General features: G+C 65.4%; 52 protein-coding genes and 2 pseudogenes (1 of these 54 only partly in view). 22 read left to right on the top strand and 32 right to left on the bottom strand.

Features of this window, described 5'->3' with window-relative positions; all coding sequences use genetic code 11:
• Window positions 1-72 precede the first annotated feature (72 nt).
• On the bottom strand, window positions 73-969 hold the full coding sequence (locus tag AB4118_RS19360; RefSeq protein WP_441491277.1) for a LysR family transcriptional regulator: 897 nt from the start codon (window positions 967-969) through the stop codon (window positions 73-75).
• Between the two features lie 121 nt (window positions 970-1,090).
• On the opposite strand from AB4118_RS19360, the gene AB4118_RS19365 reads away from it, so the two are divergent.
• From AB4118_RS19365 to AB4118_RS19375, 3 genes are all read left to right on the top strand, one after another.
• The gene (locus tag AB4118_RS19365) at window positions 1,091-1,819 is read left to right on the top strand and encodes an SDR family oxidoreductase (RefSeq protein ID WP_441491278.1); all 729 of its coding nucleotides are present in this window, start codon (window positions 1,091-1,093) and stop codon (window positions 1,817-1,819) included.
• Complete coding sequence (locus AB4118_RS19370) at window positions 1,819-2,166, top strand: Atu4866 domain-containing protein (protein WP_441491279.1); 348 nt, start codon at window positions 1,819-1,821, stop codon at window positions 2,164-2,166. Before AB4118_RS19365 ends, AB4118_RS19370 begins: the two co-directional genes overlap by 1 nt.
• Before the next feature lie 81 nt (window positions 2,167-2,247).
• Window positions 2,248-2,769, top strand: a complete 522-nt coding sequence (locus AB4118_RS19375) for a nuclear transport factor 2 family protein (protein ID WP_441491280.1) — start codon at window positions 2,248-2,250, stop codon at window positions 2,767-2,769.
• A 55-nt stretch (window positions 2,770-2,824) separates the two neighbouring features.
• Here AB4118_RS19375 and AB4118_RS19380 read toward each other — a convergent pair whose 3' ends face one another.
• From AB4118_RS19380 to AB4118_RS19415, 8 genes and pseudogenes are all read right to left on the bottom strand, one after another.
• Window positions 2,825-3,739, bottom strand: coding sequence for a LysR family transcriptional regulator (locus AB4118_RS19380; protein WP_441491281.1), 915 nt, complete (start codon window positions 3,737-3,739; stop codon window positions 2,825-2,827).
• A gap of 9 nt (window positions 3,740-3,748) precedes the next feature.
• A pseudogene (locus AB4118_RS19385) lies at window positions 3,749-3,949 on the bottom strand (YeiH family putative sulfate export transporter); the annotation flags it as partial.
• A gap of 536 nt (window positions 3,950-4,485) precedes the next feature.
• On the bottom strand, window positions 4,486-5,193 hold the full coding sequence (locus tag AB4118_RS19390) for a L,D-transpeptidase family protein (protein ID WP_441491282.1): 708 nt from the start codon (window positions 5,191-5,193) through the stop codon (window positions 4,486-4,488).
• 373 nt (window positions 5,194-5,566) lie between these two features.
• Window positions 5,567-6,580: a proline racemase family protein gene (locus AB4118_RS19395; protein WP_441491283.1), complete on the bottom strand. Its 1,014-nt coding sequence runs from the start codon at window positions 6,578-6,580 to the stop codon at window positions 5,567-5,569.
• Between the two features lie 36 nt (window positions 6,581-6,616).
• Window positions 6,617-7,402: an ABC transporter permease gene (locus AB4118_RS19400; RefSeq protein WP_441491284.1), complete on the bottom strand. Its 786-nt coding sequence runs from the start codon at window positions 7,400-7,402 to the stop codon at window positions 6,617-6,619.
• A 1-nt stretch (window position 7,403) separates the two neighbouring features.
• Window positions 7,404-8,237, bottom strand: a complete 834-nt coding sequence (locus AB4118_RS19405) for an ABC transporter permease (protein WP_441491285.1) — start codon at window positions 8,235-8,237, stop codon at window positions 7,404-7,406.
• Entirely contained in the window at window positions 8,237-9,295 is a 1,059-nt protein-coding gene (locus AB4118_RS19410) for an ABC transporter ATP-binding protein (protein WP_441491286.1), read from the bottom strand. Before AB4118_RS19410 ends, AB4118_RS19405 begins: the two co-directional genes overlap by 1 nt.
• A 46-nt stretch (window positions 9,296-9,341) precedes the next feature.
• Window positions 9,342-10,385 (bottom strand): ABC transporter substrate-binding protein, encoded by a 1,044-nt coding sequence (locus tag AB4118_RS19415; RefSeq protein WP_441491287.1) that lies wholly within the window; start codon window positions 10,383-10,385, stop codon window positions 9,342-9,344.
• Window positions 10,386-10,490: 105 nt separating this feature from the next.
• Between AB4118_RS19415 and AB4118_RS19420 the strand changes: the two genes are divergently transcribed.
• From AB4118_RS19420 to AB4118_RS19430, 3 genes are all read left to right on the top strand, one after another.
• The gene (locus tag AB4118_RS19420; RefSeq protein WP_441491288.1) at window positions 10,491-11,510 is read left to right on the top strand and encodes a GlxA family transcriptional regulator; all 1,020 of its coding nucleotides are present in this window, start codon (window positions 10,491-10,493) and stop codon (window positions 11,508-11,510) included.
• A 115-nt stretch (window positions 11,511-11,625) separates the two neighbouring features.
• A complete protein-coding gene (locus AB4118_RS19425) occupies window positions 11,626-12,036 on the top strand; it encodes an MbcA/ParS/Xre antitoxin family protein (RefSeq protein WP_441491289.1) in 411 nt (136 codons plus the stop codon).
• A complete protein-coding gene (locus AB4118_RS19430) occupies window positions 12,030-12,725 on the top strand; it encodes an RES family NAD+ phosphorylase (RefSeq protein WP_441491290.1) in 696 nt (231 codons plus the stop codon). Before AB4118_RS19425 ends, AB4118_RS19430 begins: the two co-directional genes overlap by 7 nt.
• 441 nt (window positions 12,726-13,166) lie before the next feature.
• Here the strand turns inward: AB4118_RS19430 and ltaE are convergent, their stop codons facing one another.
• The 7 genes from ltaE to AB4118_RS19465 all read right to left on the bottom strand — a co-directional run bounded on the left by ltaE (window position 13,167) and on the right by AB4118_RS19465 (window position 20,112).
• Window positions 13,167-14,213: a low-specificity L-threonine aldolase gene (gene ltaE, locus AB4118_RS19435; protein ID WP_441491291.1), complete on the bottom strand. Its 1,047-nt coding sequence runs from the start codon at window positions 14,211-14,213 to the stop codon at window positions 13,167-13,169.
• Between the two features lie 160 nt (window positions 14,214-14,373).
• Window positions 14,374-14,526 carry a hypothetical protein gene (locus tag AB4118_RS19440; RefSeq protein ID WP_441491292.1) on the bottom strand — a complete coding sequence of 51 codons (153 nt, stop codon included), beginning with the start codon at window positions 14,524-14,526 and terminating at the stop codon, window positions 14,374-14,376.
• Between the two features lie 178 nt (window positions 14,527-14,704).
• Window positions 14,705-16,405 carry an arylsulfatase gene (locus AB4118_RS19445; protein ID WP_441491293.1) on the bottom strand — a complete coding sequence of 567 codons (1,701 nt, stop codon included), beginning with the start codon at window positions 16,403-16,405 and terminating at the stop codon, window positions 14,705-14,707.
• Window positions 16,406-16,873: 468 nt separating this feature from the next.
• On the bottom strand, window positions 16,874-18,106 hold the full coding sequence (locus AB4118_RS19450; protein WP_441491294.1) for an HlyD family secretion protein: 1,233 nt from the start codon (window positions 18,104-18,106) through the stop codon (window positions 16,874-16,876).
• 185 nt (window positions 18,107-18,291) lie between these two features.
• A complete protein-coding gene (locus AB4118_RS19455) occupies window positions 18,292-18,501 on the bottom strand; it encodes a hypothetical protein (RefSeq protein WP_441491295.1) in 210 nt (69 codons plus the stop codon).
• 86 nt (window positions 18,502-18,587) lie between these two features.
• Window positions 18,588-19,106 (bottom strand): alpha/beta hydrolase, encoded by a 519-nt coding sequence (locus AB4118_RS19460; protein ID WP_441491296.1) that lies wholly within the window; start codon window positions 19,104-19,106, stop codon window positions 18,588-18,590.
• A gap of 241 nt (window positions 19,107-19,347) precedes the next feature.
• Entirely contained in the window at window positions 19,348-20,112 is a 765-nt protein-coding gene (locus AB4118_RS19465) for an NAD(P)H-binding protein (protein WP_441491297.1), read from the bottom strand.
• Window positions 20,113-20,449: 337 nt separating this feature from the next.
• Here AB4118_RS19465 and AB4118_RS19470 point away from each other — a divergent pair, with 337 nt between their 5' ends.
• Entirely contained in the window at window positions 20,450-20,998 is a 549-nt protein-coding gene (locus AB4118_RS19470) for a GNAT family N-acetyltransferase (RefSeq protein ID WP_441491298.1), read from the top strand.
• A 624-nt stretch (window positions 20,999-21,622) separates the two neighbouring features.
• Here the strand turns inward: AB4118_RS19470 and AB4118_RS19475 are convergent.
• The 8 genes from AB4118_RS19475 to AB4118_RS19510 form a co-directional block, all read right to left on the bottom strand.
• The gene (locus AB4118_RS19475; protein WP_441491299.1) at window positions 21,623-22,429 is read right to left on the bottom strand and encodes a substrate-binding domain-containing protein; all 807 of its coding nucleotides are present in this window, start codon (window positions 22,427-22,429) and stop codon (window positions 21,623-21,625) included.
• Window positions 22,419-23,285 carry an ABC transporter ATP-binding protein gene (locus AB4118_RS19480; protein ID WP_441491300.1) on the bottom strand — a complete coding sequence of 289 codons (867 nt, stop codon included), beginning with the start codon at window positions 23,283-23,285 and terminating at the stop codon, window positions 22,419-22,421. The genes AB4118_RS19475 and AB4118_RS19480 overlap by 11 nt, the downstream gene beginning before the upstream one ends.
• Entirely contained in the window at window positions 23,278-24,297 is a 1,020-nt protein-coding gene (locus tag AB4118_RS19485; protein WP_441491301.1) for a FecCD family ABC transporter permease, read from the bottom strand. The genes AB4118_RS19480 and AB4118_RS19485 overlap by 8 nt, the downstream gene beginning before the upstream one ends.
• Before the next feature lie 20 nt (window positions 24,298-24,317).
• Window positions 24,318-25,370, bottom strand: a complete 1,053-nt coding sequence (locus AB4118_RS19490; RefSeq protein WP_441491302.1) for an ABC transporter substrate-binding protein — start codon at window positions 25,368-25,370, stop codon at window positions 24,318-24,320.
• A 259-nt stretch (window positions 25,371-25,629) separates the two neighbouring features.
• On the bottom strand, window positions 25,630-26,754 hold the full coding sequence (locus AB4118_RS19495) for an ABC transporter ATP-binding protein (RefSeq protein WP_441491303.1): 1,125 nt from the start codon (window positions 26,752-26,754) through the stop codon (window positions 25,630-25,632).
• Window positions 26,751-27,539, bottom strand: a complete 789-nt coding sequence (locus AB4118_RS19500; protein WP_441491304.1) for an ABC transporter permease — start codon at window positions 27,537-27,539, stop codon at window positions 26,751-26,753. The genes AB4118_RS19495 and AB4118_RS19500 overlap by 4 nt, the downstream gene beginning before the upstream one ends.
• Entirely contained in the window at window positions 27,536-28,378 is an 843-nt protein-coding gene (locus tag AB4118_RS19505; RefSeq protein ID WP_441491305.1) for an ABC transporter permease, read from the bottom strand. Before AB4118_RS19505 ends, AB4118_RS19500 begins: the two co-directional genes overlap by 4 nt.
• A gap of 112 nt (window positions 28,379-28,490) precedes the next feature.
• Window positions 28,491-29,528 carry an extracellular solute-binding protein gene (locus AB4118_RS19510; protein WP_441491306.1) on the bottom strand — a complete coding sequence of 346 codons (1,038 nt, stop codon included), beginning with the start codon at window positions 29,526-29,528 and terminating at the stop codon, window positions 28,491-28,493.
• A 393-nt stretch (window positions 29,529-29,921) separates the two neighbouring features.
• On the opposite strand from AB4118_RS19510, the gene AB4118_RS19515 reads away from it, so the two are divergent.
• Entirely contained in the window at window positions 29,922-30,623 is a 702-nt protein-coding gene (locus tag AB4118_RS19515) for a helix-turn-helix domain-containing protein (RefSeq protein WP_441491307.1), read from the top strand.
• 212 nt (window positions 30,624-30,835) lie between these two features.
• On the opposite strand, the pseudogene AB4118_RS19520 reads toward AB4118_RS19515, so the two are convergent.
• Window positions 30,836-31,045 (bottom strand): annotated as a pseudogene (locus AB4118_RS19520) (tautomerase family protein); the annotation flags it as partial.
• A gap of 153 nt (window positions 31,046-31,198) precedes the next feature.
• Between AB4118_RS19520 and AB4118_RS19525 the strand changes: the two are divergent.
• Window positions 31,199-32,053 carry an MBL fold metallo-hydrolase gene (locus AB4118_RS19525; protein WP_441491309.1) on the top strand — a complete coding sequence of 285 codons (855 nt, stop codon included), beginning with the start codon at window positions 31,199-31,201 and terminating at the stop codon, window positions 32,051-32,053.
• Between the two features lie 365 nt (window positions 32,054-32,418).
• Entirely contained in the window at window positions 32,419-33,120 is a 702-nt protein-coding gene (locus tag AB4118_RS19530) for a L,D-transpeptidase (RefSeq protein ID WP_441491310.1), read from the top strand.
• A gap of 72 nt (window positions 33,121-33,192) precedes the next feature.
• On the opposite strand, the gene AB4118_RS19535 is transcribed toward AB4118_RS19530, so the two are convergent.
• The gene (locus AB4118_RS19535; RefSeq protein ID WP_441491311.1) at window positions 33,193-33,609 is read right to left on the bottom strand and encodes a nuclear transport factor 2 family protein; all 417 of its coding nucleotides are present in this window, start codon (window positions 33,607-33,609) and stop codon (window positions 33,193-33,195) included.
• A 24-nt stretch (window positions 33,610-33,633) separates the two neighbouring features.
• Window positions 33,634-34,347 (bottom strand): GntR family transcriptional regulator, encoded by a 714-nt coding sequence (locus tag AB4118_RS19540; RefSeq protein WP_441491312.1) that lies wholly within the window; start codon window positions 34,345-34,347, stop codon window positions 33,634-33,636.
• A 209-nt stretch (window positions 34,348-34,556) separates the two neighbouring features.
• On the opposite strand from AB4118_RS19540, the gene AB4118_RS19545 reads away from it, so the two are divergent.
• From AB4118_RS19545 to AB4118_RS19570, 6 genes are read left to right on the top strand one after another with little or no spacing between them, the layout of a single operon-like run.
• A complete protein-coding gene (locus AB4118_RS19545; protein WP_441491313.1) occupies window positions 34,557-36,389 on the top strand; it encodes a gamma-glutamyltransferase family protein in 1,833 nt (610 codons plus the stop codon).
• A gap of 57 nt (window positions 36,390-36,446) precedes the next feature.
• Entirely contained in the window at window positions 36,447-37,967 is a 1,521-nt protein-coding gene (locus AB4118_RS19550) for an ABC transporter substrate-binding protein (RefSeq protein ID WP_441491314.1), read from the top strand.
• A 44-nt stretch (window positions 37,968-38,011) separates the two neighbouring features.
• The gene (locus AB4118_RS19555) at window positions 38,012-39,028 is read left to right on the top strand and encodes an ABC transporter ATP-binding protein (protein WP_441491315.1); all 1,017 of its coding nucleotides are present in this window, start codon (window positions 38,012-38,014) and stop codon (window positions 39,026-39,028) included.
• Window positions 39,025-40,146 carry an ABC transporter ATP-binding protein gene (locus tag AB4118_RS19560; protein WP_441491316.1) on the top strand — a complete coding sequence of 374 codons (1,122 nt, stop codon included), beginning with the start codon at window positions 39,025-39,027 and terminating at the stop codon, window positions 40,144-40,146. The genes AB4118_RS19555 and AB4118_RS19560 overlap by 4 nt, the downstream gene beginning before the upstream one ends.
• Window positions 40,147-40,149: 3 nt before the next feature.
• Window positions 40,150-41,091, top strand: coding sequence for an ABC transporter permease (locus AB4118_RS19565; protein WP_441479972.1), 942 nt, complete (start codon window positions 40,150-40,152; stop codon window positions 41,089-41,091).
• Between the two features lie 3 nt (window positions 41,092-41,094).
• The gene (locus tag AB4118_RS19570) at window positions 41,095-41,976 is read left to right on the top strand and encodes an ABC transporter permease (RefSeq protein ID WP_441491317.1); all 882 of its coding nucleotides are present in this window, start codon (window positions 41,095-41,097) and stop codon (window positions 41,974-41,976) included.
• A 110-nt stretch (window positions 41,977-42,086) separates the two neighbouring features.
• Here AB4118_RS19570 and AB4118_RS19575 read toward each other — a convergent pair whose 3' ends face one another.
• Window positions 42,087-42,473, bottom strand: a complete 387-nt coding sequence (locus tag AB4118_RS19575) for a GNAT family N-acetyltransferase (RefSeq protein WP_441491318.1) — start codon at window positions 42,471-42,473, stop codon at window positions 42,087-42,089.
• A 63-nt stretch (window positions 42,474-42,536) separates the two neighbouring features.
• On the opposite strand from AB4118_RS19575, the gene AB4118_RS19580 reads away from it, so the two are divergent.
• The 5 genes from AB4118_RS19580 (at window position 42,537) to AB4118_RS19600 (ending at window position 48,090) form a co-directional block, all read left to right on the top strand.
• A complete protein-coding gene (locus AB4118_RS19580) occupies window positions 42,537-44,060 on the top strand; it encodes an ABC transporter substrate-binding protein (protein ID WP_441491319.1) in 1,524 nt (507 codons plus the stop codon).
• Window positions 44,061-44,123: 63 nt separating this feature from the next.
• The gene (locus tag AB4118_RS19585; RefSeq protein WP_441491320.1) at window positions 44,124-45,065 is read left to right on the top strand and encodes an ABC transporter permease; all 942 of its coding nucleotides are present in this window, start codon (window positions 44,124-44,126) and stop codon (window positions 45,063-45,065) included.
• Window positions 45,065-45,937, top strand: coding sequence for an ABC transporter permease (locus AB4118_RS19590; RefSeq protein ID WP_441491321.1), 873 nt, complete (start codon window positions 45,065-45,067; stop codon window positions 45,935-45,937). Before AB4118_RS19585 ends, AB4118_RS19590 begins: the two co-directional genes overlap by 1 nt.
• Window position 45,938: 1 nt before the next feature.
• On the top strand, window positions 45,939-47,144 hold the full coding sequence (locus tag AB4118_RS19595; RefSeq protein ID WP_441491322.1) for an amidohydrolase/deacetylase family metallohydrolase: 1,206 nt from the start codon (window positions 45,939-45,941) through the stop codon (window positions 47,142-47,144).
• A gap of 103 nt (window positions 47,145-47,247) precedes the next feature.
• Window positions 47,248-48,090: an IclR family transcriptional regulator gene (locus AB4118_RS19600; protein WP_441491323.1), complete on the top strand. Its 843-nt coding sequence runs from the start codon at window positions 47,248-47,250 to the stop codon at window positions 48,088-48,090.
• A 57-nt stretch (window positions 48,091-48,147) separates the two neighbouring features.
• Here AB4118_RS19600 and AB4118_RS19605 read toward each other — a convergent pair whose 3' ends face one another.
• The 4 genes from AB4118_RS19605 to AB4118_RS19620 form a co-directional block, all read right to left on the bottom strand.
• Window positions 48,148-49,005, bottom strand: coding sequence for a hypothetical protein (locus AB4118_RS19605; RefSeq protein ID WP_441491324.1), 858 nt, complete (start codon window positions 49,003-49,005; stop codon window positions 48,148-48,150).
• Window positions 49,006-49,288: 283 nt separating this feature from the next.
• The gene (locus AB4118_RS19610) at window positions 49,289-50,065 is read right to left on the bottom strand and encodes a 4'-phosphopantetheinyl transferase family protein (protein WP_441491325.1); all 777 of its coding nucleotides are present in this window, start codon (window positions 50,063-50,065) and stop codon (window positions 49,289-49,291) included.
• The gene (locus AB4118_RS19615) at window positions 50,050-53,223 is read right to left on the bottom strand and encodes an amino acid adenylation domain-containing protein (RefSeq protein WP_441491326.1); all 3,174 of its coding nucleotides are present in this window, start codon (window positions 53,221-53,223) and stop codon (window positions 50,050-50,052) included. The genes AB4118_RS19610 and AB4118_RS19615 overlap by 16 nt, the downstream gene beginning before the upstream one ends.
• Window positions 53,224-53,234: 11 nt before the next feature.
• A complete protein-coding gene (locus tag AB4118_RS19620) occupies window positions 53,235-54,485 on the bottom strand; it encodes an MFS transporter (protein ID WP_441491327.1) in 1,251 nt (416 codons plus the stop codon).
• Between the two features lie 449 nt (window positions 54,486-54,934).
• On the opposite strand from AB4118_RS19620, the gene AB4118_RS19625 reads away from it, so the two are divergent.
• On the top strand, window positions 54,935-55,890 hold the 5' portion of the coding sequence (locus AB4118_RS19625; RefSeq protein WP_441491328.1) for an ABC transporter substrate-binding protein. It continues 613 nt past the right edge of the window; the window shows 956 of its 1,569 coding nt (coding positions 1-956); the start codon lies at window positions 54,935-54,937; its stop codon lies off the right edge, out of view.

The raw sequence follows: 55,890 nt of genomic DNA on the forward strand, positions 1-55,890 counted from the left end.
GATGGGCGATCCAGCTCTTTGTTCAAGCATCGGATTTTCCGAAAACCGGATTCCACTTTTCGGTCCGATGCTTTAGCGCCTTCGGTTCCTGCGGATGTGATCGACGAAGGCGCGCAGCTTCGGCGCCATGTTCTGGCGGCTGGGATAATACAGGAAGAACCCAGGGAAGAACGGGCAAAACTCTTCGAGCACGGGAACGAGCTCCCCTCGCTGGATGGAGGGGCGAAACGTTTCCTCCAGCCCGATGGTGATGCCGCCGCCCGCGACCGCCATGCGGATCATCAGCGCCATATCGTTGGTGGTGGCCTCCGGCTTCACGTCAACCGCGAAATCCTGGCCGGCTTCCGTGAACTCCCACCGGTAGGGAGCCGCTCGTGGCGCCGGGCGCCAGCCGATGCAGCGATGCGCCGCGAGCTCGCGCGGATGGATCGGCGTTCCCCGGCGCGCCAGGTAGCCGGGAGCGCCGACGGCGAGTTGCCGCTGCGGGTCGGAGACGGGAACGGCGATCATATCCTGCTCGATGACCTCGCCGAGCCGCACGCCCGCGTCGTAGCCGTAGGCGACGATGTCGATCTCGTCATCCGTCACCAGGACGTCCAGCTGCACGTCCGGGCATTCCATCCCGAAACTGGTGAGAAGCGGGCCTGACAGGAAACTCTCCGCGATCGAGGAGACCGCCCGCCGCAACTGGCCGCGCGGTCCGGAGCCGAGTTGATGAGTAGCCTCGGTCGCCGCGCGGATATCGGCCAGCGACGGGGCGATGTCGGCATGGAGACGCTCGCCGGCTTCGGTGAGGCCGACGCTGCGGGTGGTGCGGTGGACGAGGGCGATGCCCATTGCGTCCTCGAGCCGCCTGATCGTCTGGCTGACGGCCGAGCGCGTCACGCCCAGCCGGTCCGCGGCTGCCCGGAAGCTTCGTTCCTCGGCGACCAGGACGAAGGTCGCGAGCGCGTTGAGATCGGTCGCCATTGGTTAGAAACACTAACCATGGCGTCGCCTCCTGGCTAGATACCGGCGACAGCGCCGGGCGTCTATCTCCTCGATCACGGGTTCCGCATCACGCAGCGGACCAAGCGAGAGGAGTTGGACCATGGCTATGGACAAGACCGTTCTGGTGACCGGGGCATCAAGTGGCATCGGCGTCGGCATCGCCCGCGAGCTCGCCGCCGCCGGAGCCCGTCTCATGCTGGGCGCACGCAGGGTCGAGCGACTCGATGCCCTCGCCGAAGAGCTTCGGCAGGGCGGCGCGAAGGTCGACTATCGCCGCCTGGATGTGACGCGGCAGGACGACGTCCTGCGCTTCGCCGACGCAGCCCGTCAGCAGTTCGGGCGGATCGACGTCATCGTCAACAATGCAGGCGTGATGCCGCTCTCGCCGATGGCCTCCCTGAAGGTCGACGAGTGGGACCGCATGGTCGACGTCAACATCAAGGGCGTCCTCTACGGAATCGCCGCGGTCCTGCCGGAGATGACGTCCCGGGGCTCCGGCCACATCGTCAACATCGCCTCGATCGGTGCGCTCAGCGTCTCGCCGACGGCGGCCGTCTACTGCGCCACGAAATATGCCGTCCGGGCGATCTCGGACGGTCTGCGCCAGGAGCGCAGCGACATCAGGGTCACCTGCATCCATCCCGGCGTCGTCGAGAGCGAGCTTGCCGGCACGATCACCGATCGCGCGGCGGCCGAAGCCATGAAGACCTACCGGAGCATTGCGCTCCAGCCTGACGCCATCGGTCGGGCCGTCCGCTACACGCTGGAGCAGCCCGAGGACGTCGACGTCAACGAGATCGTCGTCCGCTCGACCAGGGCGCCGCACTGATGCGGGCCGGGATCATCACCGTCGCGACGGGTGTCGTGGCGGCACTCGCAACGGCTGCCTTCGCGGAGAAAGCCATGACGCATGCCACCCATCCCTTTGTCGGCATGTGGGTCACCGACGACAACCGGATCCGCCACGAACTCCTGCCGGACGGCTGCTATGTCGAGGCGCGCGGCAACCGCGAGGGCGCCTATCGCGGGCGATACGAGGTGACGGGTACCCACATCGAATACTGGGACGACACCGGCTTTACCGCCGACGGCGATTTCGTCGACAACGACACCCTCCACCATGCCGGCATGGTTCTTCGCCGGCGTGTCCGGCCGTCCTCCGCGACGGCCCCGTAAGCCGGATTTCCGGCAGTGGCGGCCCGCGCAGTGGCAGCGCGTGCGGCTTTCCCAACCACCCTGAAGCGAAGGAGACGTTCAATGAACTCTACCGCCCCATCCAATCGACCTGCGACCGCCACCCGGCGCATCGGGCTTGCGGCTATCGTCGCCCTGGCCATCGCGCCGGCCATAGCCGCGCCGGCCCGGGCCGACACCGCACGCAACGAGACCATCGTGCGCGACGCGTTCCAGCGCTGGGCCGCCGGGGACAATGTGTTCCAGCAACTCCTGGCCCCCGACATCGTCTGGACGATTCCGGGCTCCGGTCCCGTCGCGGGCACCTATCGCGGCATGACTGATTTCATTGAGCGGGCCTCCGTGCCGCTGGTCAGCCGCCTCGCGACCCCGCTCGTCCCCCAGGTCCGGCACATCTGCGCCGTCGGCGACCGGGTGATCGTCCGCTTCGACGCGACGGCCACGACGACTGGCGGACATCCCTATCGCAACCAGTTCGCCTGGTTGTTCCGGATGAAGGACGGCAAGGTCGCCGAGGCCGAGGCGTTCCTCGACCTCGTCGCCTACCAGCAGGTCGTCGACAACAATCAGCCACGCCAGCGCTGACGCTTCGGATGGAGCCGCCGGGCCGGCAGCGGTTCGGGCCGGGAGCGGTCGGGGATCAGATGCGCCCGCTGCTCGGTTCGGCCGCTCCGGCCTGCTCGCGCAGGAGCGACAGAAAGGCCTGCGCGGCCCGGCCGACATAGCGCTCCTTGTGCTGCAGGGCATAGAAGCGGCGTCGCGGCACGGTCGCTGCGACCGCAACCAGTGACCCGGCCCGCAGCGCCGCCGCGACCACCAGGCGCGAGACCACGGTCGCCCCGGCACCGGCCTCCACCGCCGCCCTGACGGCTTCGTTCGAGGGCAATTCAAGCGCGATGTCGAGTTCCGCGAGGCTCAGGCCGTCGCGTGCCAGCAGGTCTTCGAACAGCCGGCGCGTGCCCGAGCCCGGCTCGCGCAGGACCCAGGGCGCCTCGGCGAAGGCCGCGCTTGCGATCGCGGCTGCGCCGGCCCAGCGATGCCCGCGGGCGACGACCAGCACCATCTCGTCTTCGGCCACCGGCGAGATCGCCAGATGCGGGTCGTCGATCTCCCCCTCGACGATGCCGAGATCGGCGAGCCCGTCATGGACGGCCTGAGCGACAGTTTGCGTGTTGCCGATCGTCAGCGGCGTCTCGATGCCGGGATGGCGCGCCCTAAAGGCGTGCAGCAGCGGCGGCAGCCAGTAATTGGCGACGGTCTGGCTCGCGGCGAAGGCGAGCCGGCCGCGCTTCAGCCCGGCGAGATCGGCCAGCACGGCCTCGGCCGAGGCGGCGCGGGAGAGCACGGCGCGCGCCTCGGCCAGGAAGAGCCGGCCGGCATCGGTCAGCGTGATGCGCCGGCCGATGCGATCGAAGAGTTTGACCGCATGGCGCGCTTCCAGGGCCGCGACCGCGGCGCTCGTCGCCGACTGGGTCAGGTTCAGCTCGGTCGCGGCCTTTGTGACATGTTCGCGCTCGGCGACCGCGACGAAGATCCTGAGCTGTTCGAGCGTCATCGCGATCCTTCACATCGTGAGCTTCACCAGCATCAGACTGAATGACGCGATGAAAAGAAAGGCCGCAAGGCCGAGCAGGCGAGGGCGCAGGCACTTGGCCCTGAGCTTGGCGATATCGGTCTCGAGCCCCATCGCGGCCAGCGCCATCGAGAGCAGGAAGGTGGTGGAAAGAACGATCAGCGACTTGGCTTCGCTCGGCACGCTGACGACGCGAGGCCGACCATGGCGACGCAATAATCGACTGAGACGATTGATCAGCCGGCGCGAGGGCTTGCCGGGAGGCGCAGAGCCGTGCTCGGCGAGGGGCCGAGCGGAGGATGAAATCGGGTGAATGCAAGCGGCAGCGATCGCGGGTGTTTCAAGGTGAACGTGGTGCGCCGTCAGGGCCGATCTCTGGCGAGTTTCAACGGCGGCCTCTGGCGGATTGGAGACATGCGAGCGACGGGACATGTGTGGCGCCGAGCGGCCGGATGGGCTCCGCACCCATTTGCTGCGGCCGAGTCCGGCGCCATCGCCGCGACAGATGGTGCGAATGTGGGAGAACTGGCGCTCTGGCTGCAACCTGGTGCGATGCTCGCCTCCTTCCGGATTGGAGCCCGCACCTGGCGTATGCATTCACCGGCGGCGGCGAGCCGACGGGCTCAGTTCTTCTGGAGGTGGAAGCCTTCAGCGAAGGTAAGTTCCACCAATGCGCGCCGTCGCTGTTCTCGGGGCTGGGCGGCGCCAGGACCGGGGACTGACCGTTGCTATGCCGGCAGGACGACGACCTTCGTCTTGACCGGCGTACGCGAGTACAGGTGCATCATGTCCTGGCTGAGCAGGCCGACACAGCCGCTTGTGATGCCGTTCCCGATCGATTCCGGATCGCTGGAGGCGTAGATCGTGTAGAGCGTGTAGGCGCCGTTCTGATAGAGATAGAGCGTGCGGGCGCCGAGCGGGTTTTCGAGGCCGCCGGGCATGCCGCGGGCGTATTTGGCCGCCTCGGGCTGGCGCTTGATCATCTCCTTGGGCGGTGTCCATGTCGCCCATTCCGCCTTGCGCCCGATATAGGCGTCCCCGCTCCACCGGAACCCGTCGCGGCCGACATTGGCGCCATAGCGGGTGGCCGATCCGTCGTCCTCGACGCGGTAGACGTAGTAATTGCCGGGATCGACGATAATCGTACCGGGCGCTTCCTTGGTCTCGTAGCGAACGGTCCGGCGATAATATTTCGGATCGACCTTGCTGACATCGACAGCCGGGATCGGGAATTTCTCTTCGGGCACCGGCCCGTAGATCTTGGACGCCTCGGCGAGGCTCATGCCGTCGGTCGTGCAGCCGGCGAGTCCGAGCGCGCCGACGCCGGCGGCAGAACCGACCAGAAACGACCGGCGGTTGATAAGTCCCGTGCGACGCCCGATCAGAGCGATCTCGTCCATCTTGCCGGCATCGGCATTGCCACCGTCCATGATCATGATTTTGGACTTCCCATGTCTTGCTGCCCGACGAGAGAATACTCGGGCATACACCCGCTGAGCGTCTTCCTGAGCTAAGATTGCCGGGACATGGCCCGGCTGGCAAGCTCTGGCCTTTGTTGCACGGGGCTTGCCATGCACCAAGGCCGCTACCGTCCACGCTGTCTCGCAGCCTTACGTCGCGCTGGCTTCGACAAAAACGTGCAGGTCACGGCACCGCTCGGGTCAGCGGCGCCTCGGCTCATTCGCCCGGCATTTTGCGCATTCGGGCCGGGCGAGGGGCGCGCGGCTCTGGCGCAGGCCGGGGCTTTGCGGCGCCATGAAGCCGATCGCGCCGGGACAGCCTGGCCTGGCTGTCCCGGCGCGATGCCGGTCAGGCGACGAGGAAGCCGGCGTCGACCGGATCGTCGCGGTTGATCGTCCAGCGTGCGGTGCCGAGCAGCCCGGCGGTGCCCTTCACGGTCGGGCGCACGGCGCGCGTGCCGTTCAGGTTCGCCTCGCCGATCAGGCAGCCTTCGAAGGTTCCCGACCCGAGCAGCCCTTCGGAGCGGATCGGCTGGTGCAACGCGAGCAGGCCGCGCGCCTCATACATCGCCATCATCGCGCTCGTGCCGGTGCCGCCCGGCGAGCGGTCGAGCTGGCCGGCGGAGAAGACGTGGACATTCTTGTAGAAGGCCCCCTCGATCGTCGGCTCGTGCCAGAAGGTCACGAAGTTGAAGTTGTTGATGTGGCTCGACGCCGGGTGCTGGATGGCAACCTTCTGGCGCAGCTGCTCGCGGGCGATGATGCCGAGCCGGGAGAGCTCCGAGCCGTTCTCCGGCGAGATCCGCAGCGAGGTGCCGCGCAGGTCGATGATGCCGAAATAATTGCCGCCCCAGACGATGTCGGCCTTGAGCTGGCCGATGCCCGGCAGGTCGAAGGGCACGTCCTGCGCCGCGACATAGGCCGGCACGTTCTCAAATCGGGTCCACAGCACGTCCGGCCCGTCATTGGCGACCTCGGCCGTCACCAGGCCGGCGGTGGTCTCGAAGCGGATCGTCGTGACGCCATTGGCGCCGCGCCGGACGAGCCCGAGCGCGACCATCGCCATGCCGACCGCGATCGTGCCGTGGCCGCACATATGGGAATACTGCGTGCCGTCGATATAGATCAGGCCGGCATCGTAGTCCGGGCTCGACGGCGGCGTCAGGAACACGCCGAACATGTCCTTGTGCCCGCGCGGCTCGCGCATCAGCGCGCAGCGCAGCCAGTCGTAGTTCTCCTCGAGGAAGCGGCGCTTCTCCAGGATGTTCGAGCCGGCGGGATAGGGAATCCCGCTATGGATGATGCAGAGGGGCTCGCCCTCGGTATGGGTGTAGACGACGTCGAAGACATTCTGCTGGCGCATGTGCGGGCTCCTTGGGACTAAACGGGGTGGACGGGATCAGCGGCGCTCGGAGAGCACGTCGAGGCCGATGGTGAGGTCGAGCAGCACGATCACGATCGCGGCGACGATGATCGTCAGGCCGGAGACCGCCGCGATCGTCGGGTCGATCGTGTACTGGACGTAGTTGAACAGCTTGACTGGGATCGTGGTCAGCTCGGCCGTGGTGTTGAAGATGCTGAGCTCGACATTGATGAAGGAGGCGATGAAGGCGAAGATCGCGCCGCTGACGAGCCCGCTGCGGATCTGCGGCAGCGTCACCAGGAAGAAGGTCGTCAGCGGCCTGGCCCCGAGATCGGCCGACGCCTCCTCCAGGCTGCGCTGCTCCTCGCTGAGCTGCGGCAGCACGGCGCGCAGGACGAAGGGCATGATGATCACGACATGCCCGACGAGCAGGGCCGTGAAGCTGCGCACGAGGCCGATCGCGCTGCCATATTGCAGCAGCGCCGCGCCGAGCACGACATGCGGCAGGATCAGCGGCGACATCAGAATTTCCGACAGCAGGCGGCGGCCGGGAAAGCGATAGCGGGCGATCGCGATCGCGGCGGGCACCGCCAGCACCACCGCGACGATGGTCGCGGCGATCGCGAGCAGCGTGCTGGTCATGAAGGCCGAGACATAGGACGGGTCGCCCAGCATCTTGCCGTACCAGGCGAGGGTGAGCCCTTGCGGCGGGAAGGCGAGGAAGCTGGTCGTGGTCAGCGAGGCGCCGACGAGCACGACGAGCGGCAGGGCGAGATAGGCGAGCGCTGCAAGGGAGATGATCCTGACGAGGTGCGTGACCATTTCAGGCTCTCCTCGGCTCGCTGAGGCGCCCGGCGAGGGTGACGAGCACCAGCGTCAGCACCAGCATGGTGATGCTGAGCGCACCGCCATAGTTGAAGTCGAAGACCGAGCTGTATTGCTGGAAGATCAGCATGGAGAAGACGGTGATCCGCCCGCCGCTGAGCAGAGCCGGCGTGACATAGGCGCTGACCGCCAGCATGAAGACCATGACCGCGCCGGCCATCAGCCCGGGCAGGCTGAGGGGGAAGGTGATCGTCCAGAAGGTGCCGGCCGGCGTCGCGCCGAGATCGGCGGAGGCGTGTTCGAGCGCCGGATCGACCTTGGCGAGCGCGTTGCCGACCGCCAGCACGATGAAGGGCAGCAGGATGTAGACGAGGCCGATCAGGATGCCGAGCTCGGTGCCGAGGAAGCGCATCGGCCGCTCGATCAGGCCCAGCCCGATCAGGCCGTCATTGACAAGGCCGTTGCGGCCGAGCAGCACCATCCAGCCGAAGGAGCGCACGATATTGCTGGTGAACAGCGGCACGATGAGCAGGATGACGCAGAACCGGCGCCAGGGCCGCCAGCGCACCACGCGCACGAGATACCAGGCGAGCGGATAGCCGATCACGACTGAGACGAGCGTGGTCAGCGCGCCGATCCGGAACGTCACCCACAGCACGTCCCAGTGATAGCTGTCGGCGAGGATGCGCAGGTAATGCGCGAAGGTCAGGTGACCGTCCGGCGTGGTCAGGCTCGCGATCAGGACGACCGCCATCGGCGCCAGGAAGAAGGCGACGAAGAACGCCGCCGGCAGGGCGCAAAGCAGCACGACCGTGCGCAGCCTCCCGCTCATCACGCGTCCCCCGGCACGAGGCTGAGATCGCCAAGGCGGATCGTGGCGAAGACCGGCTGGCCCGGCGCGAGGCCCGCCAGCGCCGACGGCGCAAGCCTGGCCGTCAGGACGGTGCCGCCGGCCAGGACCGTGACGAGGGCATGGCTGCCGACATGGGTGATCTCGGAGAGCACGGCCGGCAGGGAGAGGCGATCGGCGGCGGGCTCCGGCGCGATGAGGATATCCTCGGGCCGCAGCACGCCGGTCAGCACGCCTTGCGGAGCGTCCGCGGCGGGACGGATGATCGCGCCGCCCAGCAGCGACAGGCTGCCGTCGCCGCGCCGCTCGACCTGGAGCAGGTTGGCGTCGCCGATGAAGTCGGCGGCGAAGCGGCTCGCCGGCCGGGCATAGATATCCTGGCCGCGCCCGATCTGCTCGATGCGGCCGCCGTTCATCAGCACGATCCGGTCGGCCATGCTCATCGCCTCGTCCTGGTCATGCGTCACGAACAGGAAGGCGATGCCGAGCCGGTGCTGGATCTGCTTGAGCTCGCCCTGGACCTTCTTGCGCAGCTTCAGGTCGAGCGCGCTCAGCGGCTCGTCGAGCAGCAGCAGCTGAGGCCGGTTGACGATGGCGCGCGCCAGCGCCACGCGCTGCTGCTGGCCGCCGGAGAGCTGGGCCGGCAGGCGCTCGCCAAAGCCTGCGAGGCCGACGAGCTCCAGCGCCTCGGTGCTACGCTTGGTTGCCTCGCCCTTCGGCGTGCCCTGCCGGCGCGGGCCATAGGCGACATTTTCCAGGACGCTCATATGCGGGAAGAGCGCGTAGTTCTGGAACACCGTGTTGAGCGGGCGGCGATAGGGCGGCAGCCGTGTCACATCCTCGCCGGCGAGCCTGACCGTGCCGGCCTCCGGCGTCAGGAATCCGGCGATGCAGCGCAGCAGCGTGGTCTTGCCGCAACCCGACGGGCCGAGCAGCGCGATGAACTCGCCCTGCTCGACGGAGAGGTCGATGTCCGTCAGGGCCGCGTGCCCGCCGAAATGCTTGGACAGGCCGTCGATGGCAAGGATGGGGGTGCTCATGCTGCGGCTCGTGGTGCTCGTGCCCAGTCGTTCGCGCGCAGGTCGTTCACTTGCGCGCGATCTCGCGGTTCCAGGCGTCGACGACGCCTGAGCGCAGCGCGTTGATCTCCGTCCAGTCGAAGAGCTGCAGGGTCTTGACCGAGCCGGTCTCGCCCCAGGGCAGCTTGCGCGCGGTCTCGGGCTTGACGACGACGTTCTTCACGGACGGGCCGAGATAGAGCTTCTCGGCGAGGCAGCCGGACGCCTCCGGCGTCAGCGCCTGGTTGATGAACTTTGCAGCCGCGTCCTTCTTCGGCGTGCCCTTCACCAGATGGAGCCGGGCATCGGTCGCCCAGGCGCCTTCCTTGGGCACGACGAAGCCGATCGGCAGGCCCTTGTCGGCAAGGTCCCAGGCGCCGACGTTGAAATGCGCGCCGATGATCGCTTCGCCGCTCTGGTAGGCATTGGTCGCGGCGCCCGAGGAATCGAAGAACAGGGCGGCCTTCAGCTCCCTGATCTTCTTGAAGGTCGGGGCGAGGTCGCCGGGAGCGCCACCCCAGATCTTCGAGAGGAACATGACGAAAGGCACGCCCGCCGAATTCGCCGGGGAGGGGATGGTGACCGCGTCCTCGAATTCCGGCTTCCAGAGGTCGTTCCACGATGTCGGGGCGGTCTTGACCTTCTGGGTGTTGTAGGTGAGCCCGAGCGAGTAATAGCCGGTGCCGACCGCATAGGTGGTCGAACCGCTCTTGTAGAGCGCCTCGGGCAGCGTGTTGGCGAGATTGGGAATCGCTGCGGCGTCGAGTGTGTCGGTCACCTCCGCGGCGAGCGCCAGCTCGCTGATGCCGCCATCCATCCAGGCGACGTCGATGGTGGGAGCCGCCTTCTGCTGCTGCAGCTTCGACAGGGTGACGGTCGAGGTGCCGATCTCCGCCTTCACGGCGATGCCGGTCGCCTTGGTGAAGGGTTCGGCGACGCAGGCGCGGAAGGCGTCGCCCCAGTTGCCGCCATACCAGGCGACGGTGATCGAGGCGGGTTGCTGGGCCAGCGCCGGCGCGGTCAGCAGGGTGGTCGCGAGCATGGCGCTCGCCAGCCGGACGGGTCTGTTCATCGTCGTTCTCCTCTGCCTGAGCGTCTTCGCGCTTCTACGATCATGGTGGGCGCGGCGCACGAAAGGCACTAGAATTCGCCGGCCGGAAATTTGAATAATCACGACATGAACACAGCGCAGTTTCCGCCATCCGCCAGCGAGCGGCCGCAATCCGCGCCCATTCCCGTTTCGCGGCTGCGGATCGGCTTCGTCCTGCTCGACCAGTTCACGCTCGCCGCCTTCTCCGGCTTGATCGATGTGCTGCGCCTGGCGGCGGACCATGGCGGCCGCAGTCGCCAGCTCCATGCGAGCTGGACCGTGATGAGCCTCGACGGAGAGCCGCGACGCTCGAGCTGCGGTGTCTCGGTTGCGCCGAATGCGGCCCTGCTCGATCCGGCCGGCTTCGACTATGTCGCCGTCTGCGGCGGCAACGACTATCTCAACGAAGCCTTGCCCGAGAGCCTGCTCGACTATCTCAGGCGGGCGGCGGCGTCGGGCGCGCGGCTGCTGGGCATCTGCACCGGCACCTTTGCGATCGCCAGGGCAGGGCTGGTCGGTCCGCGCCGGGTCTGCGTGCACTGGAACGTGCTGGATGCCTTCAAACAGCGCTTCCCCAGGGTTTCGGCAGGGGTGGAGCGGCTCTTCATCGACGAGGGCGACCTGATCACCTGCGCCGGCTCGACGGCCGCGATCGATCTCGGCCTCTATCTCGTCGCGCGCCATTGCGGCCGGGACAAGGCCCAGCAGGCGATGCGCCACATGATGCTGCAGGACATGCGGCCGGCCGAGATGCCGCAGCCGCATTTCTACGCGCAGATCGGCTCCCATCTCGACGTCCGGGTTCAGCAGGCCGCGCAATTCATCGAACAGCGCCTCGACAATCCCCCGCCGATCGCCGCGGTTGCGCGCTATGTCGGCGTCAGCCCGCGCCAGCTCGAGCGCCTGTTCGGCACCTCGCTGGGCCAGAGTCCCGCGGCGTTCCAGCGCAAGCTCAGGCTGGACTATGCGCGCTGGCTGATCCTGAACAGCAAGCGCTCGCTCACCGACATCGCCATGGGCGCAGGCTTTGCCGACAGCGCCCATCTGTCGCGCGACTTCAAGGCGAGCTTCGGGGAATCGCCGCGCGCGCTCCGGCAGAAGGGGTAGCGCGGCCGACCGATACCTGTCGTCTTCAGCTCTGAGGCAGCATCATCGGCCGAAGCGGGGCTGATATTGCCATTTGGCATAAGTATCCTTATTTTATGCCGAAGTGAGGTGCGCCATGCTTGTCGAGATCCCCCGGACTGTTGCGACCCCGGCGGTGCCGGAGATTACGGTCGAGGAGGCCGCTGCGGCCGCCCGGGCGGTGATCAGGCTCTTCGAAAAATGGGGCCTGACCGACGCCGTCGCGCGCGAGATCCTGGGCGGGCTTTCCGCCCGGACCTATGCCCGCTGGAAGGCAGGGGACCATGGCCGGATCGACCGGGACCTCGCCACCCGCCTGTCCCTGCTGATGGGCATCCACAAGGGCCTGCGCACGCTCTTCACGGAGCCTGAGCGCGGCTATGCCTGGGTCGGCAAGCCGAACGACGCCTTTGGCGGCCGGGCCCCGGTCGAGATCATGGCGCAGGGCGACATCTTCTCGCTGGCCCGGGTGCGCTCCTATCTCGATGCCGAGCGTGGTGGTTGGTGAGCGACGCTCCGCCCGTCATCCGCGTCCATTGGCTCAAGGCGTACCGGATCATCCGCTCGATCTATCCGCCGATCGACCTGTTCGAGGACATCGCCGACCCGAGCGACTGGGAGGCGCTGGCCTCGATCGAGTCGAAGACCAACCCACGGATCTGGGAGCAGATCGGCCGGCTCGATCTCGTTCCGCCGGCGCGACGTGTCGCTGGACATGGGGCGAGCTACCTGATGGCGCCCTTCGTCCATATCAGCACGGATCGGCCAGGCCGGTTCACCGACGGCACCTGGGGCGTCTATTCCGCCGGCCAGAGCGATGAGGTCGCGATCCGCGAGGTCGCGCATCACCATGGCCGGGCGATGGCGGCGAGCCGGGAGGAGGGCGGCTGGACCTCGCAGTTCCGCGTGCTGATCAACCAGGTCGATCTCGACCTGCATGATGTCCGGGCCCGGGCCGACCTGCACGACGCGGACGACTATTCCGCCTCCCAGGCGGTTGCGCGGCAGATGCGGGCGGCGGGATCGAACGGGTTTTTGTATCTGAGCGTGCGCTGCCCCGGCGCAGAGTGCATCGCGATCTTCTGGCCGGATCTCGTCCCGATCCCGGTGCAGGGCGACCACTACGACTTTCACTGGGATGGTGCCCGCGTCGACAGGGTGCGGAACTGCCGGACAGGGGCAATCCTGGCACTGTAGCCGAAGAAACGGACTCAAGCCCTTGGCCGGTCACGCAGTTCGGTCCGGCCCATTGAGAGGACCAGAACGTGGAGCGCAGCCGTTTCGCGGAAGAGCAGATTAGGCCCCTCGGCAGTGGTGTTGAGAGAACGATGGTCTTTGCGCCGCGCAAGACCGGCGTCTTGAACGTGACCGGGCTGGGCTCGCTCATCCGCATCGGCATCGACCCGGTCATGCAAGCGTGCAATCGCCGGCTCTGTGACTTTGATCACAGACGGGCCGGCAGGTGCTCACCGTACGGTAGGACACCCTCCCAATCTTGACCCGCCGCCATGGCGGGTCTCTTTTTGGGCGAACGGTTCTCGAATGCGGCTCGTCCCGTTCGCGGACGACAGCGCCGATCGCAACCCGCCCGCCCGTGGCAGGTCAGCTTGACGCCGCCCGCAATCCTGCGACCGGCCCTCAGGCATGGGCTTTCAAGCCGGCGGGCGCGCTTTGCCTGTCGAAGAAGACCTCGCAGGCCTCGGCAACCCGCTCTACGGACGCGTCATCCACATCGAGATGGGTCACCCAACGCAGCGTTCCATAGCGCCCGCCGACGGCAATGCCGCGACCGCGTAGAAAGGCGACGAAAGCGCTGGTGTCGAGCCCCTTGGGCGTCATGAACACCATGTTCGTGCGTGACGGTCCCGCGCCAAGCTCGGGAAAACGCGCCAGCACGGTCGCAAGAGCTGCGGCGCGGCGATGATCGTCGGTAAGCCGCGTGACATTGTGCTCCAGGGCGTAGATCGCGGCCGCGGCGAGCACGCCGGTCTGGCGCATGCCGCCGCCCAGCATTTTCCTGATCCGGCGGGACTTTTCGATGAAGTCCCTGGGGCCGACGAGGACGGAGCCGACCGGCGCGCCCAGCCCCTTGGAGAGACACAGGGACAGGGTGTCGAACTGCGCCGCGATCCAGGCCGCGTCCCGGCCGCTCGCCGCCGCGGCATTCATCAGCCGGGCGCCGTCCAGATGCGTCGCAAGCCCGCGCGAGCGGGCGAGCTGCGTTGCGGCCTGCAGGTAGGCGTCGGGCAGGACAAGGCCGTTGAAGGTGTTTTCCAGCGCCAGCAGCCGCGTGACCGCGAAGTGAAAGTCGTCCGGCTTGATCGCGTTCGCAATGGCGTCCAGCGCGATCGTCCCATTAGCCTCGTTGGGCAAGGGCTGCGGCTGGATCGAGCCCAGGACTGCGGCGCCGCCGCCCTCGAGCCGATAGGTGTGAGCCATCTGGCCAACGAGATATTCATCGCCGCGGCCGCAATGGGCCATCAGCCCGGCGAGGTTAGCTTGCGTGCCGGTGGGGAAGAAAAGGGCGGCTTCCTTTCCCAATCGCTCGGCGACCATCGCTTCCAGGCGACTGGTGGTCGGGCAGTCATCATAGACGGCGTCGCCAACCTCGGCTGCAGCCATGGCAGCCCGCATCCCCTCATCGGGGCGCGTGACCGTATCCGAACGGAAATCATCCACTAGCATCGATCAGATCCTGGTTGAGCATGAACGTGTCCCCGCGAAGGTTCACTGGCTGCTCCAAGGAGAATGACGCAAGCCCTTCGTTGGAGCCAGTCCTGCCTTGGACCTCCTGCACCTCACGATAGGCACTTGACGCGGCATCAGGCTCGGCTCTGCGGCCGGTTCACTCCAGGCCGCCGAGGCTGGTCTGCTTGAAACGCGCGGTCATGGCTTCGCCCGTCTGCCGCATGGCCGTGATGCAAATCTCCATGCCGAGATGATGTTCGAGGGCGATCTCCACGGCATCCCCGATCTGCGCGGGCGATCCGCCCAGCACCGGTGGCTACCGGCCGCGACCGCAAAAAAGACGGGCGGCTCGCTCAGAGCTGCCCGCCACTTGCTTCGCGTTTCCCTGGATCATCGGACCGGATATCGTATCCAGTCTGATGATCTAACCCTTTGTCTTTGCATCGGCTTTGCCCCGAAAACCGCAATCCACCTTTCGGGCCGATGCCTTAGTTCCCGGGCTTGTTCTTGATCGCCTGATCGATTTGCCGTTTTACGGCTTCCAGATTGAACGAGGCTGGGTCCTGCATCGGTGGGTAGTCAATCGCAGTACGAGCCAGTTTGGCGACTTCGTCCTGAACGGAGACGAACCGCCAGAACTCCCGGGCGTAGAAGTCGTTCATATAGCCGCCACCCAGGTCATTGAGGCTCTGCCCGCCGATCGACGGGGTTCGTTCGAACGGGTCCTGGCGGATATTGACCATGGTCGGCATGTCGGTGGTGACCTTCGCGCCGGGCCAACCCTGCGGCTGCTGGAAGAACTGGTACTTGAAGTTGTCGATCCGAACGGCGCCGAGTTGCGGACCGCCGAAATAGAAGAACTCATGCCGCGCGGACGGACCGTTGCCTTGGAGCAGATCGATCTGGTTGTAGCCGTCGAGATGGTTCTTGTAGGTCCTCTCGCCCAACGCCACGCCCTTCAGGAGCTGGCCGGTGATGTCGCTATTGCCGGCCGCAGCCAGGAGCGTCGGGAACCAGTCCAGCGCCGAAAAGATCCCGTTTTCGACCGTGCCAGACTTGACCTTGCCCGGCCAGCGAATGATCGCGGGCGCCCGGAAGCCGCCTTCCATGACCGTTCCCTTGGTCCCCTTGAACGGGGTCATCCCGCCATCGGGCCAAGTGAAGACTTCGGCACCGTTGTCGGTGGTGAAGATGACGACCGTGTTGTCCGCCTGGCCTGAATCCTCCACGCATTTCAAAAGGGCGCCGACGCCGTCATCGAGCTGCGCCATGCCCGCCTCTTCAAGGCCGTAATTGGTATTGCTGTTCATCAGCGCCTGATATTTCGGCGACAGGAAGGTCCAGACATGCATGCGCGTCGTGTTGTGCCAGACAAAGTACGGCTTCTTGTCAGCCTTGGCCTTGTCCATGAAGTCACATGACGACTTGACCAGTATTTCGTCGAAGGTCGTCATGTCGTATTTAGCCTTCGGCGTGATGTCGTGCATGTTTGGCACGTTGCCCATGTTGGGGTAGGGTGCCAGAGGTCCCTCGTCCACGATCCTCTGCTTGCCGACCTTGCCCCAGCGCGGCATCTCGGTCGCGTCGTCCACGGTTGTGGCAAAGGTATGCACCAAGTTGCGGGGGCCGACCTTGTCGCGATAGGACTGCTCGTCCGGGAACGAATACCAGAACGGATCGGACATCGCGTCGAGGTGGTAGAGGTAGCCGAAGAACTCGTCGAAGCCGTGCAGTGTCGGCAGGAACTTGTTCAGGTCGCCCAGATGGTTCTTTCCGAACTGGCCGGTGGCATATCCCTGAGTTTTCAAAGCGCTGGCGATCGTCGCTGCCTGGGCCGGCATGCCGACATCCGCACCCGCTTGTCCAACGGTGGTCAAACCCGTGCGCAAGGGGATTTCGCCGGTGATGAAACTTGCCCTGCCAGCGGTACAACTGGCTTCGGCATAGTAATCCGTGAACATCATTCCCTGCGCCGCCAGCCTGTCGAGGTTGGGCGTCTTCCCGGACATGATCCCCCGGTGGTAGGCCCCGACATTGAACCAGCCTACGTCGTCGCCCATGATCACGAGTATGTTAGGCCGCTGTTGCTGCTGGGGCTGAGGTTGCTGCGCTATCGCAGGGAGGCTCGCCCCGGTCAGCATGGCGATACTCGCAGAGAGACAAAGCCATTCGCGTCGACCAATCTTCATGTCCGACCCTCCCGGATGATGCATACGGCCGTACCTGGTGCCCACGGGCCTCCGCGGGCACCTTAAGAATTTATTCAAAATGGCGGCCGCCCCGATTTACCGGGACAGCAGGGCTGCGTGCTACTGTACCTTGGGGCAGTCGCGAACGGATCCATTGGCGCTTCGATGCCCCAGGAAGGGACATTCTGAGGATCGGGCCTAGCCAAACTTCGTCCGTCACCGGCCTCGCCGCAAACGTCTCTGTTGGGTCGGGAGCAGCAGTCACCCCGCCCGATCAGGAATGTCAGCTTTCGGGCAAAGCTCCATGCACGCCCAACAGGTCCGGGCACGAGTGTCACTCGGCGGCCCTCACGCGCGGAAATCCGGATTCATGCTGCGCCGCGTTTCCACCTGCCGGGCGCCGAGAGCTTCTGATGTCCTCTCGACGGAAACCGTAAAGGGCGCCGATCGGCGGTCTGCGCTGCCGGATCAGTGTCCGGAGAAAACCAGTGTCTGAATCGGCAGCAGCAGCGCCTGGATCCTCAGGATCATGGCATGAACGAGCCCGACCGCGTCGACCGCATGCAGAGCGACCCTTTTGACGGAGCCGGTGTCCTTCGCCTCGATGCGATCATGGTTGCTCGAATAGGCATTGACGATACAGCTGCTGCCCGGCGTCACGCCATCGAGCCCATCGGGATAGAGCGGCTCGAGAAATGTCAGGATCGTGCCGGGCCTGGCAATTTGCTGAACATCGATCAGCTGCTCGCCGCCGCGAAACTGCCCGGCTGCGATAAAATCCTGCAGCCCGGTCACGACCATCGGAATGATGACCCAGGGCTTTGAGACGCAGGTGGCCTCGGCAACCATGCCGACCTTCATGATCTGCGCCTCGATCTGGGAGAAGCCGGCCTGCAGGGAGGAGCGCCCGGCCTCCTCGGGGATCAGGACGCCGCCGGCGCGCATGTTCGGGTTGACGAGATCGCCGGCACGAAGCGCAAATTGTTCGACGCGGCCTGTGAATCCGGCCCGGATCACGGTCTTGTCGATATCGATCTGGGCCAAAGCCAGGTCCGCCTGGGCACTATCCCTCTCTGCCGGAAGCTGCGTCGAGATCCGGATCTGCGCAGTATCGCGCGCCGCGGTTGCCGAGTTCACAGCGGCTTCCTTCCCGGCGACGCGGACCTCCAGCCTCTCGATCTCACGCTGCGCGACGACATTCGCGTTCCGTCGCATCAATTCCTGCTTGGTCCGCAGTTCGTCCTGTGCCTGCTGGAGGTCGCTCCTCGCCTCCTGGATCTTGGATTCACTCGAGGCAAGGTCGGACCGGGCGACAACAAGTGCTGCCTCGGTCTCGGCAATCCTGCGGCGGGCGGTCTCGGCTGCCGCTTCCTGCACGCTGCTGTCGAGACGGAAGATCGGCGCGCCCTTTTCGACCCTGCCGCTGAGCCCGACAAAGACCTCGGCGACCTTTCCCCTGTTCTCCGGCATGATCGGCACCGCCCTGAAGAACAGGGTCGCGTTCGTGGTCGAGGGGTGATTGTAGAAGACCACCGTGATCAACCCGATGGTCAGCATCGCGCAGGCCGTGATGCCCCAGCGCAGTTCGAACCAGACCGAGTAGAGCGTGATCTCCTTGCCGATCCGACGGCCCTGACCGTAGCGGCGAAACAGGTAGTCGGGCAGGATCGTCAGAAGCGAGCAGAACAAGAGCTCAAGCATGGGAGGGCTCCTTCTGCTCGGCGTCGCGCTTCGACGCGCGATCGGCGTGCGTCTACGAGGGATTCAACCGACGAAGTGGCTCAACCGGTGGGCCACCGCCGCGGTAATGGTGACGGCTGGCACTTCATTTCCACGAACGCTGGACGACGTCGCAAGAGGCTAGTGCTTCTCGACAGCGTCAGCAATCACTCACTCCAGACGTTTCGCGCTTGCAAGCAGCCGGCCAGCACTGCCTCGCCGATCTCCGGGCGGTGCCCGTCCTCGTCGGGACGGATCTTCTCTCCGGCGCGAACGAGCGTGCGCCAGTTCTTGGTAATCAGGTCGGCTGGGGAGGGCGCTTGCGGGCAGGCAGCGCCGGCGGTTTCTGCGCTCGAACCGGACAGGGTCTTGGCCAAGACCTCACGGGGGCAGAGTCTGGAGCCGATCGGCCGGCGTCTCAGGCCACCGAGGCCAACGGGGACTTTCGGCCCCTTAGCGGGCGTCAAACGACCTTCGCCAACCAGCCGCGCAGCAGTGCGAAATCATTGTCGGTCAGGGCGTGGCCGGAATTCAGGCTCTGGTGATCGACTAGCGCCCCTACGCGACGCAGTTGCGCCGCCATCTCGATACCGTCTTCCGCCCGCCTGCGAGCATCATGGGTCGCATCGACGACGAGCACCGGCGTGGCCGGCAATCGTGTTTCCCCTGGCGTCGCGAACGGCGAAAGCGGGCGCAACAGCGCGGCCCCTCTGACCAGATCGGGAAAGAGCATCATCAGGGCGGCAGCCATGATCGCGCCGTTTGAGAACCCGACCAGGATCGGTTTGCTCCGGCCAGGATGCCTTGCGACGATCTCTGCCATGAAGGCTCCGAGAGCCGGCGCTTCGGCCCGGATGCTGTCTTCGTCGATGCTTCGATCGGGCAAGCGCTTGAAGAACGCATGGCCGCCCTCCCATGCGACCGCTCCGCGCAGCGAGAATGCAGCCGCGCCCGGAGCCGCCGCCGCCGCGACGGGAAGCATGTCCGTTTCCTTGCCGCCGGAGCCGTGGAGCTGGATCAGTGGCGGGGCCGATGGGTCGCTGGGCTCTACGAGACTGAATTGCATGGGGTCAGCGGGCTTCGACCTGTGGAGTGGATCGGCAGAGATCCCACAGGCATGACGATGGCGTGTCAGCCTGGCAGCCATCTCCGACATTGCGGCAGATGCTGACACTGCCGCGGGGCAACCCGGATGGCGTTCACGGGGCGGCGTGACCCGCCCTCTATCCGCTGACGCGCGTCGCCCGGGAAAGCCGACGCATCTCGGCGTTCTCGTAGAGGTGCCGACCGGGCGCGGCATTGCCGACGAGCGTGACGATCGCGTCCGCCACCGTCTCCGCAGGGATGGCCCCGTAGCGGGACAGCGGGCCGAGCATGATCGGGGTGAGCGCCGCGAAGACGCGTTGGCCGATCGCCTCCCAGACGCGCCGCTCGGTGCGCCCGCCGAGAAGGAAACCGGGCCGGATCAGGTCGACCCGCTCGAAGCCGAGATCGGCGACCGCCCGCTCGATGGCGCCCTTGGTCTGCAGGTAGAAGCCGGGGCCGCCGGCGCCGACCGCGGTCACCAGGATGAACTGGCGGGCCCCAAGCGCTCGCGCAGCCCGGGCGACGGCGAGCACATAATCATGGTCGACGCGGAACATGGCCGGCTGCGACCCCGCGGTGCGGATGGTCGTGCCGAGACAGGATATCGCGACGTCGATGCCGTCGGGCGCAACAGGCTTCAGGACGGCCTCGGGCGTTTCGTAAAGCTGCTCGAAATCGACCTCATGCCCGGACGCGGATGCTCCCCGGCGCACGAGGCTGACGAGATCGATCTCGGGACGGGTGGCGAGCCGGGCCCGGACAAGGCTGCCGACCAGTCCGGTGCTGCCGGCGAGGAGGACGTGCTGGGTCATGGCGGGGAAGGCCTGGTCACGGAAGGCTTGGGCAGGGAAGACATGGGTAGGGAAGACATGGGCACGGGGCTCCTGGCTCACGGCGACCATGGCCATTATTCCGAGCGCCGGTCAAAGAGGGGGGCGGCGGGCGGGGTTTCGAGCCTGGGGGGCGACCCTGGCAGAGGCGGACCACGCTACGCCACCTCGGCCGCTCCTGTCTGCCGAGATCGGCGACACCGGCATCATCGCCACCATAAATCCCTCGGCCGGCCGGATGCGCGATTTTCGGGGCCCCGTTTTCGGGAGGCCTGCAAAAGCTGTGGGGCAGGATGAGTTGAGCGATGCGGCCGACAAATACGCGCCATGATCGACTGGCCCTGTACGATTTCGCCGTCCACGGGTGCCAGTGCGCGGCGAGGCCTGTCTCCACGGTTGAGGTTTGCTCATGTCCAGGATCCGTCACGCCCAATTGAACCCGAACGCACCGGGCGCCAGGGTGCGCCTGCGCCCGTGGCGGATGGAGGACCGTGAACTCGGTCTGGCGCTGTTCGAGAGCAATGTGCCCCGCTACTTCGCAGCGGCCGAGAGGCCCGATTTCCTCACCTTTCTCGACGACATGCCGGGGCCCTATTTCATGCTGGAGTCGATGGACGGCGAGGCGCTGGGCTGCGGCGGCTATGCCGGCGGGGGCGAAGACCCCTTTGTCGCCTTCCTATGCTGGGGCATGGTGCGGGGCGACCTGCACGGTCGACGGCTGGGCGAGCGCCTGCTGAGCGAACGCTTGGCGCAGATCGCCGCGGAACCGGTATTCGAGACGGTGACCATCGAGACCACCCAGTATAGTTGCGGGTTCTTCGCGCATTATGGCTTCGTCGAAACCACCCGCGTACCGGACGGCTTTGCGCCGGGCATGGACCGCGTGGACATGACGCTGCAACTGGACACATACCGACACGCCATGAGCACGGTTGAGATCGCTGCGCCATCAACGTGAACAAAGCCCTTATGGTTTGCCCGCATCGTCTTCGTGAGCCTCAGTGCCGAACAAATCGGGCGGCCACGCGTTCCCCACGCGTTCCCGAGGAGGCGGCAGATCAGGCCGCCTCGAGCTCAATGGCACTGTGTGAGGCCACTGGCTCGCAGCAGGAGGCGAAACCATGGAACGCCGGGCATTCCTCACTGGATTTCTGGGCATGAGTCTTGGCCTGGCCCTCGCTTTGCGGCCCCAGGGCGCGCAGGCCGCCCCACGGCTCCAGGCGCCGGAGGCGCCAAACGCAGGTCTGTCTGATCTGACGCTTCCGGACGGAACGCCATTGGATTGGGCCCAACAGCGTGGTTCGGATTGGGATCGTCGGCATCACCGTCCGCCGCAGCATCGCAGACATCACCGCCGCCATCGGCGCCAGGTCTGCCGTGTGCATCGTGACAGCTTTGGCAGGCGGATCCGCCGCTGCCGTTGGGTCTGACATGACGGGACCGGCTGTCAGCGTGTGAAACACCGCTTCCCGCTCGTGCGAGGCTGGCCCTTGCCCGACCTTGGCCGCAACCTGTCGGGGGCGCCGCGTATCAATGGCGACAGGGCAGGGTGGTGCCGTGAGACATGCTCCGGCTCATCCCTTCACTCTCGAGCCGGTGCCTTCGCACCGACATGGATGGTCTGGCTCTGCGAAACGTGGTTGGGGGCGATGAAGCCATTGCAATAGAGCAGCGCCCCGGCCTGGCCGCCTGTCAGGAAGGCAGCAAGGCCATACCCGCGCTGCCCGGTCCCGCGCGCGACGGCCAGACCATAGGACGCCGTCACGGCGCAGCCCTGGGGCAGATCGACGGGCGCGCAGGGACCGGAGGGATCAAGCCCCAATGTGCCGGATTGGTAGCCGAGGACGATATCGGCCTGTCCCGTCTCGATCAGCCATGCGGCCGGCGCGCGCCCGGCCGGAACCTCTGACGCAAAGCCGCCGCCGAGCAGCCGGCGAGCCTTGGCGGCAAGCAGCGCGCCGGCGCCCGGCCGCAGCCGGTCGATCCGCGCGAAGACCAGCTCGGCATAATCGCCCGATGGGTCGGCGCCCGGCGTCGAGGTCGCGAGCATGAGCGCCGGATTGAGCATGGCGTCGATCAGCCCGGCGGATTGGATGCCGAGATTGCGGCGGACGACCGCACAGAACGGATTGCGGGCAAAGCAGATCGGCTCGTCGAAGAGACCGGCTTCGAACAATCGGCGGGGATGGTCCAGATTGGCGGACGCGAAGACATCGGGCGCCGCGCCGGCTTCGATGCGCTGGCGCAGCAGTCCGGCCGGGCCGAAGAGCGCCTCCACACGGATCGCGTGGGCCTGCTCGAACAGCGGCAAAATCTCCCCGAAAGCGCGGCGCAGGCTGCCCGCGGCATAGAGCCTGACGGGATCGGCGGCGGCGACCTCACTTGGCATGGCTGCCTCCAGAACCCGGTTTGCCGCCACCCAGGATTTGGCCGCACGAAGCCTCATCGTGCAAGACCGGGCTACGCAAGTCAGGACTGCGCAAGACCTGACTGCGGAAAACCGGGGCGAAGGCAGTCAGTTCCCGGCCCTCGGCGGCAAAGCGCAGAAGGCGCACCGGCACCTTGTAGAGTTCCGCGAGATGGGCCTCCGTCATCGTCTCGGCCGTGGGGCCGATCAGATGCCGTTCGTCGTCGCCCATCAGCAGCACCCGGTCGGCGATGGCGAGGGCGTGGTCGGGATGATGCGTCGTGAACAGCACCGCGAGCTGGCGGTCGTCGCAGATGGTGCGGATCAGCGCCATGACCTCGTCCTGATGGTGCAGGTCGAGCGCGGCGGCGGGCTCGTCGAGCAGCAGGATCGGTGTTTCGCCGGCGAGTGGATGGGCAATCAGGACGAGCTGCCGCTCGCCGCCGGAGAGCGACGCGAAGGCGCGTTGCGCCAGCGCCGCGATGCCGAGTTCGGCGAGGCAGGCGGCCGCGATCTCGCGGTCGCGTCGGCCGGGCGCCCGCAGCAGCGGGATGTGCCGGGTGCGCCCCATCAGCACGATCTCGATCGCGCTGTAGGAAAAGGCCGGCATGAAGGCCTGCGGCACGAAGCCGACGGCGTCCGCGACCGCGATGCGGCCGGCATTGGGCGCGATCAGCCCGGCGATGGCGCGCAGCAGCGTGGATTTTCCGCGCCCGTTGGGGCCGAGCACCGCGACGATCTCGCCCGCAGAAACCATCAGGTCGAGCGCGCGGAACTGCCAGCGCCGGCCGTCATAGGAATGGCCGGCCTGCTCGGCCCGGATGCGGGGTTCAGCCATGGCCGCGCTCCGAGCCGGTGGCGCGCAGGAAGACGAGAGCGAAGACCGGCGCGCCGATCAGCGCCGTCAGGATGCCGAGCGGGATCTCGCTCTGGCTCAAGCTGCGCGCGACATCGTCGACCAGCACCATGAACAGACCGCCGGCAAGCATCGCCGCCGGCAGGAGGGCGCGATGGTCGGGGCCGACCAGCATCCGCGCCAGATGCGGGATGACGAGGCCGATCCAGCCGATCACGCCGCTGACCGCGACCTGGGCCGAGACGATCAGCCCGATCAGCGTCAGCACGAGCCAGCGCGTCGGCTCGGTCCGGACGCCGAGCGCCCGTGCCTCCTCCTCGCCCAGCGACAGGATGTTGATGCGCCAGCGCAGCAGCAGGAGCAGGACGGCGCCCGGCGCCAGCAGCCCCAGCATCAGCGCGAGCTTGTCGTAATCGGCGGTGGCGAAGGAGCCGAGCAGCCAGAACACGATGCGCGGCAGCTTCTCCTCGGCGTCGGCGAGATATTGCACCAGGCTCACCAGAGCCCCGAAGAAGCCGCTGACGACGACGCCCGCCAGCACCAGGACCAGCATGTTGCGCCGCGCCACCAGCGCGTTCAGCGCGTAGACCATCAGCAGCGCCAGCATGCCGAAGAGAAAGGCCAGTAGCAGCAGAAGCCCGCGCGACCCGCTCAGCAGGATCGCGAGCGTGCCGCCGAAGGCCGCCCCGGTCGAGACGCCGATGATATGCGGGCCGACCAGCGGGTTGCGGAACACCCCTTGCAGCGCCGCCCCGCACAGGGCCAGCCCCGCCCCGGCCGCAAGCGCGGTCAGGACGCGCGGCAGCCTGACCGTCAGCACGACATGGCGCTCGATCGCATCCGTGCCGTCGAATGCGAGCAGGATCTGCCCGACACGGGCCGGCGAAATGCCGTAGCGGCCGATGCCGAGCGAGACCAGCAGGACGAGCACGAGCGCGCCTGCAAGAAGCGCCAGAACAAGGCCGGGGGCGGCGCGACGCCTTGTGCGCGCCACGCGGCGGTCGGCGCTCGCCGTCAATGGAAGGAATCGTAGCCGGTGCGGTAGAAACGCCTGTAATAGGCGTCCGCCTCGGCCTGCATGTCGATATCGGCGAAACGGTCGGGATAGAGCTTCTTGGCCATCCAGAGCTCACCCAGCACCATCGCCTCGGGCATGGGATAGCCCCAGGCCTTGGCATATTCCGGCATCAGGTAGATGCGGCCCGCCTTGACCGCCTCGATCGGCTGCCAGGCCGGGGCGCGCCGGATCTCCTCGACCACCTCAGGATAGCGCTCCTGCACGAAGATGACGGCGGGATTCCATTTCAGGACATCCTCCATCGTCACCTGCTTGAAGCCCTGCAAGGCGGCGGCGACATTGGCCGCGCCGGCGCGGTTCATCATGATGCCGGTATATTTGCCCGAGCCATAGGTGTTGAGGTCGGGATTGGCCATATAGGCGCTGACGCGCTGCCCCGGCGCGACCGAGGCGAGCCTCTCGGCAAGCAGCTTGCGCTTGGCCTGGGCATAGGCGACCAGCCCCTCGGCCTCGTCCTTGCGGTCGAGCACGGTACCGACCAGCCTGACGCCCTCGGCGAAACCGCTCTCATAGGCCGCCTGCTCATCGGCGACGACGGGGCTGACCTTGGTCGCCTCGCCCGGCGGTGCGCTCAGCAGCGAGATCGCGATGACGGGAATGCCGGCCTTCTCGATCTGGCCGATCATCTCCGCCGGCGCGTAGTTGGTGACGAAGACCGCGTCGGGCTTCAGCTGCAGCAGGGCCTCGATATTGAGCTTGGTCAGGCCGCCCGGCATCGGCAATTTTGCGAGCTCGGGAGCAAGGCGGACATAGTTCGCGCCGAGCTGCTGCTTCCACTGGTCGAGGATGCCGGCGAGCTTGCCGGTCGCGTTCATCTGGACGACGAGATTGAGCGTCTGGTGCTGGAGCACGACGGCCCGCGAGACAGTGTCGGGCAGCGTCACCGTCCGCCCGAGCTGGTCCGTGACGATCCGCTCGGCATGGCCGGACGTCACCATCAGCGGCGCAAGCAACAAGGCTAGGAGAAGAGCCGGGACACGCGATTTCATGACTATCCTCCCGCAAGCCGACGAAAGAGCCGGACGTGCAATGCCGGGATGCCGATCGGCATCGAAGCGTTGTATTCAAGCGGGAATAGCGTGCGATGCCGATGGCGGCAAGCCGGCTGGATGCGAGGGCATCCCCGGAGTTGGAGGCTTATGCTCGCCCGTCGGGACCTCCGGTTTCCACATGACACCGAAGCCAGCAGGCATCGGCGGCAAGGAGGGCCGGATATCGGCGCAATTCAACCGGGTCTGGCTCAGCGAGCTATGCCGCTTGGGGCTCCGCCGGCATCAGGGTCGTTACGTCGATGGGCCATGCCAGATCATAGTGCTCACCGACCCGAAGCGGGCTTGCGCGACTCTGGCCGCTTCGGATGACCAGCAAATCCCGACCTTTGCCGTCCTGAAAGCGTAGATAGGTGACGATGCCGAGGAATTCCTCGCTGATCAGGCAGGCTGGCACGATGTTGAATTCATCCTGGTCAACAGGCGCCGATTTCGGCATCGGGGTGATTGCCTCTGGCCGTATGGCGACTGTGACGTGCCCGGTCGCTGGCGTCTCCGCTGAGGAACGCGCCTTCAGCAAGCGGGCATCGCCGATATCGAGTTCGAGCCGCTGGTCGGACCCGCTCCTGATCGAGCCCTCGAAATAGTTCATATAGCCGACGAAATCGGCGACGAAGCGACAGTTCGGATTGTGGTACAGGTCTCCGCCTGTTCCGATCTGGACGATCCTGCCTTCGTTCATCACCGCCACGCGGTCAGCGATGGCCAGGGCCTCCTCCTGATCGTGCGTGACAATGATGGCCGTCATGCCGACCTTCTTCAGCAAGGTGCGCAATTCGCTGCGCATGTCGTCCTTCAGTTTCTTGTCGAGTGCCGACAGGGGTTCGTCGAGAAGAAGCACGGACGGCTGGGTCGCGATGCTCCGCGCGATCGCGACACGCTGCTGCTGCCCGCCGGAAAGCCTGGCCGGGTAGGCATCGCGCAAGGCGGAGAGTTCCAGCATGGTGAGGGCCGCATCGAGAACCGCAGCGCGTTCAGCCGGCGCCACCCCGTGCATCTTCAGTCCGAAGACGATGTTCTCCGCGACTGTCATATGCGGAAACAGCGCGTAGCTCTGGAACACCATGCCGACATTGCGTCGATAGGGCGCCACGTCGGTCATCGCCTGTCCGCCTACCACGATCTCGCCGGCGGAGGGTCTCTGCAGGCCCGCGATCGCCCGCAGCATTGTCGTCTTGCCGCAGCCGCTTGGCCCAAGCAAGGCAATGATCTCGCCGGGAAAGATCTCCAGGTCGACATCGTCCAGGATGCGTTTGCCCTGGAGTTCGACTGAGAGGCCGGAAAGGGTAATTCCACGCTTCTTGAAGCTAAGGGACGGAGTCATCGCACCAGTCTTTCAAGCCCGATCCATCGCTCCATGAGATAGACGGCCAGGATACCGGCCAGCATCATCATCGTGGAAAGCGCAGCGACGGTCGGGTCGTTTTCGGTTCGGATATATTGATAGGCCGCAACGGGAAGGGTGGGGCGGCTTCCCACCAGAAACATCGTGGCCGTGAAGTTGTGAAAGGACATGACGACTGCGAAAACCGCCGCGCCCAACAGCCCCTTGCCGATGATCGGCATGGTAATGCGGAGAAAGGCCTGCATCGGCCGGGCGCCGAGCAGCATCGCCGCACTCTCGAGATTGGGGTCGATCCCCTGGAGGTTGGCGACGACGAGGCGCACGACATAGGGCAGCACGATCAGGCAATGAAGGATGACCAGGGTCGAGGTGTTGGAGATCGCCGTGACAGCGTTCGCCCATAGCAGCATCGCGATGCCCATCACGACCTCGGGTACGAAGAGCGGCGCCATGACGAGGGCGTTGATGGCCTGCCGGCCGAAGAACCGAAACCGCACGATCGCAAGCGCGGCCAGGACACCGAACACCAGGCTGATGGCGCTGCTGACCGAGGCGAGGAAGACGCTCTGCTGCAGACCGGCGGCGAAGCTCGGTGTCCTGAAGACGTTCAGATACCAATCCAGCGATATCCCCGTGGGCGGGAATGCCAGGGTGGCCTCCGGGTTGAACGACACCGCCAGGATGATGAGGTTCGGCAGGGCCATGAACAGCAGCACGGCGAAGGTCAGTGCCTGCAGGGCAGAGACGCCGGAAGACTTGCTCATCGCTGAAACCGTTTCTGATAACGATCGCCGAGCCCGTTCAGCAGGAGGATCACCGCGCCCGAGATCAGGAAGAGCACACCCGCGGCCGCCGAGCCGAGTGGCAGATTGGCAAGGTTGATCGCCTGGTCGAAGATCAGCACCGCGATCATGTCGACGCGGCCGCCACCGAGCAGCATCGGCGTGACGAAGGAGTTCAGCGACAGAAGGAAGCTCAGCATGGTTCCAGCCAGGATGCCGGGCACGCATAATGGCAGGGTGACGAGGAGAAAGATGCGCCAGGGCGGGGCTCCCAGCACGGAAGCTGCCTCGGGCAAGCGCTTGTCCAGCCGGGCGATCACCCCATTCAGCGACAGGATCATGTAGGGCAGGATGCCGGAGACGAGGCCAACGAGCACCCCGAACTCGTTGTACATCAGCCTGAACGGGGTGTCGGTAACGCCGAGCCACATGGCCAGCCGGTTCACCAGCCCGGACCTGCCGAGAATCAGGATCAGGCCGAACATCTTCAGCACGTAGTCGCTGAGGAACATCGCCAGCAAGCCGGCGAAGATCCACTTCCTCTGGCTCGGCGAGGCCTTGATCTCCATGTAATAGGCCACGGGAAAGCCGAGCAGGAGAGCGACGAACGTCGATACGGCGGCAAGCCAGAGCGAATAGGTGAAGAAGTGGCGATAGGATTCGTTCGTCGCCAGATTCGCATATTGAACCAGACCCGACGCCCCGTCGCCGGCCCCGCTCTGGAAGCTCCAGCCGAGCACCGAGGACAGGCCCGTCAGAAGGACTGCGATAAGCAGAAGTGCCGGCGCAACCAGGATATACGGCACGAGCCGTGCGATCATGGTCCGGATCCTTCGCGGCCGGGCCAGCATCCGCGCCGCTTTTCAGGGTCGTTCAACTCAGTCGGCATTGGCATGCGCCCCCATACTCGCCCTTCCGTCCGGCGCCCGCCTGTCAGCGCTGGATTTCCCTTTGCCAGCGATCGTTCCAGCCGGAGAGCTGACTGGCCATCACCCCTTCCTGCAGGAAGCGGAACTCGGTGCTGGCCGGCACGGCTTCGCGCATCGTCGGCGAGACCTCCGACATCGTATTGATCGGCAAGCAGCCCAGCATCTGCGCAATCTTCTGTTGCGGTTCCTTGCTGATGGCGAAATCGATGAAGTGGGTTGCTGCCTCGACATTTGCACCCTTCAGGATCGCGACATTGCTGATGCTGACAGGAATGAACGGCTTCGGGCAGACGAAGCGGAATTGCGAACCGGCCTTGCGGGCCGCGAAGTAATTGGCGACCGGGGCAAACGCCACGATGTCGACCTCCCCGGAGGTCAGCAAGCGAATTTGTTCGGAATCGGACGTGGTGAAAATCGAGAAGTTCGGCTTCATCTTCTTCGCCAGCGCGAAGCCGGGGTCGACGTTTCTTTCGTCCCCCCCGGCCAGGATCGAAAGCAACGCGATGAACATGCCGTTATAGTTGGCGCCGTAGGGAGCAGTGACCATGCCCCTCAAGCGGCTATCCGTGAGATCCTCCCATTTGGTGATCTCGAACGGGACCGTCTTGGCGTTGTAGATGATGCCGTAGGGCAAGCTCCAGATACCGACATAGGTGTCGTTGACGACAGCTGCCGGGAGCTGGGATGCGTTCTTCAACTGGTCGACGGGGATCGGGCTCAGCAATCCGTCGCTCTGTGCAAGCGAGGTCGGTGCGATCGCTGAAAGCCACAGATCCGCATCGTTGCGGTTCCTGTTCGCTCGCAGCGACGCGAGCGTTTCCATCGAGGATGACTGCAGCTGGATTTCCGAGCGGATGCCGGCTGCGGCTGCGAAGGGCTCCATCCAGGAGGAGCGCATCGCGTCGCCATAGGTGCCCCCCCAGGCGATGATCTTGAGAAGCTTCTGCGCCTGGGCCTGGCTGAAGCCCATCTGCCCGAGATAGCCCAGCGCGCCGCTGAATGCAGCGAGCCTGAGGGCCTGACGACGGCTGACTGTTCTCATTTGCTCCTCCCATGCGGTGATGGTGCCGTGGTGGAAGGAGGCGCAATTGCCTCTCCCCGCGATGCCATGCGTTTCGTCCCGTGTCGTTTTTTTGATCTGTGTTTCCTATAATGGATATTATCTCTTTTGAGATATCAAGGGAATTCTTGAGAGGCGCCCTATTCCTTGCTTTGTGAGGGGGTGAATGGCCAAAGTCTGCTCATATCTTCGGCTTCAACCCGAGAACGCCCTCGATTTATCGCGATGCAGTCGCCTTATGTGCCGCCCTCGCGTGTATCCTATGAGACAAAATTCGTACTATCCTCTGATTCCGATGTCCGACCGGCGTCTTCTCGTCATAGCGCGGCTGCCTTTGAACATGGCGCCCCTTCCGCAATAGGGATGTGCAAACCGATGAAGATTGCGGACCATAAAACCGGCATTCGCAAAGGCGATGATGACGTGGCTAGCCCTGGCGGAGGCGATCGAAAGAAGCGCACGGTGAGCCCGGGCTTTGCCGAAATGGAGCGCGCCGAAGAAGCGCAGAGCCCTGCAGGTACGTCTCTGGGGGAGCGCTTGCGAGCGATCCGGCACAGCCGGAAATGGACGCTTCAGGAAGCCAGCAAACTGAGCTCGGTGGGCCGTTCCACGCTGTCGAAGATCGAAAATGGGCTGATGTCGCCCACGCTCGATCTGCTCAAGAAGATCACGCGCGGGATGGACATCGACCTCGTCGATCTCTTCGACGAGCGTCGCCGGGGATTCGAGCCGCGGGGCAGGCGGAGCATAACCCGCAAGGGCGAGGGAAAGCTCAATCTGACGAAGACTTATCGGCACGAACTGCTGGCGACCGATATCTCGAAGAAGCGAATGCTTCCGTTCAGGACGACGATTACGGCGCGCTCGCTCGATGAGTTCGACGGGTGGGAAAGCCACGATGGCGAGGAAATGTTGGTCGTCGTGTCGGGCTCAGTCGAAATTCATACCGAATACTATGCCCCGGCGCGCCTGGACGAGGGCGATGCGATCTATTTCGACAGCCGAATGGGGCATTGTGTCGTGTCGGTCGGCGAAGGAGATGCCGAAGTGGTCTGGGTCTCGTCGGGGGCGATGTAGCGTCGCTTTAGTTCATCTGGCCGGATATCGCATCCCGTCCGATGATTTAACCTCTTGTGGTTGCATCGGCTTTCCCTAAGGCCGCAATCCACTTTTCGGGCCGATGGTTTAGTGCCTGGCGGGCATGGCCAATCGCCGTCCCGGCCGCTGCTCGTTCCCGCCTTCGATTGGCGCTGCGCTACGGGCGCAGGCTGACCGCATCACGTTTCCAATCATGAACTCTTTGCAGCAGGGCGGCGTTCCGAGAGCAGTTGCCCGGACACCGCCCAGTTCTCCCCTGGCTGCTCCTCAAAGATAATCATCACGTCGTCGGGATGGCAGCCGAAGTGCTCCCGCAAGGCCGCGGTCAACGCCGCCGCCGCCTTCGCCTTTTGCTCGGCGGAGCGGCCGGCGACCATCGAAACGCGAATGACGGGCATGGTCTTTCCCCTTTTTCAGCACGGCGGTGCGCGGAGCCGGCATGCAGGTCGGCGCCTTAGGCCCGATGAATCCCTAAGCGACCGCCGCGTCTCTTGTAAAGTGAATAAGTTTCCAATAGGAAATATTGGTCCGTATACGAGATGGAGGCGAGAGCCATGAGCTTGTCGGTGTGCGTGTTGAATTTCGGTGACATTCGGGGGGACTGGACAGCACAGCTTGCGGGGCGCCCACCAGGGAGAAGGGTCCAGACTCCGACCAACGCGTTCCTCATCCTTGGAGGGGAGTTTCCGGTCCTGGTCGATGCAGGCTCGCGCAGCACGGAATCGTTGACGCGGCTGGGGCTCGGGCTCGAGACGATATGGACGGAGGAGCACGGGCTGGACGCACAGCTGGCGCAGCATGGCGTGCGGAAAGAAGAGATCGGCCTGATCATTCAGACGCATCTTCACGTCGATCACGCCGGCTTCCTCGATCGCTTCCCGATGAGCGTTCCAGTGATGGTGAATCGCAGGGAACTGGAGTTCGCCTATAGTGGGGTCGGCCGGCTCGACTACGCGCCGGAAGATCTTCACCATATCGTCGATCGGCTCTACACACCGGGGGCATTGGCATGCCTGGATCTGGCATTCGGCGAGCGTGCCGAAATCCTGCCAGGCATCAGTGCCGTCTGTCTTGGCGGGCATACGCCCGGCAGCATCGCCGTGGTCGTCGAGACCGATGAGGGAGCGGCCTGCTTCTGCGGGGATGTGATCTACGACATCCACGGCGCCTTGATCGAGCGCCGGGGGCAGCTCAACGCATTCGAGCCGCAGACCTCGGGCAACTTCGCCACGAGCAGGCTGGAGGAAAAGCGCGCGATCAAGCTCGCCGTGAGCCTCGGCCGCTTCCTCTACCCATCACATGACCACTATGGCGGTGTCATCGAGCATGGCCGGGTCGTCGGGCGCATCGGTCGTACGATCCCCGGGCCTGTGCTTCCGCTCGATCCGGAATATGCGACCGCTCCTTGAGCAAGGCGCCGGGCCGTTGACGATCGTCTGATTGTTGGCCGAACCGACAAAGCCACTCATCCGGAACGGGCGCAACGCCCGTTCCCAGGCCGTCAGGCTCCTGGGCGGAATGTAAGCGCCCGCCAGGGGCTGCACTCGGCGCGATCCGGCCCTCACAGGCTTCGACTGCCCCGCGCCCCCTTGGGCCTGTCCGAAAACGTACTTTTTGAACAGGGAAATGGTTCATCCGGCTGAGCCATCACAGAGGCTTGGTTTTTCATCGCCCGCCTCCTCGCTCCGCAGCGGCTTCGCCGTTCTGAGTCGGGTTAACGTGGCCCTAACGATCTAAGTTCATGTTTCTCCAGAGCCTTGCCTGAGAGACATCCATGCCGACCCGCCGTTGCTTTACCATGTCTGCCTTGACCTTTGCCGCCGCCGGGCTCGCGGGATGCGGCACGAGAAGCAGCGTCGGGCTGCCGGATGTTTCCCCAGCCAGGAGGAGCCCGACGCGTACATTGGCGCGGCCGAACTACGCCGAAGTCTACACGGATTATCCAGGGGAGCGGTTTGCGGTCCGGACGGTGGATTATCGAAAGGTCGATCCGGCCTATCTGCGCCAGACCGTCGAGCTTACGCGAGAGGAGGCCCCGGGTTCGATCATCGTCGATCCGGCTTCTTACCATCTCTATTTCGTCGAAACGCCCCGCGTTGCGACCCGCTACGGCGTCGGTGTTGGACGTGAGGGCTTCGCCTGGTCCGGCTTGGCGCGGGTCAACATGAAGCGGGACTGGCCCGATTGGGTTCCGCCCCGCGAAATGATTGAGCGTGAGCCAGCCATCAAGGCCCAACTCGAGAAGACGCCGAGGGGCCTTGGCGTGCGCGGTGGTCCCAATAGTCCGCTGGGCGCGCGTACCCTGTATCTTTTCGGGGAAGGTCGGGATCTTGGCTACCGAATTCACGGCACTCTGGAGCCCTACAGTGTTGGCACCAACGTCTCGTCGGGCTGCATCCGGATGATCAATCAGGATATCGTGCATCTCTACGCACGCGTCGCCCCCGGAACGCCTGTTACCGTACTGGCTGCGTGACACTCGGCTGGGCGGCGCGGCGCTGTTCACGCCGCGACCCGTGCTCGGCTCCGACGGTCGCCCGCATCCGGGTTAGTGCCCAGAGGCCTTTCCCGCCTGCGTGTTGCTTTCGATCTGCGAGACGTGGTTGAGGGCGATGACCCATCCATTGTCGCGCTTGCGCATCAGGCGGGTGTTGACGCCGGTCTGGTTACCCGCCGCGCGCACCAGCTTGTAGTCGCTGATCAACTGGGCGGCATCGGGCGCCAGCATCTCGATGCGGATGTTGGAAAAGGCGAGCTCGCCCTGCGAACCCGGCCCGCCGCCATAATCGGCGATGTAATGGTCGAGCGTTCCCTGCCAGTCCTTCTGGATGCGGCCGCGCGAGACGAAGATCACATCGGGATTGGCGAAGCCAGCCATATAGCCCGCGAAATCGCCGCGGTTCCAGGCCGCCTGCATCGTGGCGATCACCGCACGGATCGCCTCTTTCTCAATGCTACCAGTCATTTGGAACGTACCTTTCAGAGCGCGTCAGAGCGCATTCTTGGCGACGGCCTCGTCTTCCTGCCGCTGCCGTTTGATCAGGACTTCCTGGGCCGCCGAGACGAGGTGGCGGCGCAGCGCGTTTTCCGCAGTCTTGGCATCCTGATCCAGGATCGCGTCGACGATCTGCTGATGCTCGCGGCAGGATCGCTTGACGCGTCCCTTGTCCTTGAGCTGGAATTTGCGGAAGGGGGCGAGCTTCAGCCGTAGCGTCTGGGCAACCGCGATCAGGTCGCTGTTATGGCTGCCTTCGAAGAGCAGGCTGTGAAACTGCGTATTGAGCTCGGTGTAGCCATCGAGGTCGCCCTCATCGGCCAGTGCGTTCATCTGGCGGTGCAGGCTTTCGAGTTCGGCGCGCTCCCGCATCGTCATCCGGTGTGAGGAGAGTCGGCCGCAGGTCGCCTCCAGCTCGGCCATCGCCTCGAACATCTCGTCGATGCGCTCTGTGGAAATCTGCGTCACGACCACGCCCTTATAGGGCTCGCGCTCGGCCAGTCCGCGCCCGCACAGGATATGCAGCGCTTCGCGGACGGGCGTGCGGGAGACGCCGAACTGCAGGGCGATGGAGGCTTCATCGAGCCGGGAGCCCGCCGGAAATTCGCCGTTGATCACAGCCTCTTCGAGCTGTTCGGCGATGAAATCACTGCGACTTTTCTTGGTGGCGGCCGGCACGTCCAGCATCGCGCGATCTTCAATTCCCAAGCTCGCCATCCCCTGAGTTGACCATCTCGGCTGATCCCGATGAGTACACAATCCTATTGCAATGTAGACAAAAAATATACAAAACGAGCCGCTCCCGCATGAGCTGCGGCACAAAACCCTGAGGCTTGTCTAACATCCCCGCGTGGATCTCCGGCCTTGTCGACAGCCTTCCTCAGGCGGTCGCGGGCGGCTGGAAATGAGGAATTGCCATGACTTTTACGACGCGACCGGAACTCAGGGGCACATTCGGAGCCGTTTCCTCGACGCATTGGCTTGCCTCGACCGTCGGCATGTCGATCCTGGAAAAGGGCCACACCGCCTTTGATGCCGCGGTCGCCACCGGTTTCGTCCTGCAGATCGTCGAGCCCCATCTCAACGGCCCCGCCGGCGAGGTTCCGATCATCGTGACGCCGGCCGGCGCCGATCAGCCGATCGTCATCTGCGGGCAGGGGCCGTCCCCTGCGAAGGCGACCATCAAGCATTTCAAGGATCTCGGCCTCGATATCATTCCGGGCACCGGCCTGCTCGCCGCCTGCATTCCCGGCGCGTTCGGCGCTTGGCTGACGCTGCTGCGCGACTACGGCACGGCCGAGCTCGAAGACGTGCTGGCGCCGGCGATCTATTACGCCAGGACCGGCCACCCGCTGGTGCCGCGCATCGCCCGGACGATCGCCTCGATGCGCGAGCTCTTCGAGACCCATTGGCCGAGTTCCGCGGAGATTTACCTGCCGGGCGGCGTGGCCCCTCAGTCCGGCAAGCTCTTCCGCAATCCGCAGATCGCGGCGCTCTACCAGCAGATCCTCGACCACGCGAAATCGGCCGGGAATCGCGAGGCACGCATCAATGCGGCGCTCGACTTCTGGTATCGCGGCCCGGTCGCCGAGCGCATCGAGGAATTCTGCGCCACGCAAGAGGTCTGGGACGTCTCGGGCCGCCGCCACAAGGGCCTGATCACCGCCCAGGACATGGCCGACTATCAGCCGCAGATCGAAAAGCCGGTCTCCGTGACCTATGGCGACTGCGAGGTCTTTAAATGCGGGCCGTGGTCGCAGGGACCGGTCCTGCTGCAGATGCTGCAGATCCTCAAGGGCACGGATATCGCCGATCTCGATCCGACAAGCGCCGATTTCGTGCATCTCGTCGTCGAGACGGCCAAGCTCGCGATGGCCGACCGCGATTCCTGGTACGGCGACAGCTCCGATGTACCGATCAAGGCGCTGCTCTCCTCCGGCTATGCCGATATCCGCCGCGCACTGATCACGGGGAAGGCGTCGATGGACGTCCTCCCCGGCACCCCTGAGGGGCGCAATCCCAATCTGCCGCCGCTGCGCACGGTCGGCACCATTGCACAGCCCGGCCTTGGCGGCGGCGAGCCGACGGTCGCCCGCGAAGCCAAGCTTCCGAATGACCGGCAGGGCGAACCCGCGCTGACCCGCGAAGGCGCCCAGCGCGGCGACACCGTGCAGGTCAGCGCCGTCGACCGCTGGGGCAATATGGTGTCGGCGACGCCGTCGGGCGGCTGGTTCCAGTCGAGCCCGGTCATTCCCGGCCTCGGCTTCAGCCTGACGACCCGCGCGCAGATGTTCTGGCTCGAAGAGGGCCTGAACTCCACGCTCATGCCGTCGAAGCGGCCGCGCACGACGCTGACGCCGTCGACCGTCTATCGTGACGGCCAGCCCTACATGGCCTTCGGCACGCCGGGCGGCGACCAGCAGGATCAATGGCAGCTGATCATGCTGCTGCGCCATCTCCACAAGGGCATGAACCTGCAGGAAGCGATCGACGCCCCGTCCTTCCATACCGACCATCTCGCGAGCTCCTTCTGGCCGCGCGAGATCAGCTTCGGCGCGGTCACGCTCGAAGACCGCTTCCCGCAGGCGGTCCGCGACGATCTGGCGGCGCGGGGCCACAAGATCACCGTCGGCGACGCCTGGTCCGAAGGACGCCTCTCGGCGGTCGCCCGCGAGATGGATGGCGATGTGCAGCTGGTCAAGGCCGGCGCCAACCCGCGCGGCGTCCAGGGCTATGCGGTCGCCCGCTGATCCCGACCCGCTGACCCCAATGAGACGAGCATTCCGGAACAGGAGAGGGGACTATCGATGAAACCGACTTATCTTGCACTCGCAGCCAGCCTGACGCTCGGCGCCATGGCCGTGACGGTGGCGCCCGCCGCCGCCCAGACCGTTCTCAAGATCGGCCTGCAGGACGATCCCGATACACTCGACCCGGTGTCCAACTGGAGCTTCGTCGGCCGCCACGTGCTGCAGTCGCTCTGCGACAAGATCGTCGACATCGACCAGAACGGCAAAATCATCCCGATGCTGGCGGCCAGCTGGGATTGGAGCGCAGACAGCACCGTGCTGACCCTGACGCTGCGCAGCGATGCGGTCTTCCACGACGGGACCAAGGTCGACGCCGCGGCGATCAAGTACAATCTGGAGCGCGCGCTGAGCTCGGGCATCTCGCGGCGCAAGGCTGAGATCAGCGCGATCAAGAGCGTCGAAGCCGTCGATCCGACCACCGTCAAGATCAGCCTCAAGGAGCCTTCGGTTCCGCTGCTCGCCGCGCTCAGCGACCGCGCCGGCATGATCATCAGCCCGGCGGCTGGTGCAAAGCTCGGCGACAAGTTCACCGATGCGCCGGTCTGCTCCGGTCCCTACAAATTCCTCGAGCGCGTGGTCCAGGACCGCATCGTCCTCGAGAAATTCCCGCAATATTACGATGCGGCGAAGTACAAGTTCGATCGCCTGATCTATCGCGGCATGCCGGATTCCAACGTCCGCCTGCTGAACCTGCGCTCGGGCCAGCTCGACCTGATCGAGCGTCTGGCAGCGACCGACGTGGACGCCGTCAAGGCCGACAAGGCGCTCGCCGTCGATCCCGTCGTCGGGCTTGGCTATTACGGCATCACCTTCAGCATCGGTGGCGATGGCGCCAATCTCGATGCCGGCAAGAAGGCCGCGATCCGCGAAGCCTTCAGCCTCGCGATCGATCGTCAGGCCATCAGCAATGTCGTCTTCGACGGCCAGGCCAGCATCGGCAACCAGCCGTTCCCGCCGTCGAGCCCGTTCTACGACAAGAGCTTCCCGGTTCCGGCCCGTGACCTCGACGCCGCCAAGAAGAAGATGGCCGAGGCCGGTGTGAAGTCGGTCAATCTGGAACTGCTCGTTCCCACCGATGCCGAGCGCCAGCAGGTCGCCCAGCTCATCCAGGCGATGGTCCAGGACATCGGCATCAAGGTCTCGATCAAGCCGACCGAACTGATGACGCTGCTCGACGTCGCCCGTCAGGGCAAGTTCCAGTCGCATCTCGTCGGCTGGAGCGGCCGCGTCGATCCCGACCTGAACGTCACCCCGATGCTCTCCTGCGGCGCCGCGACGAACGACGCCAAGTATTGCAACGAGGCGCTCGACGCGATCCTCGCCAAGGCCCGCTCGCTCGGGGACCCCGCCGCGCGCCAGGCCGAATACGCCAAGGCGGTCGCGATCCTGCTCAAGGACCTGCCGATCGTCTATCTCTACCACTCGCAGTGGATCTTCGCGCACAGCTCCAAGATCACCGGCCTCAAGCCCGCTCCGGATGGCATCATCCGCCTGGCTGACGTCAGCCGCAAGAACTGAGCCGGCACCCAGGAACCAAGAACTGAACCGGTACCAAGGACGCGATGAGCACCCCACTCCGATCCGTTCGGGCTGATGACGCATCCGCGTCCGTCCTCGACGTCAACAACCTGCGTGTCGCCTTCGAAGGCGACACGCGCACCGTGACTGCGGTCGACGGCGTCAGCTTCTCGGTCCGGAAGGGGCGCACGCTGGCGATCGTCGGCGAATCCGGCAGCGGCAAGAGCGTGACCTCGCTCGCCGTGATGCGGCTTCTGCCCGAGCACAGCGCGCGCATTTCCGGCCGCGTCAATTTCGATGGCCGCGAGCTGCTCGACGAGAGCAAATCAGGCATGCGCAGCCTGCGCGGCAACCGGCTGGCGATGATCTTCCAGGAGCCGATGACCTCGCTCAACCCGTCCTATACGGTCGGCGAGCAGATCAACGAAGTCATCCTGCGCCACCGCCCGATCTCGAAGAAGGAGGCGACAGAACGCGCCATCGCCATGCTGAAGCTGGTGCGCATTCCGTCGCCCGAGACCCGCTACCATCAATATCCGCACAATCTCTCGGGCGGCATGCGTCAGCGCGTGATGATCGCCATGGCGCTTGCCTGCGATCCCGAGCTGCTGATCGCCGACGAGCCGACGACTGCGCTCGACGTCACCATCCAGGCGCAGGTGCTCGAGCTGATGCGCGAGCTCCAGCAGAAGACCGGCACCGCCATCATCCTCATCACCCATGATCTCGGCGTGGTCGCGGAATCCTGCGACGACGTCATCGTCATGTATGCCGGCCAGGTCGTCGAGCAGTGCTCGGTCGAGGATCTCTTCACCTTCCCGCAGCACCCCTACACGGTCGGCCTGCTCGGCTCGCTGCCGCGTCTCGACGAGAAGCGCGAGCAGCTGGTCGCCATCACCGGCACCGTGCCCGATATGGCCAATCCGCCCTCGGGCTGCCGTTTCCAGGCGCGCTGCCCCTTCCGCGTCGAGCGCTGCGCCGAGATGCCGGACCTCATCGAGGTCACGGCCGGCCATTTCAGCCGCTGCTGGCGTGCGCCCATGCAGGACCTCGTCCCATGATCCAGAGCGCCTCCCGATCCCCCGCGGCCAAGCCGATCCTCGAAGCCCGCGGCCTCGGCAAGAGCTTCGTCGTCAAGCGCTCGCTGTTTGGCCGCCCGCTCGCGTCCGTCGGCGCGGTCGATGACGTGACCCTGTCGCTGATGCCCGGCGAAACGCTCGCCATCGTCGGCGAATCCGGTTGCGGCAAGTCGACGCTCGGCCGCCTGCTGATGCGCCTGATCGAGCCCAGCTCCGGCGAGGTCTTCATCGACGGGCAGGACGTCACCCATGCCAGCCACGCGGCGGTGCGCGCGCAGCGCCGGTATGTGCAGCTGATCTTCCAGGACCCCTATGCCTCGCTCAACCCGCGCATGACGATCGCCCAGACGATCGCCGAGCCGCTGATGCTGCACGACATCGTGCCGGCCGGGCAGCGCGCCAGGCGCGTCGCGGAGCTTCTCGACATGGTCGGCCTGCGCCCGGAACAGGCGGACCGCTATCCGCATGAATTCTCCGGCGGCCAGCGCCAGCGCGTGGTCATCGCCCGGGCGCTCGCCTCCGAACCGAAGGCGATCATCTGCGACGAGGCGGTGTCGGCCCTCGACGTCTCGATCCAGGCGCAGGTCCTCAACCTGTTGAAGAACCTGCAGAAGCGGCTCGGCATTGCCTTCGTCTTCATCTCGCACGACCTCGGCGTCGTGAAGCACATCGCCGATCGCGTCGCCGTGATGTATCTCGGCAAGGTCGTCGAGATGGGCACCTCCGACGAGATCTTCGCCGCGCCGCGCCACCCCTATACGCGGGCGCTGCTCTCGGCCATTCCGGTCGCGGCGCCGCCGAGCCACCAGCGCTCGCGCGCGGCGAGACTCCATGGCGATCTGCCGAGCCCGCTGTCCCCGCCCGAAGGATGCCGGCTGCATACACGCTGCCCGCATGCGCGGCCGGCCTGCAAGAGCGTGAGCATGGTGCTCGAGGTCGAGGCGGGTGGCCATGCCAATGCCTGTGCCTTCTGGCGCGAACTGCCGGCACAGGATGCAGCCGAGATTGCGCGTGAACCGCGCAACCCGAAGCTCGAAAAGCTGTTCGCGGCCTTTGAAGCCATGGCTGCGCGGCCGGCCCAGACCGTGACGGAGGGCTGACCCATGTCTTCGCTTCTTGGACGCCGCCTTCTGCAGCTCGTCCCGACGGTCATCCTTCTGTCGATGATCATCTTCTCGCTGCAGCATCTCCTGCCGGGCGATCCGGCGCTCGTGCTCGCCGGCGAAAATCCCGATGAGGCGACGCTGGCCGCGATCCGCGCCCAGTATCACCTCGATCAGCCCCTGATCGTGCAGTATCTCTACTGGCTGAAGGGCGTGGTGACCGGCGATCTCGGCGAATCCATGCGCCATAACCGCCCCGTCCTCGAGCTGATCCTGCTCAAGCTGCCGGTGACGCTGCAACTGGCGGTCATGGGTATCCTGATCGCGCTCGTGGTCGGCATCACGGCGGGCGTCATTTCGGCTCTGCGCCCCAACAGCGCCATCGACTACACCACCAATGTCGCGTCGCTTGCCGGCATCTCGGTGCCGAATTTCTGGCTCGGCATCATGCTGATCATGTTCTTCTCGGTCCATCTCGGCTGGCTGCCGGCCTCGGGCTTCGTCAGCCCTTGGGAGGATCTGAAGATGAACCTCTCGACGACGATCATGCCCGCCTGCGTGCTCGGCACCGCGATCGCCGGCGTCATCATGCGCCACACCCGCAGCGCCATGCTCCAGGCGCTCGAGAGCGATTACGTTCGCACCGCGCGCGCCAAGGGCCTCAGCGAATGGGTCGTCGTGTTCAAGCATGCGATGCGCAATGCGCTGACGCCGATCATCACGCTTGGTGCGCTTGAGTTCGGCGCGCTGCTTTCCGGCGCGGTCCTGACCGAGCAGATCTTCACGATCCCGGGCTTCGGCAAGCTGATCGTCGATGCCGTCTTCACCCGCGATTATCCCGTGGTGCAGGGCGTCGTGCTCGTGACCTCGCTCTTCTACATCGTCCTCAACCTGCTGGCCGACATCGGATACATCCTCGTCAACCCAAGACTGAGAAGCTGAGCTGTGCTGACGATCTCGGAACCCAAGCCTTCGGCCAATCCCGTCGCGAACTTCTTCCACGGCCGCGTGTGGCGGCGCCTGTCGAAGCGCAAGAGCGCGCTGGTCGGTCTCGCCGTCGTGCTGCTCATGGTCTTCGTCGCCGTCTTCGCGCCGCTTCTGGCGCCCTACGACCCGGCGGCGCAGAGCTGGACCGCGGTGCGCAAGGCACCCTCCGCCGCGCACTGGTTCGGAACCGACGAGGCCGGCCGCGACATGCTTTCGCGCATCATCTGGGGCGCCAGGGCCTCGCTGCTGGCGGGCCTGACCTCGGTCGGCATCGCTATGGCGATCGGCGTTCCGCTCGGGCTCGCCGCCGGCTTTCTCGGCGGCCTTGTCGACGGCCTGATCAGCCGCTTCACCGATGCGATGCTGGCCTGCCCGTTCCTCATCCTCGCGATCGCGCTCGCGGCCTTTCTCGGGCCGAGCCTGACGAACGCGATGCTGGCGATCGGCATTACCGCCATGCCGCTCTTCATCCGCCTGACGCGCGGCCAGGTGCTCTCGATCAAGGCTGAGGACTATGTCGAGGCGGCAAGCGCGGTCGGCAATCCGCAATGGCGCATCGCGGTGCGCCACATCCTGCCGAACATCCTGCCGCAGCTCATGGTCCAAGCGACGCTGACGATCGCGGCTGCGATCATCGCGGAAGCGAGCATGTCCTTCCTCGGCCTCGGCCTGCAGCCGCCGGCGCCCTCCTGGGGCTCGATGCTGAATTCGGCGCAGCGCTTCCTGAGCAATGCGCCCTGGATGGCGCTCTGGCCCGGCATCGCCATCTTCGCAACCGTGCTGTCGTTCAACCTGCTCGGGGACGGCCTGCGCGACGCCCTCGACCCGCGGGCGCGCTGACCAACGCGGCGCCCCGCTCTTGCGGCATGCGGGGGCGGGGGCATCCGGGGGCGAGCCTCGCTATCCGGGAGGAGGGGGCCGGGCGCCCGGCCGCCGGTTCGGCTCTGTCCTCAGTCGGCTGCGCGATAGAGGGCGTGCAGCAGGCCCCCGATGACACGCTCGCCTTCGAAGGTCATGCCGATCCGCTCCAGAACATGTCTGGATGCGGCGTTGTTCACGAGTGCGAACCCCACCAACTGCCGTGGGAGCCGATGCCGACGAGCCTCCGACAAGAGGGCTGAGGCCACTTCGACGGCATAGCCGCAGCCCTGATGCTCCGGCGAGATGGCGTAACCGAGCTCCAGTTCGTCTTCCCCCCAGGCCGACCAGGCGGCCGTCTTCCGTACCGGTGCCGCATCGTCGCCGAACGCGATCCGCTGGCGGAACGCCGAAACCGGCGCGCCGCCGCCTCGGTGAAATGGCCCGGCTGAGCATCGACGCACGCCATGCGTTGACATTCATCGCGGGTCGATATTCTGTTATAAGGCATAGTATTACATAATAAAAGAATGTGAGGGACCATGAAACGCCTGCTCGGATGCCTCCTCGCCTGCAGCCTGCTCACCGGACCGTCGCTCGCCCTCGCACAAGAGACGGGGGGCATTGCCACAGTGGCGACCGTCGGCGAGCCGCCGACCCTGGACCCGATGGTCTCGACAGCCGATCTCGTCGGCACGATCACCCAGCATGTTTTCGAGACCCTCTACACATTCGACAAGAGCTGGAAGGTGACGCCGCTGCTCGCGGATGCGCTGCCCGCGATCAGCGACGACGGCAAGCGCTACACCATCGCGCTGCGGCCGGGCGTCAAATTCCATGACGGCTCCGAGCTGACCGCCGATGATGCCGTCGCCTCGCTGAAGCGCTGGATGAAGCTGGCCTCGCGCGGAAAGCAGGCGGCAGGCTTCATCGAGAGTGTCGAGGCCGCCGGCCCGGCCTCGCTCGTGATCACGCTGAAGCAGCCTTATGCACCGTTGACCTCGCTGCTCGCCTTCAACAACTCGGCCGCGATCATCATCCCAGCGAATAAGCAGAGCGAACCGATGAAGGAGTTCATCGGAACCGGCCCCTACATGCTGAAGGAGCGCAAGGCCGATCAGTACATCCAGCTCGTCCGCTTCGCCGGCTACAAGCCGCGCGACGGCCAGGGCGACGGCTATGGCGGCGCGCGGCGCGCCCTGCTGGACGAGGTCCGCTTCGTGCCGGTTCCGGATGCGAATACCCGCGTCGAGTCGGCCGTTTCCGGCCAATACTCCTATGTCGATTCGATTCCCGTGGAATCCATCGACCGGTTGAAGGGGGCGGCCTCGCAGCCCGTCCTGCTGAAACCCTTCGGCTATCCCGTCTTCATCTTCAACACCGCCGAGGGCGCGACGAAGAACCTCGCGGTCCGCAAGGCGATCCGCACGGTGCTGAACATGGAGGACATGCTGGCCGCGGCGTTCGGCAGCACGGAGTTCTACGCGCTCGACGGCGACATCTATCCGTCGGATTATGTCTGGCACACCGATGCGGGCGTCGCCGGGAACTACAATATCGGCGATGCCGACAAGGCGAGGGCCGCCGCCAAGGCGGCCGGGTACAAGGGCGAGCCGATCCGCATCCTGACCAGCCGCCAGTACGAGTTCCACTACAAGATGGCGCAGGTCGCGACCGAGTATCTGAAGCTCGCCGGCTTCACCGTCGACATGCAGGTCGTCGACTGGGCGACCCTGACCCAGCGGCGGACCGACAAGGCCTTGTGGGAGATCTACATCACCCACAGCCCCTTCCTGCCGGAACCGGCGCTGATCGGCTCGCTGTCGACCAGCTCGCCCGGCTGGTGGGACACGCCTGCCCGCAAGGCCGCCGTCGATGCCTTCACCTCCGAAGCCGACCCCGCCAAGCGCGCCGTGCTGTGGGCGAATGTGCAGAAGACGATCTATGACGAGGTGCCCTTCATCAAGATCGGCGACTTCAACGCGCTTTCCGCGAAATCCGCGAAGCTCGACGGCGTCGTGCCGGCGCCCTGGCCCTATTTCTGGAACGTCACCCTGAAGAAGTGATCCCCCCTTCGTCGACCGGCCGTGTGACCACGGCCGGTCGACGAGCAACGAGGCGGTCGGGCCATGGTCGGCTACATCCTTCAACGCATCTCCGGCATGGTCGCGGTCATGCTGCTCGTCGTCACGATCGTCTTCGTGATCGTGCGCGTCACTCCGGGCGATCCCGCCGCGGTGATGCTCGGCCCCGATGCGACGGCGCAGGACGTCGCGGATCTGCGCACCAGGCTCGGGCTCGATCGCTCGATCCTTTCGCAATACGTGCTCTATGTCGGGCAGTTGCTGCGCGGCGATCTCGGCCAGTCGATCTTCCTGAACATGCCGGTGACCTCCGCGCTGCTGGAGCGGGCCGAGCCGACCTTCTTCCTGACATTGCTGTCGCTGGCCATCGCGAGCGTCATCGCGCTGCCCGTCGGCATCTACGCCGCCTATAGACGCGGCTCCTTCCTCGACCAGGCGGCGACGACGCTCGCCATGCTCGGCGCGAGCATTCCCGGCTTCTGGCTCGGGCTGATCCTGATGCAGATCTTCGCCGTGCGCCTGCAGATCCTTCCGGTTTCCGGCTATGGCGGGCCCGATACGAGCCTGATCGAACGGATCCGGCACCTGATCCTGCCGGCGGTCGCGCTCGGGCTCGTCTCCTCGGCGCTGATCATGCGCTTCACCCGCGCCTCGATGCTCGACGTGCTCGGCGACGACTATATCCGCACGGCGCGGGCCAAGGGGCTCGGCGAGCAGGCCGTGATCCTTACCCACGCGCTCAAGAACGCGCTGATCCCGATCCTCACCGTGCTCGGGCTGACAGCCGCCGTGCTGATCTCGGGCGCGGTCGTGACCGAGACGGTGTTCGGCCTGCCGGGCGTCGGCAACCTCGTGGTCTCGGCCGTGCTGCGACGCGACTATCCGGTGATCCAGGGCGCGCTGCTCGTGATCGCCGGCCTGTATGTCCTGATCAATTTCGCGATCGACATGCTCTATCTGCTGGTCGATCCAAGGGTGCGCTACTGATGGTCGACCTCACACCCGATGCGCTGGCGCCGCGCCGCGGCCGGACTTTCCTGCGACAGCTGATGAAACGCCGCACAGTGGCGATCGGCCTCGCGATCCTCCTCGTCTTCGTGCTGCTCGCGGCGCTGGCCCCGCTGATCGCGCCCTATGCGCCCGGCCGGCTCTCGATCGTCAACCGTCTGAAGCCACCGTCCGCGACCTCCTGGTTCGGTACGGACGAATTCGGCCGGGACCTCTTCTCGCGGATGCTCTATGCCGGCCGCCTGTCGCTCTCGGTCGGCGCCGCCGTCGTCGTCCTGTCGTCGCTGATCGGCGTGACGCTCGGGCTGCTGGCCGGGTTCTTCAAGCGGCTAGACACGCCGACCGCCCGCTTGATCGACGCGATGATGGCGTTCCCCGACATCCTCCTGGCGATCGCGCTGGTCGCGGCGCTCGGTCCATCGCTTGTGACGGTGATCGTGGCGCTCGCGATCGTCTATGCGCCGCGGCTGGCGCGCATCGTCCGCGCTGCGACCCTGGTGATCCGCGAGTTGCCCTATGTCGAGGCGGCCCGAGCCTGCGGCCACACGACCTTCCGGATCATGACGCGGCATGTCCTGCCGAACATCGTCTCGCCGATCACGGTGCAGGCCACCTTCATCTTCGCCAGCGCCATGCTGGCCGAGGCCGGACTTTCCTTCCTCGGGCTCGGCGTCAGTCCCGACGTCCCGACCTGGGGCACGATGATCGCTTCCGGTCGGCAATATATCGGCCAGGCGGATTGGATGACCTATTTCCCCGGCCTCGCCATCGTGCTCGCCGTGCTGTCCCTGCAGATGGTCGGCGACGGCCTGCGCGACCTGCTCGATCCGCGGCTGCGGAAGGATCTCTGAGATGACGTTCGTGACGCAACAACCTCTCCTCATCGCGAATGTGAGGCCGGTCGCCTTTGGCCCGGCGATCCCCGCTGCGGCGATCGACATCCTCGTCGGCGGCGATGGCAACATCACCGCGATCGGCCCGGCGTTGCCAGCACCGCCCGACGCGCTGCGCGTCGACGGCAAGGGCGCCTTCGTTTCGCCGGGATGGGTCGACCTGCACGTCCATGTCTGGCACGGCGGCACCGACATCTCGCTCAGGCCGAGCGACTGCGGGGCCGCGCGCGGCGTCACGACCATGGTCGATGCGGGCTCGGCCGGCGAGGCGAATTTCCACGGTTTCCGCGAATACGTCATCGAGCCGGCGCGCGAGCGGATCAAGGCCTTCCTCAATCTCGGCTCGATCGGGCTCGTCGCCTGTAACCGCGTGCCGGAACTGCGCGACATCAAGGACATCGACCTAGACCGCATCCTCGAATGCTATGCGGAGAACAGCGAGCATATCGTCGGCATCAAGGTCCGGGCGAGCCATGTCATCACCGGCTCCTGGGGCGTGACGCCGGTCAAGCTCGGCAAGAAGATCGCCAAGATCCTGAAGCTGCCGATGATGGTCCATGTCGGCGAGCCGCCGGCCCTCTACGAGGAGGTGCTGGAGGCGCTGGGGCCGGGCGACGTCGTCACGCACTGCTTCAACGGCAAGGCGGGATCGAGCCTGATGGAGGACGAAGACCTCTTCACCCTCGCCGAGCGCTGCGCCGCGCGGGGCGTCCGCCTCGACATCGGTCATGGCGGCGCCTCCTTCTCCTTCAAGGTGGCGGAGGCCGCGATCAAGCGCGGGCTGATGCCGTTCTCGATCTCGACGGACCTGCACAACCGCTGCATGAACTTCCCGGTCTGGGACCTCGCGACGACGATGTCGAAGCTGCTCTCGGTCGGCATGCCCTTCGATGCCATCATCGAGGCGGTGACCCATGCCCCGGCCTCGGTGATCAAGCTCGCGATGACGGACCGGCTCATGATCGGCGAGAGGGCCGATTTCACGATCTTCGAGTTGGTCGATGGCGATCTCGAGGCGACCGATTCGAACGGCGACGTCTCCCAGCTGACGCGGCTGTTCGAGCCGCGCTACGCGGTGATCGGCGCGGAAGCGATCACGGCCAGCCGCTACATGCCACGCCCGCGCCGGCTGGTCCGGCACAGCCACGGCCTATCGTGGCGTTGACGAAGGTGCCGGCAAGGTCGTCGCGCGGTTTGCAAGGCCCACCGGAAACCGGAGCGGGGCACCGCCGTGGAAACAGCGCGCGGCAGGTATCGAAAGCCCGGACATGACGAAAGCCACGACGACGCAGCCGAGCGAAGACGAGCCCGAGCGCATCGGGCCGCGGCGTTCGCGCGTAAGCGGCATCGACCGTGCCGTGCAGATCCTCGACCATCTCCAGCAGGAGGGGCGAGCCCAGACCGCCTATGAGGTCGCCCGTGCGATCGGCGCGCCGCTATCGACCATCTACGCCATCGTCGAGGACCTGCTCGACAAGAGCCTGCTGACGCGCTCCGGCGAAGGCGGAGTCTGGCTGGGTCCCCGGCTCTACCACTATGGCCTCGCCTATGCGCGCGATCTCCAGGTCATCACCGTGGCGACGCACGAGATGCATGTGCTGGCGCGCGAAGTCGGCGAGACCGTCCAGATCTGCGGCCGCGACGGCGGCATGATGGTGGTCGAGGCGATGGCCGAGGGCCCGGGGCACTTCGTCATCACCTCGCGCGTCGGCACGCGCGTGCCGCTGAACTGGACCGCCTCTGGCCGCCTGCTGGTCGCCGGCCTGGACGAGGCGGAGCGGGCAGCCCTTTTCCGCAAGAGCGCCAAGGCATCGCCGACCGGGCGCGCCGTCACCGACCCCACCGTCCTGCTCGCCCAATCGCGCGACGCGCTCGCCGCAGGCCTGTCGATCCAGGCGGGCGAGTCCGACTATGCGGTCGCCTGTATCGCCGCGCCGGTGCTGGACGAGGCCGGCGCCTGCCCAATCACCGTTTCGATCGTCCTGCCCGAGTTCCGCGTCAACGAGGAGCAATTGACTTTCGTCGAGGCGGTGAAGACGGCGGCGCGGCGTATCGAGGACAAGCTCGGCTGGCGCGTCGGACACTTCGCCGCTGGCCGAAGAAGCGGCTGAAGGCCACTCGCGCCCCGGATTGAGGTATGCGCCCCGAGGCGCGGCCGCGCGTGAGCCTCACGAGGTCGCCAATTTCGCCTCGGACGCCCGGCGCAAGGCTATCGACTGCGATAACGTCCCGGAATATTCATGATGCCCCAGATGGGTACAGGGAGCATTGAGGTTACACCAGATCTCTCCTCCGCATTGCTGTATCCAGCGATCGCAGAAGGCGTAATCCTCACCAATAAAGAGACCGTTTGAGTCTACCATCGTTCCGAACAGATCATAGAATCGATTCAACTGCGGGTTGGAAGAGGCCAGTGGGCCATCCCAGGTGTAGGCGGTATTGGCGAAAGTCGCCACCATGGTTTCGATCATGTCGCGGCGTAACAAAATGACGCCCGCCCCAATTCGGAGAATACGAGCGAATTGTCCGCGTGAAACCGGCGAGCATGTACCCGCGAGCACGCCAGGATTTTCGAACTTGACGTTCCAACGCGTGGCAAGTTGATGAAATGTATCTAGGTCTTTGGGTTGATATCGTGCCGTTTGTTCATTCGCATACGATTTCTGTACGTATGGGATCCCCACAAAAGGTACGTTGAAGCGCAGCATCTCGACGATCGTCTCGCCCGAGAACGCCATGTCGGCATCAACAAACAACAGATGCGTTGCCTCTGGGTTCGACAGGAATTTTGTTATGATTGCATTGCGCGCGTGGTGGATGATAGCGCAACCTTCGCCGAAGAATAGGCTGGCTAACCCGCCGCGTTGTCTGATCCTCTCGATCGTATCCATGATCGTCAGAGCCGTCTCAGAATAAATCTTGCGGTCATACGTTGGGACCGCAATCATCACGTTTGGGTTCACCATTCCTGCCAGGCCTCTTAGGAAAGAGCTGTTTCGAAACGTGATGTTTGTTGAGTCCGCCATTCGAGTTAATCGATAAATTGATGCTTATCAATACAGATTGGCGGTTCCGGTGTGGGCACATCATGACATCCGTCGGTCAGGCAGCTACGTCACCAACACCATATGTGCCGTAAATCTGTCTCCCGGAGTCGAGACTACAGACGCCTCGTGGCCAGTTTTCGCGCTTGTTCCGAGACCATTGCTCTGTTGCAGTTGGGGCGTGCGTACGCCGCGCCGCACAATCCTGGGCGGAGTGGTCCGGAGAGTGTGGCGCAGGACAACGCTCATGCTGATCGGTCTCGGATTACCGGACGGCGGATCGCACTGCGATCGCGATATGGATGCCGTCATCTGTCAGGTGCGATGTGACGCCCATGTCCTGGACGGAGAATCCGCTTCCCGCGGGAAGCGCGATGGCTTGCCCTGGAATGGCGGAAAACCTGCTCATGCTCATCGGCTCGCGCGACCCGAGCGACTTCAGCAGCGCCTCCTTGCGGCACCAGAGCGTGGTGAACTCGGCCGCGGCAGACCGGGGCGGCCTTGTGCGCAGCCACGCGATCTCTTGGGGCGAGAGCGGGCCTTCACGCTCGGAGGGCGGATCGCGCGTCGGTTCGATGTCGATGCCGACGCTGATCCCCTCAGCAACGATGCAGCCAACGCAGCTGCGTGTGTGGGACAGCGAGAAATCGATCGCCGGAACGGCAGCATCGGACCGATCTTCTGAGATCAGGGCAGGCTTCTCGATCAGGGCGGGTTTCTTACCTGGCTGGTGGCTGAGGCGCAGCTCTGCAGGGTTGGCTCCCAGCCGGGACGCGATGGCGAGCCGCAGCAGGCCATGGGCCGCGATATAGGCGTCCCGGTCGGCTTCGAACCGGAAACGTGCCGCGCGCTGCCTTTCCGCCGCGTCCAGCAACCCTGACAGCAAGGCCCAATCGCGACGAGCGATCTGCGCCAGTCTGAGCAGGTGCACGCTGCCTTGCGTGCCCTTTGGCAGCGCATCCATCAATTCGGGCAGCTGTGCCCGGGCGAGCAGGAGGTGCCCGTCCGCGGTGTCGCTCGCCCGCGTCAGTTGGCGCGCCATCCCGGCACCAGCATGGCTTTCATCGACCCGGTAAAGATCTCCGCCATCGCAAGGATGGTCTCGCTCCGGTAATTCGGGCGCGTATAGAAGAACTTCATGCGGAAGCAGTCATCCATCACATAGGCATAGACGTGCAGATGGTAGTCCGCGAGGTTGCCTGCCGCGACCGTATCGGGAACGTCCATCAGCGACGGGTCGGGCGGGAGGAAGCGCACGCCGTCGTAATTATCCTCCCAGACATTGCCGATATACTGGAACAACGTGCGCACCTTGTCCTCGCGCGCCAGGAGCTCGGCCCGCGGATCGCTTGAATAGTAGCGCAGCGCGCTGTGTCCGATGCCATTGTCGGGGATGGCGCGATACTGCGCCGCGACCGCCTCGAGCGCTGCAGCCAGGGCCGGCTCGCTGTCGAGCTCGCCATCGGGCAGGCGGGCGGTGATCGGCGTGTGGGTAATGAACCAGCCGACCGTGCGCGAGGGATCGGCAGCGCGGATGCAGCTCTCCCGGCCATGGGCGACCTTGTGAAAGATCAGGTTGCGCTGGCCCGACAACCGGTTGGCCGTGACGGCGAGACTGGCGACGATGGCGTGGATCAGGGTCGATTGAGCCGCGCCGCCCAGCCGCTCGCGCAGGCCTGCCATCTCGGCCGCATCGAGAACCTCGAAGCCATGGCTGTCGATGTCGCGCTGCAACGCTCCCTCGACCTGCGCATCCTCCGGGAAGGGCATGGCGTCGCTCGCCTCGCCGACCCAGTAATCGAGCTGCGCCTCGGCCTGCGGGCTTCGCGCATAGGCGATCACCTGCTCGACCCATTGGTGATAGGGCGTGGTCTTGGCCGGGAGCACGACCGGCTTGCCGGCTTCGAGGGCATCATAGGCGGTGCGCAGATCCTCGAGCGTGACCTGCAGGGACAGGGCGTCCGTGACGAGCTCATGCATCGTCAGGAAGAGATGGTGGTTGCTGCCATGGGGATCGGCGAACAGGGCGACCGTCATCACGGGGCCGTTTGCAATGTCGAGCGTCGCGTGCAGCCGCTCGATCTCGCTGCCGATGAAGCCGAGCTGCGTCTCAAGGGGCGCTACGGGCAAGGCAAGCACGTGCACCGGGACGCGCTGGGCCTCCGGCAGCGCGATATAGTGCTGCGCATAGTGGCCCTCCGTGCCCTTCGTGAAGCGCAGGCGCAGCGCATCGTGATGGACGACGACGTCATGCAGTGCGCCCTGCAGCAGGGATGGATCGAGCATGGCGCCAAGACGGGTGATGAAGCCGACATTGAACATGTCGGGGTTCGGCCTGGCCCAGGTGAAATAATAGGTCTGCATCGGACTGAGCGGCGAGACCGCGCCGGGGGTGGTCCATGCGCTGGCAACGCTCGTCCTGCCCTCGATCAGGGCGGCGAGAGCGCGGATCGTCGGATAGTCGTGGATATCGGCCGGCGTCAGAACGACGGAATCGGCTCGCGCACGCGCCGCAACGCGAAAAGCCTGGATGGAATCGCCGCCGATCTCGAAGAAGTTGTCGTCCATGCCGACGCGGGACTGCCCGAGCACCGCCCTCCAGATCGCCAGAAGGCGGCGCTCCATCTCGGTCGAGGTCGCGTCGGCTTCCTCCACGACGGGGGCCTCGTCGCTCACCGTCAGGGCGTTGCGATCGAGCTTGCCGTTGGGAAGCCGCGGCAGCGCCCCGATCTGGATGAAGCGCGAAGGCACCATGTAGTCGGGCAGGCGCGTCAGCAGAAATCGGCGCAATTCACTGGACAGGGTGCTGTCGAAGCTGTCGGCAGCCGGCAAGACGCAGAAGGCGACGAGTTGCCGTCCTCCCGCCGTTTCCGCGGCGCTGACGGCGCAGGCACGGATCTTCGGATGGGCTGCGAGCGTCGTCTCGATCTCGCCGGGCTCGATGCGGAAGCCCCTGATCTTGATCTGGAAATCCTTGCGGCCGATATAGTCGAGCTCGCCATCGGGCCGGGTCGAGACCATGTCTCCGGACCGGAACAGCCGCGCATGCTCGCGCTCACCGGGCTCTGCGAACGGATTGGGAATGAAGGCCTGGCCGGTCAGGTCCGGGCGTCCGAGATAGCCTTTCGCAAGCCCTGGGCCTGAGACGCAGAGTTCGCCCGCGACGCCGGGACCGACGGGCTGGAGATGGCCGTCGACGACATGGATGCGCATCCGCCCGATCGGCTTGCCGATCGAGACGATCTTGCCCGTCAATGCAGCGGGGGTGACGGTGCAGCAGGTGGCGTCGGCCGCCATCTCCGAGGAGCCGTAGAGATTGATCAGCGTAACGCTCTCGCCGAGTTCCGTGACCTGGCGGGCAAGGTCGCTCGGAAGCAGTTCGCCTGACGATGTCAGATAGCGCAGACGGGGCAGGCGAGTGCCGGTGGCGCGGGCAGCCTCGATCAGGGCCGCCAGCAGGGATGGCACCAGGATGAGGCGCGTGATGCGCTCATCGGCGAGAAGCTGCAGCAGCTGGAACGGATCGCGCGCTGTCGCATCATCGGCGACGACGCTGGGAATGCCCTTCAGCAGGCCGCCGAGCATTTCCCAGATCGAGTCGACGAAATTGAGCGCGGTCTTGCTGCAGCAGATTTCGCTGCTCTCGAACGGGAATTCCTGCCACATCCATTCAAAGCGGCTGAGCATCGCGGCATGCGAGCCGAGAATGCCCTTGGGTCGACCGGTCGAGCCGGAGGTGTAGACGACATAGGCCGTGCGCTCGGGATCATCGGGCGGCGCTGCCGGTCCGCTGCCCGCTGCCGGCAGGGGCCTGTCGAGATTCAGGAGCGCGCGGCCGGATTCGCAGAGGAAGGCCGCATCATGTGTCGCGTCCAGCGTCAGCACCACGGGCGCGGCTGCGTCCTCCAGCATGAAGCGCAGGCGGTCCTCGGGATAGGACGGATCAAGCGGCACCCAGGCGCATCCCGCCTTGAGAATGCCGAGGATGCCCGCGACAGCCGCAATGCCGCGTGGCATGCACAGGCCGATCAGCCTTGCCTCGGATGTGCTCGCGCCGGCTGGCAGGAGCCGACGGATGGCCGTGGCGATCTCCTGCGCCCAGGCATCGAGCTCGGCATAGCTCAGCCGCCGTTCTCCGGCCTTGATCGCCAGTGCCGTGGGCAGGCGCCGCGCCGTATCCTCGAAAATGCGGTGGAACATGGAAATCCTCGTCAAATCTGGCGCGCAGCGGCAGGCGATGCCTTTGGCGATGACATCAGGAACGCGCTGGCAGCCAGCGTGGCGAGGCACAGCCCGAACGGCGCGAGATAGCTGATCGCGCTCAGGGCGCCGTTGAGAATCGAAGACAGGCCCCAGACGAGCGCATTGATCGCGATCGCGATCCCGAGGACCCAGCCCTGGCGATCATCGCTGACGGCCCGGGAAAACAGGGTGATGATCGCACCATAGGCGACCGATACGGTGATTGCCGTGGGAAAGGCGATGATCCAGAGCAGGTCGAGGCGGGGGACGGCGAGCGAGGCCGCGATCAGCCCGGCAGTGCTCCATAAGGACCATGTCGCGATGGCGCGCGGGTCGAACCGCTTCTCGAGCACGGGCAGACAGAGGCCGTAGGCGATGCAAAAGCCGATGCCGAGCGTGGCCATGAGCAATGAGATGGTGCCCGCATCCTCACCGAACCGGTTCAGCACCAGGCTTGGCAGGAACAGGAAATAGGTCCCCCAGGCGGTCTGCATCAGGCCGAACACCAGCATCAGATGGCGGATGGCAGGATCGCGCAGCGCCGCGCGAAACCCCGCCACTCCCATCAGCAGATTGATCGGCGTCGGGTCGGCCTGCGCGGGAGGTTCGCGTGCCTCCTGGAATGTCGTCGCGATCAGGACGAGGCCGATCAGGGCGCCACCGGCGGTCAGGGCCATCGGAAGGATGAAATCGCTCAGGACCGCAGCGGCATCATGCGAGAACGCGCCGCCGATCAGCGGGCCGACGATGAAGCCGAGCGACGACGCGAACAGGCAGAGGCTGAGCGTGAGCGCGCGCGTCTGGCTGCTGCTCGCATCCACGGCAGCGGCCTGTGCGACGGCCTGGCTGCCTGCCGTGGCCCCTCCGATGAAGCGGCCGATCAGCAGCAAGGCGACGAGATTATAGGCGATGGCGCCGCCGATCAGCGCAAAGCTCAAGGCCATGCCGAGCATGCAAAGGATCAGGATCCGCTTTCGCCCGATGCGGTCTGAGATCTCTCCGAGCACCGGCGCGGCATAGAGCATGACGAGTTCGTAGAGGCCGAGCGCGACGCCGTAGACGAGATAGCGCAGGCCGGCAGGCGCTGCCCCCATCATCAGGGGCTGATCGCCGATGAGCGCCGCGGCAAGGACCGGCACGACGATCGTGTAGCCGATGCTGTCGATCAGGATGATGGCAAGGAGGGGGCCGACGCGCAGGATCATGGAGAGCGTCGTCATGCCGGCACTCGCGACGGCCGCGCCCCGTGCCGGGATCGTGCAGGGGAGGGCTCGTCCCGGCCAAGGATCATGACGTCAAATCTGCCTACCCATCCGGAACCGGCAACGCCTGAACTACCGAATGTTCGAAACGTTACGTCATGAAAACATTCACACGCCCATCTGTTGTGATCTGCCGGAAAGGTCAAGGCGCAAACTCCAGCCGAGCCGCACTTCCCAAGGGTGGCTGTCTTGAGAGGGCTGGCTCGGTTCGCCTGAACCGTTCCGGAGCTGTCGCTCCGTCGATTATTGCTCTGGTTGTGCTGCGATCGGGATTGGCTGCTCGCGCCCGTGGCGGGCATGGGCCGTTTGAGCACATGTGCTGACCCGCGAGGCAGGCCACTTGACAAGGAAGATTCTTGGTGAAACGTTTCCATCAACGATGGAAACGTTTCCACGAGGGGATTGCCATGATTTATGACTCTCTCGATCGCCGTGCTTTCCTCCAGGGCGGGGCGGCAGCCGTTGGCGGGCTGGGTCTGCCATTCCCGGCGCAGGCGGCGGATGAGCGATCCCTGGTCGTGGCTATCCCTTCGAACCCGTCGACCTTCGATCCGATCAACCAGGGCAACCACGATGCCATGGTGGTCAATCAGCTCATCTTCGAGAACCTGATCGAGATCGACGGGGAGGGGCGGCGGCGGCCACTGCTTGCAAAGACGCTGCCCGCGATCTCCGAAGACCGGACCGAATACATCTTCGAGCTGCGGGACGACGTCGCGTTTCAGAACGGACAGCCCTTCACGGCCGAGGACGTGAAGTACAGCTACGACTATATTCTCGACCCGGCCAACAAGGCGCTGCGGCGCTCGGTCTGGACGAATATCGAATCCGTCGAGATCCTGGCGCGTCACAAGGTGCGCTTCAAGATGAAGGCGCCGTTCCGGCCCTTCCTCGACTATATGACCAAATACATGGGTATCTTTCCGGCCGGGAGCCGCGAGAAATACGGCAACGAGATCTTCCAGCAGAGGCCTGAGGGCCTGGGAACCGGGCCCGGCATCTTCGTCTCCGCGCGATCCAACGATGTCGTCGAGTTCCGCCGCAACCCGAATTACTGGCGCAAGGATTTCCCGGGATGGGACCGGTTGCGCGTGCGGATCGTCTCCGAGGAGGCGGCCCGCATCGCGTCGCTCATGTCGAAATCGGTCCACATCATCGGGGCGCCGCCGGTCCGCGACTATCTGCGAGTGCGGCAGGCCAAAGCGCAGGGCATCACCGGGGCGAGCCGTCCGGCGCTCGGCAGCATGATGCTGATGATCCACAACACCCGAAAGCCACCCTTCGACGATCCCGATTTCCGCAAGGCCGTTTCGCTGGCGACCGATCGCAAGACCATCGCCGAGAAGATCTTCAACGGGCTGGT

Source organism: Allobosea sp. 2RAB26 (assembly GCF_052115465.1).
In the GTDB taxonomy this organism is placed as follows: Bacteria; Pseudomonadota; Alphaproteobacteria; order Rhizobiales; family Beijerinckiaceae; genus Allobosea.

Excerpts from the sequence above, each read along its gene's own strand:
- AB4118_RS19360 (WP_441491277.1), bottom strand. The coding sequence starts at position 969 with ATGGCGACCGATCTCAACGCGCTCGCGACCTTCGTCCTGGTCGCCGAG.
- AB4118_RS19365 (WP_441491278.1), top strand. The coding sequence starts at position 1,091 with ATGGCTATGGACAAGACCGTTCTGGTGACCGGGGCATCAAGTGGCATC.
- AB4118_RS19370 (WP_441491279.1), top strand. The coding sequence starts at position 1,819 with ATGCGGGCCGGGATCATCACCGTCGCGACGGGTGTCGTGGCGGCACTC.
- AB4118_RS19375 (WP_441491280.1), top strand. The coding sequence starts at position 2,248 with ATGAACTCTACCGCCCCATCCAATCGACCTGCGACCGCCACCCGGCGC.
- AB4118_RS19380 (WP_441491281.1), bottom strand. The coding sequence starts at position 3,739 with ATGACGCTCGAACAGCTCAGGATCTTCGTCGCGGTCGCCGAGCGCGAA.
- AB4118_RS19390 (WP_441491282.1), bottom strand. The coding sequence starts at position 5,193 with ATGATCATGGACGGTGGCAATGCCGATGCCGGCAAGATGGACGAGATC.
- AB4118_RS19395 (WP_441491283.1), bottom strand. The coding sequence starts at position 6,580 with ATGCGCCAGCAGAATGTCTTCGACGTCGTCTACACCCATACCGAGGGC.
- AB4118_RS19400 (WP_441491284.1), bottom strand. The coding sequence starts at position 7,402 with ATGGTCACGCACCTCGTCAGGATCATCTCCCTTGCAGCGCTCGCCTAT.
- AB4118_RS19405 (WP_441491285.1), bottom strand. The coding sequence starts at position 8,237 with ATGAGCGGGAGGCTGCGCACGGTCGTGCTGCTTTGCGCCCTGCCGGCG.
- AB4118_RS19410 (WP_441491286.1), bottom strand. The coding sequence starts at position 9,295 with ATGAGCACCCCCATCCTTGCCATCGACGGCCTGTCCAAGCATTTCGGC.
- AB4118_RS19415 (WP_441491287.1), bottom strand. The coding sequence starts at position 10,385 with ATGAACAGACCCGTCCGGCTGGCGAGCGCCATGCTCGCGACCACCCTG.
- AB4118_RS19420 (WP_441491288.1), top strand. The coding sequence starts at position 10,491 with ATGAACACAGCGCAGTTTCCGCCATCCGCCAGCGAGCGGCCGCAATCC.
- AB4118_RS19425 (WP_441491289.1), top strand. The coding sequence starts at position 11,626 with ATGCTTGTCGAGATCCCCCGGACTGTTGCGACCCCGGCGGTGCCGGAG.
- ltaE (WP_441491291.1), bottom strand. The coding sequence starts at position 14,213 with ATGCTAGTGGATGATTTCCGTTCGGATACGGTCACGCGCCCCGATGAG.
- AB4118_RS19445 (WP_441491293.1), bottom strand. The coding sequence starts at position 16,405 with ATGAAGATTGGTCGACGCGAATGGCTTTGTCTCTCTGCGAGTATCGCC.
- AB4118_RS19450 (WP_441491294.1), bottom strand. The coding sequence starts at position 18,106 with ATGCTTGAGCTCTTGTTCTGCTCGCTTCTGACGATCCTGCCCGACTAC.
- AB4118_RS19460 (WP_441491296.1), bottom strand. The coding sequence starts at position 19,106 with ATGCTTCCCGTCGCGGCGGCGGCGGCTCCGGGCGCGGCTGCATTCTCG.
- AB4118_RS19465 (WP_441491297.1), bottom strand. The coding sequence starts at position 20,112 with ATGGTCGCCGTGAGCCAGGAGCCCCGTGCCCATGTCTTCCCTACCCAT.
- AB4118_RS19470 (WP_441491298.1), top strand. The coding sequence starts at position 20,450 with ATGTCCAGGATCCGTCACGCCCAATTGAACCCGAACGCACCGGGCGCC.
- AB4118_RS19475 (WP_441491299.1), bottom strand. The coding sequence starts at position 22,429 with ATGCCAAGTGAGGTCGCCGCCGCCGATCCCGTCAGGCTCTATGCCGCG.
- AB4118_RS19480 (WP_441491300.1), bottom strand. The coding sequence starts at position 23,285 with ATGGCTGAACCCCGCATCCGGGCCGAGCAGGCCGGCCATTCCTATGAC.
- AB4118_RS19490 (WP_441491302.1), bottom strand. The coding sequence starts at position 25,370 with ATGAAATCGCGTGTCCCGGCTCTTCTCCTAGCCTTGTTGCTTGCGCCG.
- AB4118_RS19495 (WP_441491303.1), bottom strand. The coding sequence starts at position 26,754 with ATGACTCCGTCCCTTAGCTTCAAGAAGCGTGGAATTACCCTTTCCGGC.
- AB4118_RS19500 (WP_441491304.1), bottom strand. The coding sequence starts at position 27,539 with ATGAGCAAGTCTTCCGGCGTCTCTGCCCTGCAGGCACTGACCTTCGCC.
- AB4118_RS19505 (WP_441491305.1), bottom strand. The coding sequence starts at position 28,378 with ATGATCGCACGGCTCGTGCCGTATATCCTGGTTGCGCCGGCACTTCTG.
- AB4118_RS19510 (WP_441491306.1), bottom strand. The coding sequence starts at position 29,528 with ATGAGAACAGTCAGCCGTCGTCAGGCCCTCAGGCTCGCTGCATTCAGC.
- AB4118_RS19515 (WP_441491307.1), top strand. The coding sequence starts at position 29,922 with ATGAAGATTGCGGACCATAAAACCGGCATTCGCAAAGGCGATGATGAC.
- AB4118_RS19525 (WP_441491309.1), top strand. The coding sequence starts at position 31,199 with ATGAGCTTGTCGGTGTGCGTGTTGAATTTCGGTGACATTCGGGGGGAC.
- AB4118_RS19530 (WP_441491310.1), top strand. The coding sequence starts at position 32,419 with ATGCCGACCCGCCGTTGCTTTACCATGTCTGCCTTGACCTTTGCCGCC.
- AB4118_RS19535 (WP_441491311.1), bottom strand. The coding sequence starts at position 33,609 with ATGACTGGTAGCATTGAGAAAGAGGCGATCCGTGCGGTGATCGCCACG.
- AB4118_RS19545 (WP_441491313.1), top strand. The coding sequence starts at position 34,557 with ATGACTTTTACGACGCGACCGGAACTCAGGGGCACATTCGGAGCCGTT.
- AB4118_RS19550 (WP_441491314.1), top strand. The coding sequence starts at position 36,447 with ATGAAACCGACTTATCTTGCACTCGCAGCCAGCCTGACGCTCGGCGCC.
- AB4118_RS19555 (WP_441491315.1), top strand. The coding sequence starts at position 38,012 with ATGAGCACCCCACTCCGATCCGTTCGGGCTGATGACGCATCCGCGTCC.
- AB4118_RS19560 (WP_441491316.1), top strand. The coding sequence starts at position 39,025 with ATGATCCAGAGCGCCTCCCGATCCCCCGCGGCCAAGCCGATCCTCGAA.
- AB4118_RS19565 (WP_441479972.1), top strand. The coding sequence starts at position 40,150 with ATGTCTTCGCTTCTTGGACGCCGCCTTCTGCAGCTCGTCCCGACGGTC.
- AB4118_RS19575 (WP_441491318.1), bottom strand. The coding sequence starts at position 42,473 with ATGTCAACGCATGGCGTGCGTCGATGCTCAGCCGGGCCATTTCACCGA.
- AB4118_RS19580 (WP_441491319.1), top strand. The coding sequence starts at position 42,537 with ATGAAACGCCTGCTCGGATGCCTCCTCGCCTGCAGCCTGCTCACCGGA.
- AB4118_RS19585 (WP_441491320.1), top strand. The coding sequence starts at position 44,124 with ATGGTCGGCTACATCCTTCAACGCATCTCCGGCATGGTCGCGGTCATG.
- AB4118_RS19590 (WP_441491321.1), top strand. The coding sequence starts at position 45,065 with ATGGTCGACCTCACACCCGATGCGCTGGCGCCGCGCCGCGGCCGGACT.
- AB4118_RS19595 (WP_441491322.1), top strand. The coding sequence starts at position 45,939 with ATGACGTTCGTGACGCAACAACCTCTCCTCATCGCGAATGTGAGGCCG.
- AB4118_RS19600 (WP_441491323.1), top strand. The coding sequence starts at position 47,248 with ATGACGAAAGCCACGACGACGCAGCCGAGCGAAGACGAGCCCGAGCGC.
- AB4118_RS19605 (WP_441491324.1), bottom strand. The coding sequence starts at position 49,005 with ATGGCGGACTCAACAAACATCACGTTTCGAAACAGCTCTTTCCTAAGA.
- AB4118_RS19610 (WP_441491325.1), bottom strand. The coding sequence starts at position 50,065 with ATGGCGCGCCAACTGACGCGGGCGAGCGACACCGCGGACGGGCACCTC.
- AB4118_RS19615 (WP_441491326.1), bottom strand. The coding sequence starts at position 53,223 with ATGTTCCACCGCATTTTCGAGGATACGGCGCGGCGCCTGCCCACGGCA.
- AB4118_RS19620 (WP_441491327.1), bottom strand. The coding sequence starts at position 54,485 with ATGACGACGCTCTCCATGATCCTGCGCGTCGGCCCCCTCCTTGCCATC.